33 protein-coding genes (1 of these 33 only partly in view) are annotated in these 57,671 nt (G+C 55.8%); 24 read left to right on the top strand and 9 right to left on the bottom strand.

The features are described 5' to 3' along the window. Positions 1–25: 25 nt before the first annotated feature. Positions 26–430: a RidA family protein gene (locus tag HDF09_RS10075; protein WP_183765445.1), complete on the top strand. Its 405-nt coding sequence runs from the start codon at positions 26–28 to the stop codon at positions 428–430. Positions 431–483: 53 nt separating this feature from the next. After that, a complete protein-coding gene (msrB, locus tag HDF09_RS10070) occupies positions 484–894 on the top strand; it encodes a peptide-methionine (R)-S-oxide reductase MsrB (protein WP_183765443.1) in 411 nt (136 codons plus the stop codon). 107 nt (positions 895–1,001) lie between these two features. On the opposite strand, the gene rpmB is transcribed toward msrB, so the two are convergent. After that, positions 1,002–1,190, bottom strand: coding sequence for a 50S ribosomal protein L28 (rpmB, locus tag HDF09_RS10065; protein WP_179581183.1), 189 nt, complete (start codon positions 1,188–1,190; stop codon positions 1,002–1,004). Positions 1,191–1,588: 398 nt separating this feature from the next. On the opposite strand from rpmB, the gene HDF09_RS10060 reads away from it, so the two are divergent. The 5 genes from HDF09_RS10060 to HDF09_RS10040 all read left to right on the top strand — a co-directional run bounded on the left by HDF09_RS10060 (position 1,589) and on the right by HDF09_RS10040 (position 13,615). Further along, positions 1,589–2,839 carry an efflux RND transporter periplasmic adaptor subunit gene (locus HDF09_RS10060; protein ID WP_183765440.1) on the top strand — a complete coding sequence of 417 codons (1,251 nt, stop codon included), beginning with the start codon at positions 1,589–1,591 and terminating at the stop codon, positions 2,837–2,839. Then, positions 2,836–6,162, top strand: coding sequence for an efflux RND transporter permease subunit (locus tag HDF09_RS10055; protein WP_183765437.1), 3,327 nt, complete (start codon positions 2,836–2,838; stop codon positions 6,160–6,162). Before HDF09_RS10060 ends, HDF09_RS10055 begins: the two co-directional genes overlap by 4 nt. Next, a complete protein-coding gene (locus HDF09_RS10050) occupies positions 6,159–9,290 on the top strand; it encodes an efflux RND transporter permease subunit (protein ID WP_183765434.1) in 3,132 nt (1,043 codons plus the stop codon). The genes HDF09_RS10055 and HDF09_RS10050 overlap by 4 nt, the downstream gene beginning before the upstream one ends. 18 nt (positions 9,291–9,308) lie before the next feature. Next, positions 9,309–10,823 (top strand): efflux transporter outer membrane subunit, encoded by a 1,515-nt coding sequence (locus HDF09_RS10045; protein ID WP_183765431.1) that lies wholly within the window; start codon positions 9,309–9,311, stop codon positions 10,821–10,823. Positions 10,824–10,933: 110 nt separating this feature from the next. Continuing rightward, complete coding sequence (locus tag HDF09_RS10040) at positions 10,934–13,615, top strand: glycoside hydrolase family 2 protein (protein ID WP_260181059.1); 2,682 nt, start codon at positions 10,934–10,936, stop codon at positions 13,613–13,615. Positions 13,616–13,634: 19 nt separating this feature from the next. Here the strand turns inward: HDF09_RS10040 and HDF09_RS10035 are convergent, their stop codons facing one another. From HDF09_RS10035 to HDF09_RS10020, 4 genes are all read right to left on the bottom strand, one after another. Then, on the bottom strand, positions 13,635–13,877 hold the full coding sequence (locus HDF09_RS10035) for a hypothetical protein (protein WP_183765429.1): 243 nt from the start codon (positions 13,875–13,877) through the stop codon (positions 13,635–13,637). A gap of 192 nt (positions 13,878–14,069) precedes the next feature. Continuing rightward, positions 14,070–15,875, bottom strand: a complete 1,806-nt coding sequence (locus HDF09_RS10030; protein ID WP_183765426.1) for an MFS transporter — start codon at positions 15,873–15,875, stop codon at positions 14,070–14,072. A gap of 108 nt (positions 15,876–15,983) precedes the next feature. Next, complete coding sequence (locus HDF09_RS10025; protein ID WP_183765423.1) at positions 15,984–17,051, bottom strand: amidohydrolase family protein; 1,068 nt, start codon at positions 17,049–17,051, stop codon at positions 15,984–15,986. A gap of 135 nt (positions 17,052–17,186) precedes the next feature. After that, positions 17,187–18,149, bottom strand: coding sequence for a carbohydrate kinase family protein (locus HDF09_RS10020; protein WP_221270090.1), 963 nt, complete (start codon positions 18,147–18,149; stop codon positions 17,187–17,189). A 114-nt stretch (positions 18,150–18,263) separates the two neighbouring features. Between HDF09_RS10020 and HDF09_RS10015 the strand changes: the two genes are divergently transcribed. From HDF09_RS10015 to HDF09_RS09950, 14 genes are all read left to right on the top strand, one after another. Then, entirely contained in the window at positions 18,264–19,445 is a 1,182-nt protein-coding gene (locus HDF09_RS10015; RefSeq protein ID WP_183765420.1) for an SIS domain-containing protein, read from the top strand. 3 nt (positions 19,446–19,448) lie between these two features. Further along, on the top strand, positions 19,449–20,726 hold the full coding sequence (locus HDF09_RS10010) for a D-tagatose-bisphosphate aldolase, class II, non-catalytic subunit (RefSeq protein ID WP_183765417.1): 1,278 nt from the start codon (positions 19,449–19,451) through the stop codon (positions 20,724–20,726). A gap of 120 nt (positions 20,727–20,846) precedes the next feature. Continuing rightward, a complete protein-coding gene (gene agaR / locus HDF09_RS10005; RefSeq protein WP_260181058.1) occupies positions 20,847–21,677 on the top strand; it encodes a transcriptional repressor AgaR in 831 nt (276 codons plus the stop codon). Between the two features lie 487 nt (positions 21,678–22,164). Next, positions 22,165–23,994, top strand: coding sequence for an alpha-galactosidase (locus HDF09_RS10000; protein ID WP_260181057.1), 1,830 nt, complete (start codon positions 22,165–22,167; stop codon positions 23,992–23,994). A gap of 77 nt (positions 23,995–24,071) precedes the next feature. Further along, a complete protein-coding gene (locus HDF09_RS09995; protein WP_221270089.1) occupies positions 24,072–25,946 on the top strand; it encodes a glycoside hydrolase family 35 protein in 1,875 nt (624 codons plus the stop codon). A 204-nt stretch (positions 25,947–26,150) separates the two neighbouring features. Further along, complete coding sequence (locus HDF09_RS09990) at positions 26,151–27,512, top strand: APC family permease (RefSeq protein WP_183765411.1); 1,362 nt, start codon at positions 26,151–26,153, stop codon at positions 27,510–27,512. Further along, positions 27,509–28,441 (top strand): carbohydrate kinase family protein, encoded by a 933-nt coding sequence (locus tag HDF09_RS09985; protein WP_183765408.1) that lies wholly within the window; start codon positions 27,509–27,511, stop codon positions 28,439–28,441. The genes HDF09_RS09990 and HDF09_RS09985 overlap by 4 nt, the downstream gene beginning before the upstream one ends. 14 nt (positions 28,442–28,455) lie before the next feature. Beyond that, positions 28,456–29,406, top strand: a complete 951-nt coding sequence (locus HDF09_RS09980; protein WP_183765405.1) for an alpha/beta hydrolase — start codon at positions 28,456–28,458, stop codon at positions 29,404–29,406. A 284-nt stretch (positions 29,407–29,690) separates the two neighbouring features. After that, positions 29,691–30,884 carry an ROK family transcriptional regulator gene (locus HDF09_RS09975; RefSeq protein WP_183765402.1) on the top strand — a complete coding sequence of 398 codons (1,194 nt, stop codon included), beginning with the start codon at positions 29,691–29,693 and terminating at the stop codon, positions 30,882–30,884. A gap of 557 nt (positions 30,885–31,441) precedes the next feature. Then, positions 31,442–33,958, top strand: a complete 2,517-nt coding sequence (locus HDF09_RS09970; protein WP_183765399.1) for a glycosyl hydrolase family 18 protein — start codon at positions 31,442–31,444, stop codon at positions 33,956–33,958. A gap of 318 nt (positions 33,959–34,276) precedes the next feature. Then, a complete protein-coding gene (locus HDF09_RS09965; RefSeq protein ID WP_260181056.1) occupies positions 34,277–37,666 on the top strand; it encodes a TonB-dependent receptor in 3,390 nt (1,129 codons plus the stop codon). Between the two features lie 78 nt (positions 37,667–37,744). Continuing rightward, positions 37,745–38,557 (top strand): GntR family transcriptional regulator, encoded by an 813-nt coding sequence (locus HDF09_RS09960; RefSeq protein WP_183765392.1) that lies wholly within the window; start codon positions 37,745–37,747, stop codon positions 38,555–38,557. Continuing rightward, positions 38,550–40,718, top strand: coding sequence for a family 20 glycosylhydrolase (locus tag HDF09_RS09955; RefSeq protein ID WP_260181055.1), 2,169 nt, complete (start codon positions 38,550–38,552; stop codon positions 40,716–40,718). The genes HDF09_RS09960 and HDF09_RS09955 overlap by 8 nt, the downstream gene beginning before the upstream one ends. A gap of 157 nt (positions 40,719–40,875) precedes the next feature. After that, positions 40,876–42,051, top strand: a complete 1,176-nt coding sequence (locus tag HDF09_RS09950) for a tetratricopeptide repeat protein (RefSeq protein ID WP_183765389.1) — start codon at positions 40,876–40,878, stop codon at positions 42,049–42,051. A gap of 751 nt (positions 42,052–42,802) precedes the next feature. On the opposite strand, the gene HDF09_RS09945 is transcribed toward HDF09_RS09950, so the two are convergent. Beyond that, a complete protein-coding gene (locus tag HDF09_RS09945) occupies positions 42,803–44,146 on the bottom strand; it encodes a cytochrome P450 (RefSeq protein ID WP_183765386.1) in 1,344 nt (447 codons plus the stop codon). A gap of 161 nt (positions 44,147–44,307) precedes the next feature. After that, positions 44,308–45,444: a fatty acid desaturase family protein gene (locus HDF09_RS09940; protein ID WP_183765368.1), complete on the bottom strand. Its 1,137-nt coding sequence runs from the start codon at positions 45,442–45,444 to the stop codon at positions 44,308–44,310. Positions 45,445–45,968: 524 nt separating this feature from the next. Between HDF09_RS09940 and HDF09_RS09935 the strand changes: the two genes are divergently transcribed. Beyond that, positions 45,969–49,283 carry a fatty acyl-AMP ligase gene (locus HDF09_RS09935; protein WP_183765365.1) on the top strand — a complete coding sequence of 1,105 codons (3,315 nt, stop codon included), beginning with the start codon at positions 45,969–45,971 and terminating at the stop codon, positions 49,281–49,283. Here the strand turns inward: HDF09_RS09935 and HDF09_RS09930 are convergent. Further along, the gene (locus tag HDF09_RS09930) at positions 49,270–49,893 is read right to left on the bottom strand and encodes a hypothetical protein (protein WP_183765361.1); all 624 of its coding nucleotides are present in this window, start codon (positions 49,891–49,893) and stop codon (positions 49,270–49,272) included. The genes HDF09_RS09935 and HDF09_RS09930 overlap by 14 nt on opposite strands. Positions 49,894–50,242: 349 nt before the next feature. On the opposite strand from HDF09_RS09930, the gene HDF09_RS09925 reads away from it, so the two are divergent. Continuing rightward, positions 50,243–52,492 carry an MMPL family transporter gene (locus tag HDF09_RS09925; protein WP_183765358.1) on the top strand — a complete coding sequence of 750 codons (2,250 nt, stop codon included), beginning with the start codon at positions 50,243–50,245 and terminating at the stop codon, positions 52,490–52,492. A 398-nt stretch (positions 52,493–52,890) separates the two neighbouring features. Here HDF09_RS09925 and HDF09_RS09920 read toward each other — a convergent pair whose 3' ends face one another. Continuing rightward, positions 52,891–55,104, bottom strand: a complete 2,214-nt coding sequence (locus tag HDF09_RS09920; protein ID WP_183765355.1) for a winged helix-turn-helix domain-containing protein — start codon at positions 55,102–55,104, stop codon at positions 52,891–52,893. A gap of 237 nt (positions 55,105–55,341) precedes the next feature. Here HDF09_RS09920 and HDF09_RS09915 point away from each other — a divergent pair, with 237 nt between their 5' ends. Beyond that, a protein-coding gene (locus HDF09_RS09915) for a TonB-dependent receptor (RefSeq protein WP_183765352.1) crosses the window boundary here: on the top strand, positions 55,342–57,671 show its 5' portion. It continues 1,168 nt past the right edge of the window; the window shows 2,330 of its 3,498 coding nt (coding positions 1–2,330); it begins with the start codon at positions 55,342–55,344; its stop codon lies beyond the right edge, outside the window.

Here is a 57,671-nt window from a genome sequence, read left to right as displayed (position 1 = left end):
CTGGGAACCAGATAGACTAGGCCGCATGAGCGATCAGGGGAAGACTGCAGTTTCTACGAAAGAGGCTCCGGCGGCGATTGGGCCGTACTCGCAGGCGGTGCGGGTGGGCGATACGTTGTTTGGGTCGGGGCAGGTTGGGCTGGATCCGGCTACGGGGCAGTTGGTTGCCGGGGGGATTACGGAGCAGACGGTTCGGGCGCTGGAGAATGTGAAGGCGGTGCTGGCGCAGGCTGGGCTGGATCTGAGCCATGTGGTGAAGACGACTGTGTTTCTGAAGTCGATGGGCGACTTTGCGGCGATGAACGAGGTGTATGCGAAGTACCTGGCGCCTGAGGGGGTGGTTGCGCCGGCGCGGTCTACGGTGGCGGTGGCCGGACTGCCGAAGGATGCGCTGGTGGAGATTGAAGTGATCGCCAAGGGAGCGGCTTGAAACATAACCTGGGCCTGGGCATCTAATCGATTGCACGACAGGAGGTTTGAGTAATGGCCGAAGCGACAAAGGTACAGAAGGTTCATAAGACGGAGGCGGAGTGGCGCGAGCTGCTGACTCCGGAGCAGTTTCATGTGATGCGCGAGGGCGGGACGGAGCGGGCGTTTACCGGGGCGCTGGTGAATAACCATGAGGACGGGGTGTATCACTGCGGGGCTTGCAATGCGCCTTTGTTTACCTCGGATAAAAAGTTCGAGTCGGGGAGCGGGTGGCCGAGCTTCTGGAACCCGGTTTCGCCGGATGCGATTGTTTCGATCGAGGATAATTCGCTTGGGATGAGGCGGGTGGAGGTGCAGTGTGCAACCTGTGGGGCTCACCTGGGGCATGTGTTCCCGGATGGGCCGAAGCCCTCGGGGTTGCGGTACTGCATCAATAGCGCTTCGCTGGGGTTTGAGAAGCAGTGATTTGAGAAGCAGTGATTTAAGAAGCAGTAGATTGAGTTGAAAAACAGGAAAAGCCCCAGCCGGCTAGGTCGCGGCTGGGGCGTTCTGTTTTTGGGGTTTTGAGGCGGTTAGCCCTTGACGACTTTGCCGGTCTTGATGCAGCTGGTGCAGACGCGCATGCGCTTGCTGCCGCCGTTGACCTGGGCCTTGACGGGCTGGAGGTTCACGTTCCAACGACGACGGGTGGTGTTGTGGGCGTGAGAGATGTTGTTGCCGAACTGCGGGCCTTTGCCGCAAAGATCACATTTTTGTGCCATGACGAAGTGCTCCAATCCTGAGTCGCAGAAGATTCCCGGGGACGTGCGCCTGAGTGAAAGAAGCCTCAAAACGGGGTCGGGAAGGGTGGTACTGGGAGCGGGGTCGCTCCTGACCGCTACCGGGTGAAGGGTAGTCTGCCGATTCGTAATCATACCATGCGGGGGGCGGTGGGCTCAATCGGAGACTGGGCGGGGAGGGGCAGGGTGGGGGCATCGTGCGGAGTTTCGCAGGCATCTTATTGAGGGGTCATTGCTTATTGGAGCTGTTGATCAGAAAAAGTTGATGGTTGTGAGGGCTGAGCTGAGTCTTTAAGTACGGGCTCATCCGTCGATAGGGTTACGGACCTGCTGTACATTTTCTGTCCAAAAAAAATCTCTGATGTGGCAAGGGAGACGTATTGCCAGCCGAATCGCACGAACAGCACCCCATCGTGGGGCCGGATCATCAACTGCCGGCTCCTCTTCCGCCCTCGCCCGGAAGTAAGCTCGTTCGGGTTGTTGTGTGGATCGTTTTGCTGCTGATCTTTGCTGTTGGCTTCTATCTGGTGTTGCGGCATCACGACGATTCGAGCACGAGCGCAGCTCCCAAGCGCGGAGCCGGTGGCGGGGCTGTGGCGCTGACGACTGCGACGGCGCAGAAGGGCAATATCGGTGTGTACCTGGAGGCGATTGGGACGGTGACGCCGGTTTATACGGCTTCGATTACGAGCCAGGTGACGGGGCCGGTGGTCGCGGTGCGCTTCAAGGAGGGGCAGACTGTGCGGAAGGGCGATCCGTTGATTGAGATCGATCCGCGGCCGTTTGAGGCGACGCTGATGCAGGCTCAGGGTGTGCTGGAGCGGGATCAGGCGACACTGGCGCAGGCGACGATGGATCTGAATCGGTATCGCGATGCGTGGTCGAGGAATGCGATTCCGAAGCAGACGCTGGACGATCAGGAGAAGATTGTGCTGCAGGACGCGGGCACGGTGAAGAACGACGAAGGGATCGTGAAGTTCGATCAGATTCAGGTGGGGTACTGCCATATCAGAGCGCCGATTGCGGGAAGGGTTGGTTTGCGACTGGTCGATCCGGGGAACGTGGTGCAGGCCTCGGGGACGACGACGCTTGCGGTGATTACGCAGATACAGCCGATCACGGTGATCTTTACGGTGCCGGAGGATAATCTGGGGCAGATTCAGCCGCGACTTCGTCAGCAGGCGAAGTTGCCTGTCGAGGCGTTTGACCGCGCGGCGTTGAAGCAGATTGCGACGGGGACGTTGTTGACGCTGGATAACCAGATTGACACGACGACGGGAACGGTGAAGGCGAGGGCGTCGTTCGAGAACAAGGATTCGTCGCTGTTTCCGAATGAGTTTGTGAATGCGCGGCTGCTGGTGAATACGCTGCAGGGAGCGACGCTGATTCCGACATCCGCGATTCAGCATAACGGCGCGGCTTCGTTTGTTTATGTTCTGCAGAACGATACGGCGCATATGCGATCGGTGAAGCCGGGGGTGATCGAGGGTGAGACGACGCAGGTGACCGGGATCAATCCCGGAGATGTGGTTGCCAACAGCAGCTTCGACAAGTTGCAGGACAAGACGAAGGTTAGCGTTTCGAATAAGCCGATTTCTGCCGCAGCAACTGCTGGGAGTAGCGCTCCTTGAGTCCATCTCGTCCGTTTATTCTGCGACCGGTCGCAACCTCGTTGTTGATGGCCGCGATTCTGCTAGTCGGTATTGTGAGTTACACGCAACTGCCGGTTTCGGCGCTGCCCGAGGTCGACTATCCGACGATTCAGGTGCTGACGTTCTATCCGGGCGCCAGTCCGCAGGTGATGGCGACGACGGTGACGGCGCCACTGGAGCGCCAGTTCGGCGAATTGCAGGGGTTGAGCCAGATGACCTCGAGCAGCTCGGGCGGGACGTCGGTGGTGGTGCTGCAGTTCAACCTCAGCCTGAACATCGATATCGCGGAAGAAGAGGTGCAGTCGGCGATCAATGCGTCGCAGAGCTTTCTGCCGGCGAATCTGCCTGCGCCGCCGATCTACAGCAAGACGAATCCTGCAGATGCGCCGGTGCTGACGCTGGCGATTACTTCGAAGACGGTGCCGCTCTCCCAGGTAGAGGATCTGGTCGATACGCGGTTGGCGCCGAAGATCTCGCAGGTGAAAGACGTGGGACTGGTGAGCATCAGCGGAGGACAGAAGCCGGCGGTGCGGATACAGGCGAATCCTACAGCGCTCTCGTCGTATGGCATCAATCTTGAAGATCTGCGTACGGCGGTGAGCCAGAGCAGCGTGAATGCCGCGAAGGGAAACTTCGACGGGCCGCGGCAGGACTACCAGATCGACGCGAACGATCAGCTTGTAACCAGCAAGGATTACAGAAGCGTTGTGGTTGCGTATCGCAACGGCGCGCCGGTGATGTTGACCGACGTCGCGCACATTCGTGATGGCGTCGAGAACACGACGCAGGCTGCGTGGATGAATCAGACGCCTGCTGTAATCGTGAACGTGCAACGCCAGCCGGGTGGAAACACGATCAAAGTAGTCGAGAGCATTAAGAAGTTACTGCCTCAGCTTGAGGCCAATCTGCCGAAGGGCATCGAGGTGACGACTCTTACTGACCTGACGACACCGATTCAGGCATCTGTGAGCGATGTTGAGTTTGAACTGATGCTGACCATCGGGCTGGTTGTGCTGGTCATCTTCCTGTTCCTGCGGAACCTGTATGCAACGATCATTCCGAGTGTGGCCGTGCCGCTGTCGCTGATTGGAACCTTTGCGGCGATGTACTCGCTCGGCTATAGCCTGGATAACCTGTCGCTGATGGCGCTGACGATCTCAACTGGATTTGTCGTCGATGACGCGATCGTAATGGTGGAGAACATTTCGCGTTATCTGGAAGAGGGCGAGACGCCGATGGAGGCGGCGCTGAAGGGCGCAGAGCAGATCGGGTTTACGATTCTTTCGTTGACGGTCTCTTTGATTGCGGTGTTGATTCCGCTGTTGTTCATGGGAGATGTTGTCGGCCGCCTGTTCCGTGAGTTCGCGGTGACGCTGGCGGTGACGATCGTTGTGTCAGCAGTGGTTTCGCTGACGCTGACGCCGATGATGGCTTCGCGGATTTTGAAACACAATCCGGAAGCGCAGCAGGGACGTTTCTATCGAGCCTCGGAGCACGTCTTTGAGCGGATGATTGCGTTCTACGGGCGGACGTTGAAGGTTGTGCTTCGCTACCAGACGATTACGCTGCTGGTTGCTCTTGCGACGTTGATGCTGACGATTTATCTGTACATCATTATTCCCAAGGGATTTTTTCCTGTGCAGGATACGGGCGTGATCCAGGGAATTACGCAGGCTCCGCAGACGATTGGGTCGAAGGCGATGGCGGCCAAGCAGCAGGAGGTGGCGAAGGTGATCCTGCAGGATCCCGCTGTCGAGAGCCTATCGTCGTTTATTGGAGCGGATGGAACGAATATCACTACGAATAGTGGAAGGATGTCGATCAACCTGAAACCGCTCGAAGATCGCGACCTGAATGCCTCCGATGTGATTCGGCGGCTTCAGTCGAAGCTGAAAGATGTGCAGGATATTCAGATCTACATGCAGCCGGTGCAGAACATTACGGTGGATGACCGGGTGAGCCGCACGCAGTATCAGTACACGCTGGAGGATCCGGATCAGAATGAGTTGAACGATTGGACGGCTCGATTTGTAACTCGTTTGAAGCAATTGCCGGAGCTGGAGGATGTTGCGACGGACCAGCAGTTGGGCGGGTTGGCGGTGTCGCTGGTGATCGATCGCGCGACGGCCTCGCGGCTTGGTGTGGCGCCGACGACGATTGATAACACGCTTTATGATGCGTTTGGCCAACGGCAGATCAACACGATGTACACGCAGTTGAATCAGTATCACGTGATTCTTGAGGCAGAGCCGCAGTTTCAGCTCGATCCGAATAAGCTGAACCATCTCTATATTCGGTCGGGGTCGGCGTCGGGGACCAGTGGCGCGGCGGCGACGTCTTCTTCGGGCAATGGCTCTAGCTCGGCGGGATCGAATGCGCTGACGGGCTCTGCTTTGTTTACCGCTTCGGCGAATACGCTGGCTCCTCCGATCAATGCGCTCACTTCGAGCACCGTGAATTCGACCTCGAGCAAGGGTGCGACTTCGGCCGGGACGACGAGTTCCGCGTTCAACAATGCAGTGCCGTTCAGCGCGTTCTCGCACTTTGAGACGACGACGGAGGCGCTCTCGATTACGCACCAGGGACAGTTCCCGGCGATTACGGTCTCCTTCAATCTTGCGCCGAATGCTGCGCTGGGTGGGGCGATCACCGAGATTACGAAGGTGCAGAAGGACATGCACATGCCGGCGAGCCTGCAGGCGGACTTTCAGGGGACTGCGGCGTCGTTTCGGAACTCGCTCTCGGGAATGCCACTGCTGATTCTGGCTGCGCTGGTGACGGTGTACATCGTTCTGGGTGTTCTTTACGAGAGCTTTATTCATCCGGTTACGATTCTTTCGACACTGCCTTCGGCGGGTGTGGGTGCGTTTCTTTCTCTGATTCTCTTTCACCAGGATCTCAGTGTTGTAGCGATTATTGGGCTGGTTCTGCTGATAGGCATCGTTAAGAAAAACGGAATCATGATGGTCGACTTTGCTCTTGATGCAGAGCGCCATCGCGGGCTTAGCTCGACCGATGCAATCTATGAGGCGTGTCTGCTGCGCTTCCGTCCGATCATGATGACGACGATGGCGGCGTTGCTGGGTGGCCTGCCGTTGGCGTTTGGTCAGGGTATCGGCTCGGAGTTGCGGAGGCCGCTTGGAATCGCCATGGTGGGCGGCCTGCTGGTGAGCCAGGTGCTCACGCTGTATACGACTCCGGTGATCTACATCTTCTTTGACAACCTTTCGCATCGGTTTTCGAAGAGGTCGAAGAAAGAGGAGCAGGGTGGAGGCGAGTTAGAGCCGGCGGGGCAGCCATGAACATCTCTGCGCCGTTCATCCATCGGCCTGTAGCGACGACACTGCTTACGGTTGCGATCGCAATTGCCGGGGCGATTGCGTTCAATGTGCTTCCGGTGTCTCCGCTGCCTCAGGTGGATTTCCCGACGATCTCGGTGAGTGCGGGTTTGCCGGGTGGGAGCGCCGAGATTATGGCGTCGTCTGTGGCGACACCGCTGGAGCGGCAGTTTGGGCACATTGCAGGTGTGACGGAGATGACGTCTGCGAGCAGCCTCGGCTCGACGTCGGTGACGATTCAGTTTGATTTGAGCCGGAATATCGATGGCGCGGCGCGTGATGTTGAGGCGGCGATCAACGCGGCGAGAACTTATCTTCCGGCAAATCTTCCGGCGAATCCGACCTATCGCAAGGTGAATCCGGCTGATGCTCCAATCATGATTCTCGGTTTGACGTCCGATAAATATGGGCCGGACAAGCTGTATGACGAAGCCTCGACGGTGGTGCAGCAAAAGCTTTCGCAGATTCAGGGAGTGGGGCAGGTCAATCCGGGTGGAGGTGCGTTGCCTTCGGTTCGCGTTGAGGTGAATCCGACGAAGCTGGCGAGCTTCGGGATGACGATGGCGAATGTGCAGTCGGTGGTGAGTCTGCAGAATTCGAATTTGGCGAAAGGGCAGATCACGAACGGAGATGTGTCTGCGGACATCGTTGCGAATGATCAGATCTCACATGCGGAGGACTATAAGCCGATCATCATTGGTTACAATAGTGGGTCGGCGGTGCGGCTATCTGACGTGGCGGATGTGGTCGATTCAACGCAGAACCTGCGTGCGGCAGGATACCTGAACGGCAAACGGGCTGTGATGTTGATTATCTTTCGGCAGCCTGGGGCCAACATCATCGATACGGTGGATCGTATTCGGGCGGAGCTGCCATCGGTGGAGGCTTCGATTCCGAAGGGGATCGATACCACGATTGTGCTGGATCGCACGACGACGATTCGTGCGTCGGTGAGCGATGTGGAGCGAACGCTGTTGCTCTCTATCGCGCTGGTGATTGTGGTGGTGTTTCTCTTCTTGCGAAACGGGAGGGCGACGTTGATTCCCGCGGTGGCGGTTCCGGTTTCGTTGATCGGGACCTTCGCGGTGATGTACATGTTCGGCTACAGCATCGACAACCTTTCGCTGATGGCGCTGACGATCTCGACCGGGTTTGTGGTGGATGATGCGATTGTGGTGATGGAGAACATCACGCGACATCTCGAGAACGGGATGGCTCCGTTTGCCGCGGCGCTGAAGGGAGCGCAGGAGATTGGTTTTACGGTTGTGTCGATCAGCATCTCGCTGGTTGCGGTTTTTATTCCGCTGCTGTTGATGGGCGGGATTGTGGGCAGATTGTTTCGCGAGTTCGCGGTGACGCTTTCTACTGCGATCTTCGTGTCGATGTTGATCTCGCTGACGACGACGCCGATGATGTGCGCTTATCTGCTGCGGAGCGAGCATGAGAAGAAGCACGGCCGGTTGTATATGGCGTCGGAGAGGTTCTTTGACTGGGTGCTTTCCATCTATCGGCGGAGCCTGCATTGGGTTTTGGAAAATCCTGTACTGACGCTGACTGTTTTGCTCCTGACGATCGCTTTGAATGTGGCGCTGGTGATCAAGATTCCGAAGGGATTTTTTCCGCAACAGGATACGGGGTCGCTGGCAGGGGCGGTTCGGGGGCCGCAGGATGCTTCGTTCGCTTCGATGAATACGGCACTTCAGGAAGTTGCGAATATCGTGAAGAACGATCCGGCGGTTCAGAATGTGATCGGCTTTACTGGTGGAGGCGGGGCCACGAATACAGGGAATATGTTTGTGACGCTGAAGCCGCTGAACGTTCGCAAGATCGGAGCGCCGGATATTATCAATCGGCTGCGTCCGAAGTTGAACCGCGTGACAGGGGCCTCGGCGTTTCTGCAGGCGTCACAGGATCTTCGTATCGGCGGACGTTCGAGCAACGCGCTCTATCAGTACACGATTCAGGCTGATAACGTTACGGATCTTTCTACATGGGGTCCTAAGCTGCTAGCGGCGATGATGCATCTGCCCGGGTTTCTGGATGTGAGCTCGGATCAGCAGAATGGGGGACTGGATCAGCTGCTTACTTACGATCGGGTGACGGCGGCGAAGCTGGGCCAGACGGCGCAGTCGCTCGATCAGGGGTTGTACAGCGCGTTTGGGCAGCAGCAAGTTTCGATCATCTATACCCAACTGAATCAGTACTACGTTGTGCTGGAGGTCGCGCCGGAGTACTGGCAGACGCCGGAGGGATTGAAGAATATCTATTTTCATCCTGCCGGCACGAGCAGCACAACGGCCAGCGGCAATGTCCCGTTGTTTACTATGGCGACGTCTACGACCAATACGACTCCGCTCTCTCTGAATCACACCGGGTTGTTTCCTTCGGTGACTGTGTCGTTCAATCTGGCTCCCGGGATGTCGTTGAGCGACGCGACGCTTGAGATTGCCCAGATGCAGCAGAGGCTGGGGACGCCGACCTCGGTGCATGGGTTTTTCGCAGGGACGCTGCTGGCGTATCAGCAGTCGCTGGGGACTGAGCCCCTGCTGATTTTGACTGCGCTGCTTGCGGTTTATATTGTGCTGGGAGTTTTGTACGAGAGCCTGGTGCATCCGTTGACGATTCTTTCGACGCTGCCCTCGGCGAGTGTTGGCGCGATGCTTGCGCTGATGCTCTTCAAGACGGACTTGAACGTCATCTCGATCATCGGGATTGTGCTGCTGATCGGCATTGTGAAGAAGAACGCGATTATGATGATCGACTTTGCGTTGCAGGCCGAGCGCGAGGGTGGCATGAATACGGAAGATGCGATCTTTGAGGCGTGCATGCTGCGTTTTCGTCCTATTCTGATGACGACGATGGCGGCGCTCTTCGGGGCGTTGCCGCTGGCGTTCGGTACCGGCACGGGGTCGGAGCTGCGGCGGCCGCTGGGCATTACGATTGTCGGCGGTTTGATCGTGAGTCAGATGCTGACGCTCTACACCACTCCCGTTGTCTATCTCACGCTGGATCGCTTGCGTCTGCGTGCACTGGGTCGTAAGCACGATACTTTTAACCCCGGGGGCGGCCCTGCTGCCGTTGCTGCGGAGTAGATTTGGATGTCTAACCCTATGACGAACCTTCGATTCACCATCGCGATTTGCCCGGCGTTGACGGCGCTTTTGTTGACCGGATGTATGGTGGGGCCTAAGTACCACACGCCGCCCGCCGTTGCGCAGGGGCCGCCAACGATTTACAAGGAGTCGCCGACGCAGTTTCAGGATACGGACGGCTGGAAGGTGGCACAACCGCAGGATGCGATGCTGCATGGGAAGTGGTGGGAGATCTACGGGGATCCGGAGTTGAATGCGCTGGAAGAGCGGTTGAATATCGACAACCAGAACATCAAACAGTTCTTCGCGAACTTCATGGAGGCGCGTGCTCTTGTGGCGCAGGCACGTTCGCAGCTTTATCCGACTGCTTCTGTGGGGCCGTCGTATACCCGTTCCAAGTCCTCAGCGAATCTGGGACGTTCGTCGCAAGCCAACACGGGCTCAACGAACTCTGTCGGCTCTCTGCCTGCTTCGATTTCGTGGGAGCCGGATCTTTGGGGCAGAGTTCGCAGCACGATTCACGAACAGCAGTTCAACGCGCAGTTGAGTGCCGCCGATCTTGAGAATGAGAAGCTGACCGAGCAGGCGAGTCTTGCTACGTTCTTCTTTGAGATTCGCGGTCAGGATGCGCTGCAGGCGATTCTGGAGGACACGGTGGAGGCAGATAAGAGGGCGCTGGAGTTGACACAGGCGCAGTACGAGACCGGCGTTGGCGATCGGATTTCGGTGGTGGAGGCGCAGAACACACTGCAGAATGTGCAGTCGCAGGCGATCAATCTTGGCGTGGCGCGCGCACAATATGAGAATGCGATTGCGCTGCTGGTGGGGGCCAATGCTTCGACTTTTTCTATTCCGGTGAAGGCTTCGAGCGTGACTCCTCCACCGATACCGATTGGGTTGCCGTCGGCGTTGCTGGAAAGGCGACCTGATATTGCTGCTTCGGAGCGAAACATGGCGGCTGCTAATGCCCAGATTGGTATTGCGACCGCGGCGTACTATCCGAATCTGACGTTGAGCGCTTCGGGTGGATTCGAGAGCTCGACCTTCAAACATCTTTTTGATTGGCCGAGCCGGTTCTGGTCGATCGGGCCTACGGTGAGCGAGACGGTCTTCGACGCTGGGTTGCGGCGGGCCACGGTAAATCAGTTTGTGGAGGTATATAACGCTGATGTCGCGAGCTACCGGCAGACCGTTCTTACGGGGTTTCAGCAGGTGGAGGATGCGCTTGCTTCCGTGCGTATTCTTTCGCAGCAGCAGTTACAGCAACAGGAGGCGGTGAAGTCGGCGGAGGAGTTTGTGACGCTCGAGACGGCGCGGTACCAGACGGGCATCGATCCTTACGTGAACCTGGTGACGGCGCAGACGACGTTGCTGACGGACAGGCAGTCGGTCGCGACTCTGCGAGTGCAGGCGATGACCGCTTCGGTACAGTTGATCGAGGCGCTGGGTGGAGGATGGGATCGATCGCAACTGCCTACGCCGGCGCAGGTCTCCGAGAAGTTGACGAAGGCAGAGACGACAGTTCAACGATGAGGCTGAAGGTGTGACCTTTGCGTGATGATCGTGTAGGGTTTCTATGTCTGGCGCGGTGCGGTTTTCGCGTCCGAAAAATTTTGAGATCAGCGATCAAAGGTGTGGGTTGAATGCGAATGAGAGTCTGGGGATCGGCGTTGGTGCTGTTGTTTGCAGCAGGTTCGGTGGGGTTAGGTTCGGTGGCTTTGGCAGCTAGTTCGTCACTTCCTGAGGCTGTGACTCTGTCGGCTGGCTGGCAGCTGCAGGATGCGGCGAAGGTGACGCAGACCGGGGATGCGATCGCTTCGGCGAAGTTTAAACCGCAGGGCTGGTACTCCGCGACGGTGCCTGGGACGGTGCTGACGAGCCTGGTGAATGCAGGCGTCTACCGGGAGCCTTTGTATGGGGAGAATAGCCGCCCCGACAAGATTCCTGACAGCCTTGCGCGCACGCCGTACTGGTATCGCACGGTCTTTGAGGTGCCGAAGACGTACGCCGGGAGGCATGTGTGGCTGAACCTTGAGGGGATTAATTTTTCAGCACAGGTGTGGGTGAACGGGACGCAGGTTGGCACGATGAAGGGCGCGTTCAAGCGGGGGATCTTTGATATCTCGCCCGCGGTGAAGCCTGGGAAGCAGGCGGTTCTGGCGGTGCTGGTGTCGCCGCAGCCTCATCCGGGCGTGCCACATGAACATACGATTCGAGATGGCGTGGGCACGAACGGCGGCATCACCGCGATCGATGGGCCGACGTTTCTTTCGACGATTGGCTGGGACTGGATTCCGGCGATGAGGGACCGGGATACGGGCATCTGGCAGAAGGTGTTCCTCTCGGCGAGTGGGCCGGTGGTGATTAAAGATCCGCTGGTGACGACGGATCTTCCCTTGCCTAAGACGGATACGGCTGATGTCTCGGTGCAGGCGCGAGTGGAGAATGTGACGGATGCCCCACAGAAGGGCGTGTTGAAGGGAAGCTTTGGGGATGTGACGTTCGAGCAGAGCGTGGAAGTGGCGGCGCATAGTTCGCAGATGGTTACGGTCGATCCGAAGAACACGCCGGCGATGCATGTGGAGCATCCGAAGCTGTGGTGGCCGAATGGATATGGGCCGCAGAATCTGTATAAGCTGCATTTGAGTTTTGAGGTGGATGGGAAGGCGTCGGACGATAAGGATGTAAGCTTCGGCGTTCGCAAGTTTACGTATGCGGTGCCTGATTCGGAGAACCTGACGATCTCGGTGAATGGGGTTCGCGTGTTTATTCGTGGGGGGAACTGGGGTCTGGATGAAGCGATGAAGCGCAATCCGCGGGAGCGGCTCGAGGCGCAGATTCGGATGCACCAGATCGCGAATATGAACATGATTCGCAACTGGGTGGGGCAGAGCACGAGCGAAGATTTTTATGAGCTGTGCGACAAGTACGGGATTCTGGTGTGGGATGAGTTTTTTCAGCCGAATCCTTCGGATGGACCTGATCCGGATGATTTTGATACGTACATGGCAAATGTGCGCGACAAGATTCTGCGGTTTCGCAATCATGCCGCAATTGTTTTGTGGTGTGCGCGGAATGAAGGATATCCGCCGAAGACGATTGACGATGCGCTGCGCGTTTTGATGACTGAGCTGGAGCCGACGAGGTTGTATCAGGCGAACTCGGCTGATGGGCGCGGGGTCAACTCGCATGGGCCGTATCACTGGAGGACGCCGCGGGAGTTCTATGTTTATGACGAGGCGTTCAAGACAGAGATTGGAAGCATGTCGGTGCCGACGCTGGAGTCAATTCACGGAATGATGCCGGAGAAAGACTGGGAGACGATCAACGACGACTGGGCGCAGCATGACTTTGCCAAGGGCGCGGCGGATGGCGACAAATATCCGGCGATTATTGCGGATCGGTATGGCAAGGTGGCGAACCTCGCGGACTTTGTGAGGAAGTCGCAGCTGGCGAACTATGAGGCGTTTCGCGCGATGTACGAGGGGCGCAATGCGAAGCTGTTTCATCCGACGACGGGAGTGATTACGTGGATGAGCAATCCTGCGCAGCCCAGCTTTGTGTGGCAGCTTTACCACCACGATCTTGAGCCTAACTCAGCTTTGTTTGCGGTGAAGAAGGCGGCCGAGCCGATTCATATTCAGCTGAATGAGGCGAATGGCGAGGTCCAGGTGATCAATAATCTGGATACTCCGCTGGAGAGTGCGCATGCTCACCTGGCGATCTACAACCTGGATGGGGCAGTGCAGTATCAACACGACTTTGAAGTGTCGGCTGCACCGAGCCTGGCAACGACGCTTGGAAGCGTGGAGTGGCCTTCAACCCTTTCGGCGGTTCACTTTGTGAAGCTTGAGCTGCGCGATGCGACGGGGAAACTGATCTCGGAGAACTTCTACTGGCGTGGGCTGCCGGAGCATCAGAATGATCTCAAAGCGTTGGGCAGTTTGCCCGTGGTGACGCTTGGGGCTTCGGTGGTTCGCCGCGAGACGGAGGGCAAGGTCTTCGTCACGGTCACGCTGCAAAATACAGGGAAAGGAATTGCGCTGATGACTCACCTGCAGCTGCGGCGCAAGCGCTCGGGAGAACGAGTGCTGCCCGTTTATTACAGCGACAACTATGTGTCTCTGCTGCCGAACGAGACAAGGACGATCACGATTGAAGCTGCGGCTGCGGATCTAAAGGGAGAGGACGCCCTGGTCGCGTTGGATGGATGGAATGTTGGAGTGACCGCCGCTACTTCAGCGGGGGTTAGCGTTGAAGCTAACGTGGGAGCTCTGGTCGATCACTGGCCGCTCACCGGGTTACCAATGGAAGGGGCCCGGTGAGCCGCGCCTGAAGACGCGCCTATTCTTTGGTCTTGAGCAGGCTGTCGTTCTTTACGATGAAGTCTTCGATCTCAGGTGCCATTGCGAGGATCTTGCGCCATTGCTCCTTATACAGAGTCACAGGAAATCTACCGACTCCGTAGAGGGACAATCCGCCCTTCTCGCTGACCTTGAGACTCAGCCCACGCACAGCCTTGTTCTTCAGTTGATCGTTCTCTGCTCGCAGGCGCTCGAGCTCTGCTCTCAAATCCTCTTCAGACATGTATCCTCCTTGACCATGTGTTTATGACTACGAGAATACGACAAAGGCCCGAGCCGGGGTTTGAAGAGACGAACCGGCTGAATGCTGAAAAATGCTCCCTATCCACAGAAGGTCGGGCTTGATTGCAGCCGGAGCCGCTACGTAATGCGCATGCGATCGGTGGGAACGGGTCTTCAGAGGGACTGCTGCGGCTTATATTTTTCTTACTCCCTCGAAGTGCTGCTCGATCTCTTCCAGAGTTTTGCCTTTGGTTTCGGGCAGGAGGAAGGTTGCGGTGAGGAAGTATATGACGGTGAAGGCAGCAAAGATAAAGAACATGGTGGAGTAGCCGTACTTGCTGACGACGGGCAGGAAGAGGACAGCAAGCGTGGTCGAGACCATCTGATTGATGACGAGAGCGATGCTCATGCCTACCGAACGAATGCGGGTGGGCATTAGCTCCGACAGGGCCAGCCAGACGCATACCCCGGGGCCTACAGCATAAAACGCCATGAAGGCATAGAGGCCAAGGGCCACCAGCCATCCATGCCTGGTGGCAGGGACACGGTTGATCAGGGCTCGCTGGATCTTGAGAGGCGCTGTCTGAGCAGCAGCCAGATCCGCGAAGGGATTTTTGAAGAAGGCTTCGATCCGGTTGGCAGGCACGCAGCTTTCGCGGGTGATGTGAATGGGGGCTGCTGCGGCGTCGTCGGAGCGTACAAAGGTGGTTGCGGCACTGAACCCGCCATAGGAGTAGATGACAGCGAGAGAGGTATTGCTGTCGTTGAACTGATCCTCGTTGTAACCGCTCGCCTGCAAAAGTCTGCTGGCCTCGGCCCGGTTGAAGGCAAGAGATAGGTCCTGTTGCGGGCTGACAAGAGCTTGCACGGCGGTGCGGCACTCAAGGTTTGATCTTTCGGTTCGCAGAAAGAGGGTGCCGACTGTGATCAGAGAGGCGATGACACCGGTTGTACCAAGAATGAGAAGGAACCGACGGCCCTTGCGATCGACCAGAGACATGCCCACCGCGGTAATGAGAAAGTTTACCGCGGTGAAGAGGACATACCCCCAGTGCGCACTGAGATCGGAGAGACCGCTCTGCAGGAGGATGCCGGTGTTATAGCTAATGATCGAATTGACTCCTGTCGCTGTATTGCAGAAGAGAATGACGCAGGCCAGCAGGAAAGGGATCATATAACGGCGACGAAAGATGGTGTCGTGGACGGCCGCTTTCGAGGAGGTCTTTTCTGTAGACGTGATGGTGACTTGCTGCATCGTGTCGAGTTCGGCCTGTGCGACATGGGTAGGATGGGAGCGACGGAGCGCAACGAGAGCGCGATCTCTGTGGCCGCGGCGAAAGAGCCAGCGAGGGGATTCCTGTACGAACAACGTGCCAAGAACAAAGAGAACTCCGGGCGGAAGAGAGACCCAGAAGATGCGCCGCCATGCCTGGTCTTTGAAGTGGAACAAAGTCGCCGGGTCCGAGGCCTGCGCCACGGCCTGAACGCGGTAGCTGTAATAGATGCCGATCACTGCCGCGCCAACGATGCCCAAGGTGAGGAACCATTGGAAGATACCGGTGCCCTTGCCGCGAGTCGACGATGGGAGGCACTCGGCGAGGTAGAGCGGAACCACCACGCCGATGAGTCCTCCGCTGACGCCCTGGAGCAGCCGTCCGAAAAACAGCGATTCGTAGCCGGAGGAGATGGCGATGACGGGGATACTGATGACGAAGATGCCGCCGCTCAGGAGCATTAAAGGTTTGCGGCCCATCCAGTCGGCGAGCAGACCGGCAAACAAGGTGGAGATGACGCTGCCGAGCAGTACCGCTGCAACGATGACAGAGAGCTGCCCGGCGGTAAGGCCTGAGGTTGCCTCAAGATAAGGGAGGGCGCCTCCGATGATGCCCACATCTACGCCGTAGAGCAGGCCACCTAGACCTGCAACCACCAGAAGCAATGCGCTGTATCGGCGCTGGCTGACGGATAACTGGGTGGGGCCGGAGATCATAGATTCCATTCTCGCGGGCCAAAAGAAGATTGGAAGAAGCCCATGCGCCGCAAAGTGGTTTTGTTCGGAGGTTCTACTGGGACATCATAACTATTCCAATATAGGTTGGGCGTGAGATCAGATCCGCGCACGGTTGGATGGGAGCAGGCGCAGCGCATTTTCCCGATAGACTTTGCGCAGGACGTCATCGGGGAGATTCATGCCGCAAATATTCCAGCGACCCTGCCTGGAGGCATGTGTCGGGTACTCAAAGTACTCATCTTCTGTTTCGAGGAATCGGTAGTAGAGGCGGTACATCTCGATATCCGGCACGAGGTCGGCGCCGAAGAGGATGCGGTCCGCAAAGCGCAAGAAGAACCTGCGTGCCGAGAAAGGCTGACGCCCCAGCTCCGACGCGCGTGCACTGATATCGACTAGAACGTTTGGATTGGCATTGAGCATGGCGGTTACGCGTTGCAGATCTTCTCCGTTTTCGGCCACATGCGCGGCTACGAAGGTGGTTTTGGGGTGCCTCCTGAAGACGCGGTCGCGCTGCTCCAGTAACTGATGCTTGCTGAAGGTTGCTCCGTAAAAGCTCCAATCGGGATGGGCTGAGAGCTCCTCAAAGCGTTCGTTGTTCGCATCGATGGGCAGGAAGAAGGCCTCGGGATCGCCGATGTGAACCATGACCGGAATGCCCAGTTCGCCGCACCTTTCGAAGATCGGGGCGAGTCGTTCGTCGTCGACCTGCAGCAGCTCGCCCGATACGTCACGGATGGTAAGTCCCAGGTCCTTCCAGAACTTGAAGCCAATGGCTCCGCGCTCCACCAGACGCTCCAGACGCTCCAGGCTGAGAGCGATGAAATCGTTACGCTCTACACCGGTCCAATCCATCCAGCCAATCGTCGAGAAGCGTGCCGGGGAAGCCTGATGGTAGCGATCGATCATTCTCAGAGCCTCGTCACCAACCTTCATCGTGATATTGACGATGTGCTCGATGCCACAGGCATCCATGATCCGCAGTACGTGCTCCGGGTCTTGTGCGTCCAGATGGTTGTGGTAGTCGATTACGGGATAACGGGGATGCGTGATCTCGTGGATCGGTGTGGTGAGCATCGATCTGGGATGGAAGTCGCTGAGCGGAAGTGTGACATCTGCCTTTGCCGTAACCATCGCGATAAACTTGTCTTCGTTCTGTTGCGACATGCCCTTCTCCTCGCCCACTCCGCCCCGGAACAACATAAAGAATATAAATCGAAATACTAAATAGCTTCTACTTGTTTCGTGTCTTTTGAATCACCGGGCTCATCTTCCAGTCCCCTCTTTGCGAGATTTCGTCTTCTACACGATCGGGTGCTCTGCTAAAAATTTTTCGCGGAGCGTAGCGTCCCTGTACGCTTCGGTACCTCCTGTTTTCAACGTTGAGAGGGCTCCTGCAACGTTTCCCATTGCTGCAGCGCGGAGCGGATCTTTGCCAGTGAGATAAGAGCTCAGGAAGCCTGCATTGAAGCTGTCGCCAGCACCGATAGTATCTACAGGCTGTACCTGGAGCGACGGAACCCGCTGCCGGCTTCTACCCTGCTGCACGACAGCGCCGCGAGAGCCGCACTTTACGACGATGAGCGGCACGCGTTCCGACAGAGCATCGAGAGCCTGTTCGAGAGTGGCGGTGCGCGTGATGCGCTTGATCTCATCCTCGTTAGGTAGCAGAAGGTCGATGCTATCCAGGAGCTGATCCAGAACACCGGACCATTGGTCGCTGGGGTCGTCGTTGGTGTCGAGCGAGAGTGTCAGGCCTGCGTTCTTCAAATCAGCAAATAGTTGCGGCAGATCGGGTTGGAGCCCAGTCTGCAGAAAGAGAGAGGAGAGGTGAAAGTGCCGAGCGGATGTGAGATAAGCCATATCGAGATCGGCAACTTTCATCTCAGCCATGGTACCGGGATTGGTCAAGATATGACGATGCGCGCCGTGTGGCAACAGAATCGTTACTCCAGTACTCGTATTTTCTCGAGAAGGCACTAGCAAGAGGTCCGCGCCGCTTTCTACAAGGCGTGCGAGTGCGATTTGTCCAAGCTCGTCGGTACCGACCTGGGAGATAAAGCCGACTCGACTACCCAGCATGGCTAAATTGTGCGCCAGGATGGACGAGGAGCCGCCCAAGGTGATCTTGAAATCGGATGCGAGCAACTCACGCTCCGTGGGCATTACTTCAGGCAGGCCATAGAGGATGAGGTCGAGATTCGTCTCACCCGCAATTGTGATGTCAAAGCGCTTTTTTGCTTCCCCTGAAGAGATATTTGCCAACGGAGCCTCTTTCCTGGTTTCTTATGGCACTGAGAGGTGCGCTTATTATGATTACCATCTTTTTGTTTCCATTTACTGGAATACGGTGTAGATTATAGCTTGTAAAGGAAACCAATGGCCACCCTATCCAGTTTTGTCAAAATGCCGGCAGAGAAGCAACAGGCACTAGGCCTGGTATTTACGCCACGAGAGATTGCGCAGCAACCAGACACTTGGGAGACGACGCTGGGCATCTTTCAAGAGAATCAAGAACAGATCTGTAGTTTTCTTGACCAGATCGGCTTGCGCGGACCAGTCGAGAAGAGGCCGGTCGTTATTCTTGTTGGCGCAGGAACCTCCGACTATATAGGGCAGGCTCTCACTCTTCTGTTGCGGCAGAGTTGGGGGTGCGAAGTGCTGGCCTGTCCCAGTACTGATTTGCTGCCTAACCTCGAGGATTACATTGTCCCAGGGCGAAACTATCTCTGGATCTCGTTTTCAAGATCGGGTGATTCCCCCGAAGGCGTGGCTGTGCTGGAACGGGCAATCCAGTTTTACCCGGAGATTGCTCACCTCATCATTACCTGCAACGCGGATGCGCGAATGATCGCCGTGTGCAAGCACGCCACACACTCCTGCGTTGTCGTGCTGGATGCCGCAGTGAACGATCGCAGCCTGGCGATGACCAGCTCGTTTACAAATATGGTTGTGATGGGGCAATGCCTCGCGCATGCCTGGTCGATCGAGGAATATCGCCCCATCCTGCATCGGTTGGTTCGCGCGGGACGGCAGTTTTTGGTCAGCGGCGCGGAGGAAGCAGAACGTCTTGCGTCGCGAGGCTTCTCGCGTATCTGCCTGGTGGGTAGTGGCTCGTTGTTCAGCGTTGCGAAGGAGTCGGCGCTGAAGGTGCTTGAGATGACGGCGGGCCAGGTGAAGACGATGTCGGAGACGGTGCTTGGTCTTCGTCATGGACCGATGGCCGCTCTCGATGACCAGACGATCTTCGTGTGCTTTGTCTCCCAGGATCATCGCAGGGCTCTGTATGCGCGAGATCTTCTCCGTGAGGTAGGCGAGAAGGGAATTACCGCGGAGCGTATCGCGGTTGGTCCAGCATCGGAAGAGGCTGAGATCAAATCCTGCTGCGAGTCGTACCTCTCTATCCATGATGAGATTCCCGATGCCTACAGACCGGCGCTCGACGTCATCTTCGGACAGTTGCTTGGACTTTACTGCTCCGTCTTTCACCAATTGAAGCCGGACGCGCCCAGTCCGGATGGCGTGATCAATCGTGTCGTGCAGGAGTTTGGGATTTATTAGACGATGTCCTCTCTTCTTCAGGATCATCTCGCGAAACGCAAGGCGGGGATCGCCTCTGCTGTGTACTCGGTCTGCTCCGCACATCCATGGGTGATTCGTGCGGCAGCAGAGCAGGCAGCGCATGGACGCTCGCTTCTGCTGATTGAAGCTACGAGTAACCAGGTTAATCAGTTTGGCGGATACACAGGGAAGCGGCCAGCGGCCTTTCGCGAGTTTGTTCTGCGGCACGTTGCCGATGCGGGTTTTTTGCCAGAGTCGTTGATCCTGGGGGGAGACCATCTCGGACCGAACCCATGGCGAGCTCAGCCGGCAGCGAAGGCAATGGGGTTTGCCGAGGCAATGGTTGGGGAATATGTGCTGGCTGGCTTTACCAAGATTCACCTTGATGCCAGCATGGCGTGTGGCGATGACCCGGCGGTGCTGCCGGATGAGGTGGTTGCGCAACGGACAGCGCAGCTTTGCCAGGCGGCAGAGAGAGCGCGCGGCGCAGGTCCGGCTCCGGTCTATGTGATTGGCACGGAAGTGCCTACACCCGGCGGCGCTACACACGCTCTTGACGAGCTGCAGGTGACCTCAACTGCCGCCGCAACCCATACCCTGGCTGTGCACAAGCGCGTCTTCGAAGAGCAGGGTTTGTCGGATGCGTGGCGTCGCGTGATCGCTCTGGTCGTGCAGCCTGGAGTGGAGTTCGGTCATGATTCTGTGATCTCCTACGATCGGAAGAAGGCGAAGCCGTTGGTCGACTGGCTTCGCGCCCAAACCGAGAACATCGTCTTCGAGGCACATTCCACTGACTATCAACTCTCCGGCGGATATGTTGAGCTGGTTGAAGACGGCTTTGCCATCTTGAAGGTAGGCCCTGTGCTGACCTTTGCCATGCGTGAAGCTCTGTATGCGCTTGAAGATATGGAATCGCAACTGCTTCACGCGGCGCAGCGCTCGGACCTTGCACGGGTAGTGGAGGAGACGATGCTGCGAGAGCCCGCAGATTGGCAGGTGTATTACCAGGGCACGCTGGAGCAGCAGCGGCTTTTGCGGATTTACAGCTATAGTGACCGGATCCGGTACTACTGGCATCGTCCGGAGATTACTGCTGCGGTCGATCGGCTGATCTCTAATCTGTCCTCTGTCTCGATTCCGGAGAGTATGTGCAGCCGCTATCTGCCGGCGCAGTATGAACGCCTTCGTCGAGGCGAGATTGCCGGTGATGCTGTGTCTCTGATTGTGGATCGCGTTCGCGACGTGCTGCGAGTCTATGGGGCGGCGTGTGGACGGCAGTAGCCACGTTTTTTACCAGCCCGCGCAAGGGTGATCGGCTGATGCATGTCTGGCTGCGAATTGCGCGCTATATTGGTGCATGATAGTGTCAAAGACCACCATAGAGGTAGGATTCGAAATCATATGAAGCACAGGAATGCTCCAAAGCTTCCCATCAAGGCCGCGTCGCCAGAGGTTGAGCCCGGCTCGCAGATGCTCATTGAAGAACGCCGTCAATATATCCTCGCGCTGGCTCGTCAGAATGGGCGCGTAATTGTTGAGGATCTCTCGAAGGACCTTGGTATTTCGCGCATTACCATCCGCAAGGATCTCGACTATCTGCAGGCAAAAGGTGTTCTGCAAAGAACCCATGGGGGTGCTCTCCTTCCCCAATCGGGAGCTTTGTTTGATCCCTCTTTGAAAGAGAAGGAAACACAGCACTCACAGGAAAAACAGCGTATCGCGGATGCTGCGGTGGCGCTCGTTAAGGAGGGGCAATGTGTTCTGCTCGACTCGGGCACAACAACCACTGCGATTGCCAAGGGGTTAAAGAAGTTTTCCTATCTGACCATTATTACGAATGCGGTCAATATTGCTGCTGAGCTCAGCGGGACAGATTTTGAAGTTATTCTGACCGGAGGCTCGCTGCGCAGGAATTCGTTCTCGCTGGTGGGCCCGCTTGCCGAAGAGGTGCTGGCCGAGATGCACGCCGACATTCTCTTTCTGGGGGTTGATGGGTTCGATCTGGAGATTGGGCTTACGACGCCGAATGTCATGGAGTCACGAGTCAATCGAGCAATGGTAAAAGCTTCTACAACGACTGTAGCCGTCTGCGACTCGACCAAGTTTAATAGACGAAGCCTGTCTAAGATCGTTGACGTTGCTGCGATCCATCATGTGATTACAGATACCGATCTTCCGAAGGCAATGGCGGAAGGAATACGGGATCTGGGTCTCAAGCTGACTTTGGTCTAGGATCACGCTCTCAATGAGGCGGGATTCAAGCCGCGAACGTCGCACGTTGATCTTGTCAACGGATTGTTCTGATCGCACGCAAGGTTGCGCCCGTGAGAGACGGATTTCTTCCGTGCTCGATTGCACTCACTCAAACGAACTCGCTCATAATCCTGCTTCCTGAGACCTCACAAATAAATAGGCTCAAAAACAAGACCGATTATCTTTTATTTCGTTATACTTCTTTTTCGATGTAATGAAGTTCCAGACACGTTCTGGGAAACAATCTCTTGGAAAAGGCGGCAAGACAATCTCTATGCGATCCCGGCAAGTACGTATGTTTCTGAGTTGGATCTCCAGTGCCACTTTGTTGTGTGTTGGTAGTGCGGTGTCCGGGTCTGCGCAGGATTTGTTCGATGCGGGCGCGGTAACGTCTCATAACGATGGAGGCAAGTACTTCCTGAGAGACAGCGCCGTCGAAGCCAGATGGACTGTCGCGGACACTCGCTTGAGTGATATCTCTGTGACGGATCTGCGGGATAAGCGCACGGTTTCGGTGCCGTCGTCCTTTAGTCTTCGCTTCGCCGACGGTTCGATCGTGCGTTCGCAAGACCTTCACTTCGCGGCACCGCCAATGGTTCACGATCTGAAGGGACAGCCGAACGTTTCTCGCTACTCGGACGAGATTGACGGGAAGGTGTTTGAAGGTGTGCTTGAGAATAAAACGGGCGATCTGCGCGTTGACGTTTCGTTTGTGCTTCGAGACGGGTCGAACTACTTTCGTCAGATCATTGTGGTTTCGGCGCCGCAGAATGCTCTTGCGATTCGTGATGTTCGCATGATCGACCTGGACCTTCCGGAAGCGCAGGTCTCTGGAACGGTGGCAGGCAGTCCTATTGTTGATGGCAACTTCTACTTCGGCTTTGAGCACCCACTCGCGCTGGTTCAAAAGGTGAGAGGCCACGCGCTCGCCGATCTGGAGCGCGCGTTGCCTCTGCCGAAAGGCCAGTCGATCCAGTACTCTTCCGTGATCGGTGTAGCTCCTACAGGCCAGATGCGGAGAGCGTTTCTTGCGTATCTCGAACGCGAGCGGGCACATCCCTATCGCACCTTTCTGCACTACAACTCCTGGTACGACATTGGGTACTTTAATCCTTACGATCAGGCGCAGGCGATTGATCGCGTGAATACCTTTGGCCGTGAGTTGCAGGAAAAGCGCGGCGCGAAGCTTGATTCCTTCTTGTTCGATGATGGCTGGGATAATCATGCTTCCTTGTGGAAGTTCAACAAGGGATTTCCTGACGGCTTTACCGGGGTGACGGAAGCGGCGGCAAAGTTGGGGGCCGCTCCCGGCGTGTGGCTTTCCCCCTGGGGAGGATATGACAAGCCCAAGCAGGAGCGCATTGAGTTTGGCAAAGCGGCCGGGTATGAGATTGTTTCAGGCGGGTATGCTCTCTCCGGGCCAAAGTACTACGACGCCTTCCGCGATGCGTGTGTTGAGATGATCCGCAAGTACGGTGTCAATCAGTTCAAGTTCGATGGAACTGGCAATGCCAATACCGTCTTCCGGGGAAGCCGGTTCGACAGTGACTTTGACGCCATGATTCATCTGATCGGCGAGCTGCGTCAGGAGAAGCCGGATATCTACATCAATCTCACCACGGGAACCGACGCCTCACCCTTCTGGCTGTTGTATGCGGATTCAATATGGCGCGGCGGTGAAGATGATGACTATGCCGGGGTTGGAAGCAATCGCGAGCGCTGGATTACCTATCGCGATGCGGACACCTACGCCCATATTGTGTCGCGGGGGCCGCTCTATCCACTGAATTCGCTAATGCTGCATGGGATTATCTTCGCGAAGGAAGAGAGATTTCTGAACACAGATCCGGGCAACGACTTTACCAACGAGGTGCATGACTACTTTGGAACGGGAACTCAACTGCAGGAGCTCTACATTACACCGTCCTTGTTGACCACGAGCAATTGGGACGTACTGGCGGAGGCAGCAAAGTGGTCGCGCCACAACTCGGATGTGTTGAAAGATACACACTGGGTTGGCGGCGATCCAAACTGGCTGAATGTTTATGGCTGGGCTTCGTGGTCGCCGAAGAAGAGTATTCTGGTTCTGCGGAATCCATCCGATAAACCACAGAGCATCACGATCGACCTTCGCAAGGCGCTGGAGTTGCCGGCGGGTGCGTCTGAATCTTACTCGGCCAAGAGTCCTTGGAAGTCTGACGAGGGGAAGGCTGCACTCAGCTTGAGCGCTCGCACTCCGCACCAGTTCGACCTCGGGCCCTTTGAAGTGCTGACACTTGATCTCCAGCCGAAGTAGCCTTCTCCGCCTCATCGCGGTCTGCGAGCGTGATGAGGCAGAACAGCCATAGCAAAGCAGGATTTTAAGGAGATTGAATGTTCGCGTATCTCAAGATGGTTTCCTTATTCGTAGGCTGTTGTCTGACCACGGCCTTCTACGCTGGCGCACAAGTACCGGCCACCCCCCATGAGGAGGGACATACGTTTGAGGTGCAGGGCGACCACTTTGTTCTGGACGGGAAGCCGTTTCGTGTTATCTCGGGCGAGATACACTATCCTCGGATTCCGCAAGCCTACTGGCGAGCTCGCCTCAGAATGGCAAAGGCGATGGGGCTGAACACAATTACGACCTATGTCTTCTGGAACGAGCATGAGCCGAAGCCTGGGGTCTACGATTTTTCGGGGAACAACGACGTTGCCGAGTTTGTACGAGAGGCGCAGCAGGAGGGATTGTATGTGATCCTGCGGCCAGGACCTTATGTCTGCGCGGAGTGGGAGTGGGGTGGTTATCCGTCCTGGTTGTTGAAGGATCACAGCATCGTGGTGCGGAGCAGCGATCCGAAGTTCATAGGACCGGCGACGCAATGGATTACGAGACTGGGACAGGAGCTGGCCCCGCTGCAGATTGGTAATGGCGGCCCGATCATCTTGACGCAAGTTGAGAATGAGTATGGCTCCTACGGCAAGGACCACGCGTACATGGAGCAGATGCGTAAAGCATTGGTGGACGCCGGGTTTACGAAGTCACAGCTTTATACAGCGGATGGGCCGGAAGAGGTGCCGGATGGGTCGCTGCCGGAGCTTCCGGTTGGAATTAACTTTGGCGGCGATGGTGTTGGCTCGGCGCAGAATTCTTTTGCGACTCTGAAGAAGTTTCGGCCGGATGGGTTGCTTTTCAATAGCGAGTATTGGGCGGGGTGGTTCGATCACTGGGGCGGCAAGCACGCGGACACCAGTACCAAGGATCAAGCAACGAACCTGGACTGGATCCTGCGGCAGGGGTATTCGGTGAGCATCTACATGTTTCACGGTGGGACTAGCTTTGGCTGGATGAATGGAGCGAATATCGACGGGGGAGTCTATGAGCCGGATGTGACGAGCTATGACTACGACTCAGTTCTGGACGAGAGTGGGCGGCCAACTGCGAAGTATTTTGCGTTTCGCGATGTAATTGCGGGGGCCGCCGGCGTTACTCCGCCTCCCGTGCCGGAGGTAGCTGCGACGATCGGCGTTCCTTCGGTGACGTTGGCGCAATCGGCTTCATTGTGGAAGAACCTGCCGGCACCGATTCATTCGGAAGAGGTGTTGAGCATGGAGGACGTGGACCAAGCGTATGGGTACATTCTTTATCGCACTCATCTGAAGGCTGCTACCGGGGCCGATTTGGTGCTCGATCAACTGCATAGCTACGCGCAGGTTTATCTGGATGAAAAACTGGTGGGTACGCTCGATCGCAGACTGAAGCAGGACCGGCTCTCTCTTCCAGCTACGAAGAAAAACGCTCAGCTCGATATTCTGGTGGAGAATACAGGGCGTGTAAACTTCGGTCGCATGATTGGTGGAGAGCGAGCCGGTATTACGAAGCAGGTGACGCTGGCTGGAAGACCGCTTTTTGGATGGGAGATATTCTCGCTTCGTATGACGGCGGTAGATAATCTTCACTATTCCACGAAGCCTTGTGACGGCGCGTGCTTCTATCGTGGTTCCTTCGAGTTGGCTGGGGTGGCAGACACATTTTTGGACACCAGCGAGTTTACGAAGGGCGAGCTATGGCTGAATGGACAGGCGCTTGGCAGGATATGGAATATCGGACCGCAGAAGACGTTGTATGCTCCCAGCCCATGGCTGAGGAAGGGCCGGAATGAGATTGTAGTGTTTGACCTGCAGGGAAAGATGGGAGCTGTTGTTCGCGGTTTGGAAAAGCCTGTGCTAGGAGGGGGTTCTCCAGAATTGCTGAGAGTGCCCGAGTAGTCTTTCGAGACGCCGGGCTACACGAGGATGACTTCGACTCCTAAAGGACTGAATGAATTACGTCATAGGCTAATCCCTGTTCGCTCTTTGTCGTAATCGCTCCTCAAACTGCAAATGACTTTGGAAACTTATTAACGACTATTGACAAAGAATCTCTACTGCCCGATACTCGTCTGTATCATCCATGGTGACCCGGAGCCTCTGATGCAGGTCGATCTAGCGGTTGTAGAGGAGGATTTAGATCGCCGGATGGGGATCTTCGGAGCCTGCACCTCCAACATGCTCAACATGATAGGCGTGGGACCCTTTCTGAGTATTCCTCTTATCCTGGTCGCAGTGCATGGTTCAAAGGTTTTGCTGGCCTGGATTCTAGGTGCGGCAATTTCATTGTGCGATGGTCTTGTATGGGCAGAGTTAGGATCTGCCATGCCTTACTCTGGCGGCCCTTACTTTTATTTGCGACATGCATTTGGAGCCCAGACTTATGGCAGGGCAGCAAGCTTTCTTGTTCTTTGGTCCTCTGTACTTACTGCGCCGCTTCTTATCGCCTCGGGCGCAGTAGGCTTCTCACAGTATTTTCATTACCTCAGACCGTCCGTTCACGATGCGGGTCTTTGCGCGCTGGCGATGGCGGTCTGTCTTATCAACGTCGTGTTGCTCTATCGCAGGATCACTACCATCAGCGCGATCTCGATTGGTCTCTGGATACTAGTCGTCGGAACAATCGTCTGGATCATCATTGGTGGAGCGGAGCACATTCCATCTGCTCTCAGAGCGCAGATCGGCGGTGGGTATCCAGTTCTAGATAGCGCTTTTTGGAAGGGCGTGGGTGCAGCGACTCTGATAGCGGTCTACGACTATGCCGGTTACTATAACGTCTGCCTGATCGGTGCCGAACTGAAGCGTCCCGAACGCACGATCCCATACTCGATTATCGTCTCCATCCTAATGGTGGCTATTCTTTACATTGCCATGAACCTTGCCATTCTAGGTGTATTACCGGTTCAGCAGAGCATGCATTCAAGCGCGATCGTAGCGGACTTCATGCAGACGGTTTACGGTGCCAAGTCTGCAAGAGTGGCCGATGTGCTCATTCTGGTTGCGTCATTCGCTTCAGTGTTTGCGATTCTGCTTGGCTACTCGCGCATTCCATTTGCTGCCGCAAAACAAGGGGAGTTTTTCAGCATCTTTGCGAAGCTGCATCCAACGAAAGACTTTCCACATATCTCGCTGGTTATCCTGGGCGTTCTCTCCGCTTGTGCTTGCATGCTCAGCCTCAGTACGCTCATCAGCCTTGTGATTGTCATTCAGGCGATGATCCAGTTTCTCGCTCAGTGCGTCGCCGTGGTTTTATTGCGCCGTCGTCATACTGAAGAAGACAACTCCACGTTTCTTATGCCGCTCTATCCCTTGCCGGTAGTGATTGCTTTTGTGGGGTGGCTTCTTGTTCTTATCTCCACTGGAGCGAGAGATATACTCATCGCTTTTGCGATGACGCTGATAGGAGTAGCGGCTTTTCTCTATAAATCACGGCAGGAACAAAGATGGCCTTTTGAAATCATATGACTAAGAGCTGGAATATTGCCGTTGCAGGTGAAGTGTTTGTAGACCATATTTTTACTGATTTTGATCACGTCCCATTGCCGGGAGAAGAGGTCTTCGCGGAGCAGTATCACCGCGAGGCTGGAGGCGGGACTGTCAACACAGCATGTGCTTTGGCTCGTCTTGGACATCACTCGTCCATTTTCGGCGTGTTTGGTAAAGATGAAGAGGCGTGGCTTCGATCGAGACTCAGTTCGTTTGGCGTGCATGCCGAGCATTCCTGCTCCTCCGAGTTGCCCAATGCGCTTACGATAAGTATGTCGACCACAGTGGATCGCAGCTTTCTAAGTTATGCGGGAGCAAATAGAATTCTGGAAGAGTTTGTAGTTTCGCCGGAGACAATTGCGGCCCTTTCCATGGCTCAGCATATTCACTTTGCAATGCCGCTCGAAGTGGGAGTTGCAAGAGTATTGTTGCCTTCTCTGCGAAACGCCGGTTGCACTCTTTCTATTGATCCGGGATGGCGTAAGGATTGGTTCCTTAACACCGACAATCTTGATGTATTGCGCATGGTAGATCTGTTCTTACCAAACGAAAGTGAAGCGCAGTTGCTGACCGGGCATAAGACACCGGAGCAGATGTTACGTGCATTTGCAGCGCTAGGGTTGGAACACACGGTTATCAAACTGGGATCCCGGGGAGCAGTCGCTCTTCAACACGATCGCCTGTACACGATGGAGCCACCCAATGTTCAAGTTGTAGATACTACCGGCGCGGGCGATGCTTTCGATGCCGGCTTCATCGATGCCTGGCTATGCGGGGCCGATCTCGAAGAGCAACTACGGAGGGCGTGTATTTGCGGCTCCTTGTCTACCCGTGCTCGCGGCGCACTTACCGCTTTGCCCTTCCGCGAAGAGATTCTGGATGATGTACTGGAAAAATCTATCTTCTGAATCGTGGAGAACGAATGTCGAACCTGTCGATGGATCCTGCGTTCGCGCCACTAGCTAAGCAACCGAGAGTAGTCCTTCGTGATCCAAACGTCGCGCGTGAAGCGCTCTCTGCAGCTCGGCTGGGAACGCGGGCATTATCAGAATCTGACCTTGAGATTAAAGACTACGATGTTCTCTCCTCTGATGAGGAGAGGGTGCAGATACCCGTGCGGATCTATCGCAGAAAAAATGCGGTGGGCTCGCTGCCTGTATTGCTTTACTTTCACGGTGGTGGATTTTTTTGCGGCGACCTTTTTTCTGAAGAGTCACAATGTGTCCATTACGCTCTGAACGCACAGTGCGCTGTTGTATGTGTTGCATACAGACTCGCACCTGAGGAACCGTTCCCTGCTGCTCTTACCGACTGTTATCGGACGCTTGAGTTTCTTTGGAGCGAAAGCCGCGATTTGAATCTCGATCGAGACTTAATTGCTGTAGGAGGTTCGAGTGCGGGAGCGAACCTTGCTGCCGCGGTCGCTCTTCTTGCTCGCGATCGTATGGGACCAAAGATCTGCTTTCAGATGCTATTGATTCCGGCCCTGGATGACCGTTTGGAGACAATGTCAGCACGTCAATTTACGGACGTTCCTGACTTTGGGAGATCCGAGGCAGAGGTTATGTGGCGCTGGTACCTGGGTGAACACGCACATGATATTTCGCCCTATGCAGCACCGGCACGAGCTAAAGATTTATCTCATCTGCCCACTTCCTATGTTCTCTGCGCCGGCCTTGATCCGTTGCGTGATGAAGGTCTTGACTATGCACGTCATCTGACAGAAGCCGGAGTAGCCGTTGAACTCCATCTGGTGCCATCGATTCCTCATGGCTTCGCTAGTATTCCATCCGCGGCGATCTCAAAGCGGTTGTTGAAAGAGCAGGTCGAGGTGTTGCGTGGTGCATTTTCGAGCAAATCGGAGCAGTTGTGAGCCCATGGCCCCTTCAGCATGCGCACCGACACGGGCGGTGGCTGATCGTGGCTAATCTCAATCCATAATGGTCAAAGAAGGATTCTGACGTCGCATGCAGTTTTCTGCGAATTAGTAAACGCCAAAGCGATTTGATTTGAAGATCTCGGATAGTTTTTTGATCGTGGACCTGGTGAGAATATGATTTTGAACTGGAATCTGACCGACAGCACCAAGTATCACCGGAGGGGTTGTGGTAGATAAGCCTGATTGGTGCAATTCCAATCGCTATTTAAGGCGGCGTAATGAGTAAGAATCGGTTGTTGATTGGTAATCCAGCATTAATGCGTCAGACGAATGCGCGCATAATTTTGATGCTGTTGAAGAAACTGGGTCACTCGTCGCGCGCAGATATTGCACGTGAAACCGGCATGAGCGCACCAACGGTTGCGAACGTCATCTCTGATCTCAACGATCTGGGGCTTATTGAGTGGATCGGGGAAGGTACCTCGAGTGGAGGGCGACGACCTGACAATCTTCGTTTCAAAGCTGACTATGGGTATCTCGCAGGCGTGGATGTCACGGTTGATTCGTTTCGAGTGCTGCTGACTGATCTTAACGGAACTCTTCTCGAGGAGCAATATGAACCTCTTGCGAAGGAAGCCCGGAGCCCGAGTGCCGTTATTGAGGTGTTGCGCGTCTCTCTGAGGGAACTAATGCAGAGACGTGGTCTGCCATGGAAAAAGTTATTAGGGATGACAGTCGGTGTGGCGGGAATCACCAATACCAGAGATGGAATTGTCATCTCTGTCAGTAGTTCAGACACCTGGAGAGACGTTCCTCTTCTGGAGATGCTAAAAAAGCAGTTTTCTTGTGCTCTGTTTGTTGAGAATGATACCAACCTTGCTGCGATTGGAGAACACTTTCGCGGGATCGCCCAAGCCGAGGAAAGCTTTATCTTCGTGACTGTGGGTGCGGGAGTGGGTGCGGGAATATTTATCAATGGCCGGATCGTGCATGGATCAAGTTGGTCGGCTGGAGAAATCGGTTATCTTCGTATCCCCAATATCTCCAGCATGCAGCCTGCGTTGTACGAATTCGGCCGCCTCGAGCAGGTACTGGGCGCTCCAGGCATTTTAAGAAGCTGGAACGCAGTTAGTAATAAGGCTGGGGTATCGGCAAAGATACGTAAAGCAAGTAGTGTGCTTGACCTTGCGCGAGAAGGGAACTCAGTTGCACAGAGGATCGTTCATCAACGCGCCCGCCTTCTTAAGGACGTGGTTCTGAATCTCTCTTTAACTCTGAATCCCAGCCTCTTTGTATTCGGAGGCGATCTTGGCGCCCATCCGGCGCTATTTGAGCCGACGGTGGAGATGCTCCGCAAGAGTGAAGTCGCGGTCGCCCGGGTGCTCCCGAGCAGCCTTGGAAATTCGGCGGTCGTATGGGGCGCCATCGCCGTCGCAATGAAAGATGCGGAACAGAATCTATATCGCTACTAAATCGGACGCGGGTTTACTCCAGTCCTGCTGGGGCGATCCACGGCCCACAGAGACGTGATCGTAAGACCTGACAACACTTTCCATCGCCTTGCGGTAATAAGCTGGCCTGCGGGCGGACCTCTCCGTAGAGAAGAAGAAATGGTGGTTTAGGTTGAAATCTTGTTGACCGACCGACATTGTAATGATAGGTTCGTAAGTATCTTTTTTGAGCCTAAGATTTAATGTCTACATTTCGGGTTGATGTCGTTGTAAGCAGAGCTTTTTGCGGCTAACTCGTTTTCTGGCTGCCCATTTCGGTCTGTTCTGTCGACGCATCGATGGAGGTTTCGAATGTCAACGAACGTCGAAGCGCTTACTACCCGCAATCATTGGTTGGCTGTTTCATGGGCACTTGGGTCGCGCTATGGATCCTCTCTCCTATCCTGTTTGCTCAAGGCTTTGTCATGGGGCCGCTCACAGGTTTTACCCGAGAGTAATCTGATGCGACTCCACTCGAGTTCCCAAACTTCCAACCGCGGGTGGGCGGGGACTATGCCCCCCGAATTCAAGGAGATCTGATGAAGCGTATTGTCCTCTCCGCATTTCTGCTCTGCAGCCTCATCGCTCTGATGCTGCCTGGGGCGGCGTCAGCCCAGAGTATTCCCAATTGGGCAGTCGGCGTGTCTTACTCTGTTGGTTCGCTGGTGATGTACCAAGGTGTCGAATACAAAGCGCTCCAAGCTAACGTATCCGAAGTAGGTTGGGATCCCATCGACGCACCAGCCCTCTGGCAACAGGTCGGCAGCGGTAGCTCCTGTACAACGATACCCAGTACTCCTACCGGTTTGACGGCTTCTGGGACTACCAGCTCCGGTACAAACCTTAGTTGGTCTGCAGTTACCTTCCCCACGGGCTGCAGCGTTAGTTACAAAGTTTTGCAGGGGGCGACCTCTATTGCAACGCCGACAGCAACATCCGATGCCGTAACTGGCCTCTCTCCTTCGACTGCCTACAGCTTCACCGTCGAAGCGACTGACGCCGCCGGCACATCAGCAGCCAGCTCTGCCGTGAGCGTCACGACTCTGGCAAGTTCCGGTACCGGAGGCACATGCGGTACAGCGTGGAGCGCGACTGCTGTCTACACTTCGGGAATGACGGCCAGCCTGGCAGGGGAAAACTACGTCGCCAACTACTGGACCCAAAACCAGAGTCCGGCGACCAACAGCGGTGGCGCCGGCAGCGGCCAGCCCTGGACTGCGACAGGAGCCTGTTCGACCTGCTCAACTGTGCCTAGTGTCCCAACTGGTTTGGCAGCTTCCGGTACGACCAGCTCCAGTACGAACCTGAGTTGGACAGCGGACACTACTCCCACGGGTTGCACCGTTAGCTATAAGGTACTGCAGGGAGGGAGTTCCATCGCAACCCCGACCGCACCATCCGATGCTGTTAGTGGCCTTTCTCCTTCGACTACTTACAGCTTCACGGTGGAGGCGACTGACGCCGCTGGCACATCAGCAGCGAGTTCTGCTCTAAGTGTGAAGACCTCTCCAAGCTCCTGCACGACTAAACCCAGCGCCCCGACAGGACTAACAGCCTCGGGTGCGACCTCCTCAACTGCAAACCTTAGTTGGACAGCAGTATCAGCGCCGTCTGGTTGCACTATCAGCTACTCGATATCCGGAGGTCCTTCTACTCTTACTTCAACGACCGCATCCGACGTTGAGAGTGGGCTAGCTCCATCCACCACCTATACCTTCACAGTTGTTGCTACCGACTATGCCGGTACATCGCCCGGAACTTCGGTAAACGTTACGACAACCGCACCGAGCACGTTGATCGTTGGGGGATGGTTTGAAGAGTGGAGCATCTATTATGCCGGCTACAACATCGCGAACATGCAGACAAATGGTGTTGCCAGTAAACTCACGCATCTCTTCTATGCTTTCAGCGGTTTGACCGCGCCAACGTCTGCGACCGCAGCATGCGTCATCGCCGACTCCTATGCCGACTATCAGAAGTTGGGCGTGCCCCAGGTAACTGGACCCTACAGCGGAGCTGGGGGTGTTTATGGAAACTTTGGCGCAATCCAGCAACTCAAGGCGGCTTATCCTAACCTGAAGACGATCATCTCTATAGGTGGTGCAAACGCTGCTGCAGTGTCTGCCTTCACAACTGCCGCCAGCACTGCAGCCGGACGCACAGCGCTTGCCAGCTCCTGCATCAACATCTTCATTCAAGGCAATATCGCTTCAGGGATCACTGCTCCGGGCCTGTTCGATGGCATCAACATCGATTGGGAGTTCCCGACTCCGACTGACACAACTAACTTCACTGCACTATTGACAGAGTTCCGCAGGCAACTGACCGCTCTAACGGCAACCACCGGTAAGACGTATCAGTTGACCTTTGACGCGCCTGCTGGCCCGTCAGACGCGAACAACCCAGGCGGCTTCGATACGATCGATATTCCAGGTACGTTCGCTCAATCGGATTTCGTCACCATCGATGGCTACAACTACGCCGGAGATTGGGAGTTAGCAACCAACGACGCATCTCCTATTTACGACGATGCTGCCGATCCCTTGAACGGAACCGGCAATACGATTGATGCGACGGTAAACTACTACCTCGCAAAAGGCGTACCGGCCTACAAATACACCATGGGCTTCCCGGCGTACGGTGCCGGGTGGACCGGGGGACTAAACAATACAAACTGTGGCGAGTATCAGAACGCGACTGCGGTTTCTCCAGTTCCTAACGCCAATGGCGCTGGGGTCTGTTCAACGGGGAATAACCAAAGTTCGCCAGCGGCAGGATGTGACACATTGCTGACGAACGGACTAGCAACCTATGGGACGATCAAGAACCTATTGAGCAACGGGTATACCGCCTGCTACGACTCCACAAGAATCGCCACTTCGGCGTTCAACCCAACCACACAGACCGTCTTCAGCTACGACGATGCCACCTCGATCGCTGCAAAGGCAACCTACATCAAGGCGCATGGTCTTGGTGGCGGCTACGTGTGGGCGGTGAAAGACGACGATGCCAATGGAACTATCGTGAAAGCCCTGGCTGCAGGTCTCAATCCGTGACCTATAGCTATGCAATCAAAGGCGTCCTAACCGATCTCCTGGGACGGGGCGCCTTATAAGTTCACCAGTCAGATCGCGGCGAGCCGCGATCTGACTCCAACCTAAACCTGCTGAAGACCGATTTTAGTTGTGGCTGTGATACAGAAAATTTAATTCTTACAGCAGAAACCCGCACCACTTATGGAGAGGCTCATGCTAAAGTCACGTTCCGCTGGTTGCCGAATACAACTCAACATTTCAAGGTCGTGTGAAGATGTTGCGTTCGTTGATTCCTCTGCAAAGAGGACGAGTTTCATCAAACGGTACTCCTGTCTGTTGATGATGATTCTGCTTGTGTTCGCTCTACCGACGCGCGGACAGGAGCTGGCAGGAACCTTCACCGGTACGGTCACGGACACCACGGGAGCCGTGATTCCGCATGCCCTCGTGACCATCACACTCAATGGAGTGGACGGCAACTCTCGCGTGGTGCAATCGAATGATTCTGGCAACTATACCGCCACCAACCTTCCTGCCGGAACCTATACGATCACCGTCTCGGTTCCGAGCTTCGAGAAGTTCTCGGATCGTAACGTCATCCTGAATGTTGCGCAGAAACGAACCGTAAATGTACAACTGAAGGCCGGATCCCAGAGCCAGACCGTGACGGTTGAGGATAACCCTGTGACTGTCGAAACGGAGAGTAGTTCCCAGGCCGGGACCATCTCCGGAACGCAGTTGCGCGAGCTAGAGCTGGTCAATCGCAACTTTCAACAGTTGGTTACGCTGCAACCGGGGGTTGTGAACCTGCTCGGCGATCAGCCCGGCTTTGGCGGGATCAATAGTACCTCTGCTGTTTCGATCAACGGAGCACGCAGTACAGCCAACAACTGGTCGGTGGACGGGGCCGACGTCAACGACAGCGGCTCGAATGCCACATTGCTTAATATCCCCAGCGTCGATGCGATTCAGGAGTTTACGCTGGAGCGAAGCTCCTACGATGCGAGCTTTGGGCGCAGCGGCGGCGGCCAGGTCCTGGTAGCCACCCGATCCGGTACCAGCTCGTTCCATGGCTCAGCTTATGAGTTTGTGCGCACGGCAAACACAGACGCAAACACCTACTTCAACAATCAACTAGGTATTGCACGCGCCCCAGATCACTACAACAACTTCGGTTTTACCCTGGGTGGACCAATCTATATTCCCCGCGTCTACAACACTGGCAAAACGAAGACCTTCTTCTTCTGGTCGGAGGAATGGCGCAAGATCACAAGTCCCAATGGAGAAAACGTTGCGGCGCCTACCGCGGCACAGCTGGGCGGCTCGTTTTACGCAGCGAGTGAGCCGAGCGCACCCGCCGGTTGCATAACAGGATGGACACCTAACCCGAATACGGTAGTAGGGGGTGGCACGGGCACCATCAATCCCACCTGCTTTAGCGCAAACTCCAAGGTATATCTTTCGCAAATTTTCAGTAAGAACCAGGCCAACGCCACGGCCGTCAACACCAACACCGGCTTTATCGGTGGCAGCCAGATCTCGTCTTTCTCTACGTTGAACAACTTTCGCCAAGACCTGGTTCGCGTGGACCACTACTTTAACGACAAGCTGCATTTCTTCGCTCGCGGCATGCAGGATGACGCACCCAGCAATCAGCCTCTGGGGCTTTGGGGGGGAACTAACTACCCAGGAGTTGTAAATGTGGGCATCAATGCTCCTGGTAAGAATGTCGTGGCCAACCTTACCTGGACGATCTCTCCGAAGATGGTGAATGAGGTAGAGTTTGCCTATTCGCAGGGAACAATCAAAGGCGCGCTCTCCGGTCCAGCAAACTCATCCTCCATCCTCTCGTCGCTGACCAACAACCTGGCCAACCCAGACCCCTACGGACGCATTCCGACTGTGAATATATTGGACGGATCAGTCACCGGCGTTTCGCAAGGCAGCGCTCCATATTTTGAAAGAAACCTGGATCGCAATATCTTTGACAACTTTTCGGTGACTCTGGGGAACCACACCCTACGCGCAGGCGTAACGGCTCAGCAGCTGTTGAAGACGGAGGACGCCTCTGAGGGTAATCCAAGCTTCACCTTCAATAGCTGGGGAGACTTCCTGCTGGGTAATGTGAATCAATACACGCAGGCCAATCGGGACATCATCCCGGACTTGCGCTTCTGGAACACGGAAGCCTATGTTCAGGACGATTGGAAGGTGAGCCACAGGCTGACGCTGAATCTGGGCCTTCGCTGGACACGATTCCCTTCGCCTTCCGACGCAAAGAATACTTTGACCAACTTCGATCCGTTGGTGTACAAGTCGACTCTGGCCCCGGCCCTCGACAACACCGGAAACTTTGTGCCTGGGCAGGCCTTCCCGCCTGCGATTTACACCAATGGGTTGATCTTTCCCCAGGGTGCTGCCTGTACAGCCGCCAAGGCCATCTCGGCGCAGGTCACCTGCTCTCCTTATGGTAGCAACGTGAACCCCAACTACAACTGGAACTTTGGACCACGTGTGGGCTTTGCCTACTCTCCTTTTGGAGACGGCAAGACCGTTCTGCGCGGCGGATTCGGTCTCTTCTTCGATCGCACGCTCAATGGTATCTGGGAGCAGAATGCATTCGGAGACCCGCCGCTGGTGCAGACGACTACAGTGGTCAACGCGTCGTTTGACAACCCGACGGGAGTTGGTTCTGCTGCGCCTCCGGCACTAGGACCGAACGCGCTGACAACAACAGGAACCCCCGCCTTCAAGGTTCCCTCGTATTCGGATTACAACCTGTCGGTGCAACAGCAGCTGGCCCCGACAGCAACCCTTGAGATCGCGTATGTTGGCTCGCAGTCTAGGCACCTACTCGGCGAACTGGATCTGAATCAGCCGACGCTCTCCACCCGCGTGGACAATCCCCTCTCACCTCTCAACAACATACGCCCCTATTTGGGCTATTCGGACTTCCACACAAGGTTGCCCATCTTCACCTCCAACTACAACTCACTACAGGTATCGCTGAATCTTCGGACGACGCGCGATTTGACACTGGGCGTCGCCTATACCTGGTCGAAGAATCTGTCATCCCAGACCAACGACCGCGGCACTGCAAACACCTATACCTATGATCCGAAGCTGGACTATGGACCTTCTGGGCTGAACGAACCGCAGATCTTCATCGCGAACTTCGTTTACAAGGCGCCGTTCTTCCGCCAGCAGCATGGACTCACTGGGCATGTGCTTGGCGGCTGGGAGCTCTCAGGCATCACCTCCTTCAACTCCGGAGTATCGACGACCGTCACTCAGGCAGTTGACCCATTCGCGGGAACCTACCCAGGCGGCCTGGGCATCTATAGTCCGAACGCTGACATTGTGCCTCGTGCCGATCAGGTGGCTCCAGTTCACATGATCAAGACTCAGGCTCAATGGTTCTCGACCAGCTCCTTCGCCACTGCCCAGGGTCACTTTGGCAGTGCAGCGCCTGGAAGTTTCTTGAGTCCGGGCGTGGAAAGGATTGATTTGGGTTTGTTGAAGAACTTCAGATTCACTGAAACTATCAATCTTCAGTTGCGTGCTGAGGCCTTCAACCTCTTCAATCACACCAATTTCGGCAATAGCGGCGGAGGTGTTGGTTCGACACTCAATGGCATAGATGTTGCTATTGGAGACAGCCAATTTGGACAGGCCACAAGCACTCGTATACCGCGCACCATGCAGTTCAGCGGAAAAATATACTTCTAACAAGAACACATGGTTGCGAAGGGTGGACCACGCGATGCTTGCGTCTGGTCCACCTTTGCGAGCAGACACTGTGAGCGTATGACTACAACTCCGTCTCAAACAGCCTCAACGGTGCGGTCGCTCGACAAGAACGGATTTGTTCCCTTGTACTACCAGATTCAGCGCGCACTGATGGAAAAAATTCATTCAGGAGAACTGCGGAGAGGAGATCTTTTGGCTTCTGAGGGGGAGCTTGCGCGTTTCTATCAAGTAAGTCGGGTGACAGCGCGGCAGGCTCTGCAAGGACTGAAGGCTAGCGGCTATGCGTTTAGCCAAAGGGGGCGCGGTACCTTTGTCACGAAGTCTAAAATTGAAGAACAACAGTCGCAGTTACGCGGCTTCACGGAGGAGACTATGCAGCGCGGCATGGTGCCATCCTCGCGTGTGTTGGAGCAGAGAGTCGTCGATGCCAATAGCGAATTGGCCGAGAACCTGGAAGTTCAAGTTGGAGCACCCGTGATGATACTTCGTCGCCTTCGTCTAGCCGATGGAACTCCCATGGCAGTCGAGAAAACCTACGTCTCGCTCGTGCAATTTCCGGGTATCGAACGGACTAACTTCGCTGAGCAGTCGCTCTACCATACCCTGCGTGAACAATTTGGTGTTCGTGTGGCCTGGGCGGCTGAGGCAATCGAAGTTCTGGCGGCGACACGGGAAGAGTCGGAGCTATTGGACATTCCGGCAAAAACGAGCGTGTTGTCGATCTCGAGAAACACAATCACAGCAGAGCAGACGCCGATCGAAGTAACAGTCTCACGATATCGCGGCGACCGATATCGCGCGCTGATTCGTATTCCTGCGGCAACAATCCATAGAGGCGAGAGAGTCTACGAAGAGGGATATTTTGCATAAGGAAGATATCGCAAGCAGCAAACGGAACACCATACAAAAGCAACCTTATTCGTTACGATTTCCTTTTTGCAGATTAGCCCCGAGACGGTTCAACCATGAAGAGGGTGCCATGTTTAGTTTTAGTATGATGCGCACCTGTTGCGCAATTTTTGCGCTATGTTTCGTGCTGCTTGGCAGCAAGTCGTCAGTGCTGGCGCAAACGGTGCTGCCCGTCATCCCTCTTCCTGCGACTGCAGTACAAGGGTCGGGGAGTCTGTTAGTCGATCATGGGCTGCAGGTTGTATTCGAGGGCCATACTGAGCCGCGCCTGGAACGAGCGCGAATACGTTTCTTCGATACTCTATATCGTGAAATCGGGATTCCCGGAGTGCCCGCCTCGCCTGTCAAGAGAGAGCAGTTAGTCATCAAGACCGCCGGGCCGAGCGCAGCCGTGCAGCAGCTTGGTGAAGATGAGTCTTACCATTTGGAGATTACGGCAACAGGGGCACTCCTCACTGCGCCCAATCCTCTCGGCGTCCTACATGGGCTGCAAACTATTCTGCAACTTGTCCACAGCACCCCTGAAGGATTTGCAGTGGAAGCAATGACGATCGATGACCGGCCACGCTTTCCCTGGCGCGGACTGATGATCGATGCAGGCCGGCACTTTATGCCGCTCGATGTGATTCGACAGAATCTCGATGGCATGGAAGCGGTGAAGATGAATGTCTTTCACTGGCATCTCTCAGAAGACCAGGGCTTTCGGATTGAGAGCAAGACCTTTCCTTTGCTAGAGGAAAAAGGCTCAGACGGTCTGTATTACACACAGGATCAGGTTCGAGGCATTCTCGAGTACGCTCGCGACCGCGGCATTCGCGTCGTCCCGGAGTTCGACATGCCGGGTCACGCAACATCGTGGTTTGTCGGGTATCCCGATCTGGCGAGTGGTAGCGGACCGTACCAGATCGAACGCCACTGGGGAGTCTTTGATCCGGCAATGGATCCTACCCGTGAGAGCACCTATCAGTTTCTCGACCAGTTCATCGGGGAGATGACGGCGCTTTTTCCAGATGCCTACTTCCACATCGGCGGGGATGAGTGCAACGGTAAGGAGTGGGACGCTAACCCACGCATCAAACAGTTCATGCAAGCGCACCATATCCAGGATGACGCTGCCTTGCAGGCCTACTTCACGGGCAGGGTGCAGAAGCTCGTCACCAAGCGCCACAAGATTACGGTGGGTTGGGACGAAGTCTTACAGCCAGACACACCCCACGATGTCGTTATCCAGTCCTGGCGCGGCCAGGATTCGCTGGCAGAGGCTGCACGGCGGGGCTATCGCGGGATTTTGTCAGCAGGCTATTACGTTGACCTGAATCAATCGGCAGCCGATCACTATGCAGTGGATCCTCTGGTGAACGGCACGGTCGCGCTATCCTCAGCGCAGATAGCCAATGTCCTCGGTGGTGAGGCGACCATGTGGACGGAGTATGCCACACCCGAGATCGTAAACAGCCGAATCTGGCCGCGGACTGCCGCCATCGCGGAGCGGCTTTGGTCGGCTCAGAGTGTGAAAGATGTCAACTCCATGTACCAACGTCTCGACGTTCTTTCACAAAAGCTCGCGTATTACGGTTTGCCATACCAAAGCGTCCGCGAGCAGATGCTGAGGCGTCTGAGTGGCTATTCCGATCCAGCTGCTCTGCAGGTACTTGCGAGCGTGGTGCAGCCGCCGAGGGATTACGCTCGAGAGGGGTTGAAGTCTTATGATGTCTTCTCCCCTCTGAATCGACTTGTCGATACGGTTCCCCCCGAAAGCGACAAGGCACGGGAGTTCAATGAGGTTGCTGCGCGAATCGCAACAGGAAAAGCCGTCTCGGGAGATTGGCAGAAGACGCGGCAATGGCTGGTGTTGTGGCGAGACAATGATGCAGCTCTCCAGCCTTCGTTGGTGAAATCCTCATTGACCGCCGAGTTAGTACCGCTGTCCCGCAATCTCTCGCAGGCTGCCACGATCGGTCTACTCGCCCTTGATGCCTTGCAAAACAGCACGCCGGTAAATGCCGAAACGCAGAAGAAGCAACTGTCCGAACTCAAGGAGTTTGAGAAGCCAGAGGCCGTCCTGTTGAACAGGATCGTCCCGGGAGTGGAAGTGCTGGTACAGGCAACCAGGACTCAATAGATATGTGTTTTGAGGAGCACGACCTGATCTCTCGTTCCCCAATTATCGATTTACCCCAACGGCTGGAAGACTGAGGACGTCAGTCCACTGAAACGATGCCGTTGCGTGTCACGCTTCCGCGAGAGAAAATCGGAGCGGATGTAAGGGGAGATATCTATTGAGTTACAGGTTAGCTATCTGGCTGGCACTGGGGATGGTCACCTGGAGTCCTTTGGTACAGCCACAGGGCGATCCGACACAGGCGGCGCTTCCACGCGATCAACAACAGAGCGCGACTGAGTCCGAAGCGACCCTGATTGCCTTATCGAAGGCCCATCCAACGAAGGCCGAGCCTTTTGCCCAGTTGGGCCTTCTTGAAGCCCGCCGGGGCCACTATCCGCAGGCGATTGTCTTCTATCGTAAGGCCATGGCGTTGAAACCCACGATGCCTGGCCTGCGTTTGAACCTGGGCCTGGCACTCTTCAAGGATGGCCAATACAAACAGGCTATTCAAACCTTCACTCCGCTGCTCAGGTCACAGTCGCCGTCTTCACCTGAGAGGCAGCGCCTGACTGTGCTGGTCGGAATGTCGCACTATGGCCTGGGCGAATACCAGGCTGCAGTACCGTATCTGAAGCAGGCTGCGGACCGTGACGGGCAAAATCTTTCGCTGCTCTTGACGTTGGCGCATAGCTGCCTGTTGTCGAAGCAGTATCAGTGCGTTCTGGATGCCTACCACCGGATGGTTGCACAAAATGCCGAGTCCGCCGAGGCCGATATGCTGGTTGGTGAAGCGCTAGACGAAATGAAAGATACGATCGGCGCGACGCGGGAGTTTCGCGCCGCAGTTCAGGCCAACCCGAAGGAGCCTAATGCGCACTTCGGACTAGGCTACCTCTTGTGGACGCAACGGCAGTACCAGGAGGCTTCCCAGGAGTTTCAGGCCGAGCTCGAGAATACGCCGGATTACCCCCAGGCTATGCTCTACCTGGCCGATGCGGATATTCAATTGAACCGCAATGAAGATGCCCGGTCCTTGCTGGAAAAGGTGGTGAAGATCGACCCTGCAACTTCTATGGGGCACCTCGATCTGGGCATTGTCTACGCCGAGGCCAACCGTGAGGAGGACGCGCTACGAGAGTTCAAAGCGGCCGCTCAACTCAAGCCGGATGATGTGAATGTCCACATGCGGCTTGGGCGCCTGTACCGTTCGATGGGGGAGGCAAGTGAAGCTAAGAACGAATTTGACAAAGCTCGTAACCTGAACAGAACCACCCACGATGCGCTTATTACTGTGATGTCCAGCGCTTCCGACAAAGATAAGAAGTCTCCGACGAATTCACCTGCCAAATAGCAACCAGAGTCGAAGTTCTGCGTTTCGTTGAGAAGTTCGGGGTTACATGGAGATTCATTGGCGCTGAACGACGCTAACCCCATCCGTTTACAAGAGTAAGGTCGGGGATGTTCTGTTTGGAAGAACGTGCATAAAGGCGGTGGCATCGTGGGCAGCATGCACCGTTGATGGGTTTTGTGCCCATTTTCAAAAATTGGACGGATGTAGCTGATTGAGAATTTAGTAGGCATGAGCGGATTCGAACCGCTGACCTCTACCGTCTCAAAAATTTGGGCAACCGCTAACTTATTGACTCTGAAAGGTCCTCGTCGCTCACAAAGGCCCTGAAAGTATCCGTAGAACCGCTTATTGTTCCCGGATTGTTCCCAGAAATCGGTTTTTTGCTCCCACGCTCCAGATTCGAACCTACTGGTTTTGGATCATCGGTTCAGTCTTCTTTCATCCCGATCAGGAGATTCTCGTAGGGGGGATGACGGTCGGTTACTCGCTTCATCATTTTTCCTGATAATGCTCGTACATTGAGAGTTGTTCGGCGATTCGAATCCAGAGACTGCTTTGGGTGAGTGCTGCACACACCCCTTTCCGTTTTTACCACCGTTTTGCTCGGCTTTCTGGGAGCGGTAGCGGCCATCCTCGTGTTCCTGCTCCTGGTTGTCTGGATCGGACGTAGCAGCTGGGACGGTTTGGGATGTTTTCGACCGTACGGTGGTCGTGTATTGGTCGCGTGACCCTCCGAAACCTTTCACGACTATTAAAACTCAGGCCAGTTCCCCACCGGATGGTATTTTGGCGAGGACAGGTCGCGTGCGATTGCCTTGCTGAAGGTCATCCGGATTCCTTGCTTCGGTCGTAGGATGACCATCGGTCGAGCTTCGATCGTCTGGCCTGGGGTCAGCTGAAAATCATATTTTCTGAGCAGCTCGCTCAGAATCATGAGGATCTGCAGCATTGCGTAGTGATTCCCGATACAGACCCGCGGTCCGCCTCCGAAGGGAAGATAGGTGAAGGGCGTGCGCAGCTTGTCGCTACCTTTGATAAAACGTTCCGGGTCGAAGGTCTCAGGACTCTGCCAGTGGGCCGGGGCATGGTGCGCGCCGTACACATAGACAATGACCGTCGATCCCCGGGGTATGTCGATGTCCCCTACCTGATCGTCCGCGACAGCCATGCGGTCGATCATCCAAAACGGCGGATAGAGGCGGAGCCCCTCCTGAATGACCTGCGTGGTGAATTCGAGCTTGGGAAGGTCGCCGTGACTCAGAGGCGCTTCGCCCAGCACGGAATCAAACTCCTGCCTCACCCTTTCCAGGCAATCAGGACGCGAACTCAAGAGATAGAGCAACCACGATAGGCCGTTCGACGATGTTTCATGGCCAGCGACCAGAAGCTGCATACTCTCGCTCAGCACCAGCTCATCGCTCATGCCATCGCCGTCGCTGTAGCGCGCATCCATCAAGGTTTGCAGCAGATCATGGCCGGGCTCCTGGTTGCGGCGTTGTTTGATGTACGCCATCAGAATGCTGTCAGCGCGGACTCGCATCTCTTCGTGTTTGCGCAATTCGCCGGAAGCAGCAAACCATGGATTCAGGTAAGGCTGAAGGGTTTGACGAACGATAAATTCCTGGACCGTGCAGATGGTATGGCTGACGAGGTCGATGTCTTCGTCCTTCAGCTTGGCGCCAAACAGCGACCGGGCGACCATCGCAAAGGTCATCTTCATCAGGTGGGGGTAGATATCGACGGGGCCGGCACTGATTTGCCGGTCGAAATCCCGGAGCGACTCGGTGAGAGACTCCTGCATGATTGAGGACAGAGCATCAAGTTGCTTTCGATCGAAGCCCTTCTGTATAAGCCGTCGCTGCGTGCGCCAGGCTTCGCCGTGGGTCGTCAAAAGCCCCTTTCCCAGGAAGTGGCCCATCCGTTTTACCTGAATCTCGGATTTCTGGTAATTCTCCGCGTTGGTCTTCAATACATGCTGAATGACCGCTGGATTGGTCGTAATGATGACCTCTTTGAGACCACCCAGGTAGAACCGAAATGTATCGCCGAGGCGTTCCGTGTACTTCGACAAAACTCTTACGGGGTTTCGAGCCATCGCAGGCGAATCCACAAAGGAGCGAAGGCGGGAGACAGAGGGTACAGGTGACGGCAACGTCACACCTCGCGGCTAGGCTGCTGGCCCAGAACGGTGAGAGATTTCAGGTAGTTTGCCGGAGTCGGTAGGGTAGTCATAGGTAAAAGACGAAAGGCTCAAAATCAGTTTTCGTTGCCCAGTTGCTTCAAAAGTATCAGATGATGCCAGATTGCGCGCGTCATGGTGGAGTGTTGACGATAGGGAATGCCAAACTCTTCGGCGGTCTCCTTCACAATCCGGGTAAGTGGAGCATAGTGGGTGTGGCACACAAAGGGGCACAGATGATGGACGATGTGATGGTTGAGCCCGCCCACGAGCCAGCTCACGACCGGGTTCGTCGTCGCGTAATCGGCCGTGGTCGCGAAGATGTGATATACGCCGTTGTCAAACTCGCCACGGTCCGAGGGAAAGTACGTGCTGTCGACAGTGTGCGTAGTCTGGAATACCAGCGATACAGTCGAACCGACGATTAAATGGACTAGCACGAACGCCGCAGCAACTAACAGAGGCGATTTCCCCAGAACCACCACCGGCAAAATGAGCATGTACGTGAGGTAGAACGCCTTCCCCGCAAAGAGGATGGCGTATTCCCGCACCGGATGCCTGGTCCGGCTCAGATAGTCGTGGGACGGAAAGAAGAAGCACTCAAAGTCCCTTACGAAAACATAATCCAGCGAGAACAGCGCGTACAGGAACAGCCCGTAGATGTGTTGGAACCGCTGCAGGGGCTTGCGGGGTTCATGGGGCGTAAACCGAAGGATGCCGCGTCCCGTAAGCGCGTCGTCTTCGCCGTGGACATTGACGCAGGAGTGGTGGCCTCGATGGTGGAGGATACGCCACATGTACGAGTTTATTCCGCAAACATCGAAGACATAGTTCAGTGTCTTATTGACCGACGGTACAGAAGAGATCGCGTTGTGGTTGCTGTCGTGGGCGATGTTCAGCAAGAGGAATGTCTGGGCGAGGCCGCCCAAAAGATAGAGGGCAACAAACTTCCATGAATCCGGCTCGAACGCGTAGAGAGCAATCCAGCTGCCTGCCAGCACTGCCAGACCCGCTGTGATCTTGACCCACATCGTGCGGTCGGCTTTGGGAGAAATGTTCCCGTCGGCAAAGAACTTGTCGAGGCGCCGGCGTAAGACTTTCGGAAAGGAAGAGACACCTGCAGGGCCGTCGACCGACTGCTGCGGCAAGGCCTCAGATGGTACAAGATCGCCGATATCCGGGGTTAGAGTGATAACCGCTTCTGTCTCAGACACCCGGGCCTCCGCAATCATATTTATTAAGTCCGACGCATCCAGGTCAGGTAGCAGCGGTGGCCGAAGCAAGCAGCGGATCTGTTGCCCCGCCCTGGCAGCGTACAAAGTCGATGCTAGCGCGAAGACTTAATCGGAATCAAGGAAATTCGGACCAGACGGAGCTTGCGTGGTGCGTCGGCTCTTGAAAAGCGATGACGCGTCGCATTTCTTCGTGGCTCTGCTAACATAACCGATAGTCGTATAAGGCGAAGATGCTTTGAACAGGGCAGCCGCCTTGGCGGGGCACCGCAAGACTTCCTCGTTCTCGTGCATTCGGCCATCAGGACACTTACCCCTGACCGGACGAGCGACGCACTCGGCACAGTATGGTTATGCATTTGTTTTCAAAGTCGACCCGCACTCTAGTTCCGCACTCCGAGACTCAGTCGGTTTTGCCTCACCAGGGCCCGGGCAGCGGTAAGACGTTTGGTTTTTTTTACGTACTGAGTTTTTCTACTCAAACCTCGGGGTATTGCTGATCTATTATGGCGTCAATCTTAGACCAACTGGATAGGCTGGGGGACGAGCACCCGCACAAACTCCTTTATTCATACCTTGACCTGAACGGCAATCCAATCGAAAGCTACACCTACGCGTCGTTTCTCCGGCGGACGAAGGCGATCGCCGGACACTTGCGGAAAGGGCGTCGTTTCGCGGCGGAGGACCGGATCCTGCTCGCCTACCCGCCGGGGCTCGAAATGATCTGCGCGTTTTTTGGTTGCGTGCGCGCCGGATTGATCCCCGTGCCCGTCTATCCCCCTAGTTCTCGTGGCTTCCAGAGCGCCCTGTACAAAATGGTGCACATCGCGAAGGATTGCCAGGCGGCCGGGATTTTAACCAGCAAGGACTACCACGCATCTCTGAAGACGAATCTCACCCGAAGTGGAGTCTCGGCGTCCGGCGTCGACGTCGACTACATCTCCGGTCTTCCGTGGATCGTCACGGAAGACTTCGTGGATACAATTTCGGACGAACCTTTTTTCGGCACTTCGGAGATTCTGTTTCTCCAGTACACGTCGGGGTCGACGATGGAGCCCAAGGGCGTGATGGTGACGCACGAAAACATCCTAGAGACCTGTCCGCTCGTGATCGACCATCCCTCGCCAGTAGTCGTATCCTGGCTTCCGCAGTATCACGATATGGGGCTGATCGGGTGTTACCTTTATCCCGCGCTGAAAGGCGGCACGACGTACGGTTTTGCTGCCACGGACTTCATTCAGCGGCCGGTCCTGTGGTTCGACGCGATACAAACCTATCGGGCCACCGCAACGGCAGCCCCCAACTTCGCTTACGACTATTGCCTGCGCGCCAAGAGGCTTTCCAAGGAGAGTCTGGAAGGTTGCGATCTCAGTTCGCTCCGCGTGTTGATGTGCGCCGCGGAACCCGTAAAACCGGATACTTTCACACGGTTTCTGGAGGCGTTTCAGCCCTTCGGGCTCAAGTCAGAGAGCTTTTATGCCGCCTATGGGCTCGCAGAAAATACTCTGGCGGTTTCGCTCGGCGGCCGCAATATCGTTTCCGTCAACAAACGTGCCCTCGCGCTCGGGAAGGCTCGCATGACTACCGAGGTCTCCGAAATCGGCGGGGCCACACAGATTGTCAGTTGTGGAACTCCCCTCCCGGGTTTTGACGTTAAGATCGTGGATCCGGAACAGCACGTCGCACTGACTGCAGGCCATATCGGCGAAATTTGGATCGCCGGAAGCGGTAAGTGCCTGGGTTACTGGAATAATCCGGAAAGGACCCTGAAGCAGTTTCGTGCGCGGTTGGTAGACGATAGTCCCTATGACGATGGCTACCTTCGGACCGGTGACATGGGATTCTTCCACGATGGCGAGCTCTTCGTGTGCGGCCGCATCAAGGACATGATCATCCTCCGCGGGCAAAACTATTACCCCCAAGATCTCGAGAACGTTGTGGAGAGGGCGTCCAGCCTGATCAGGAACCATTGCGTCGCCGCTTTCCAGATTGACGAAGACAGCGAGCCTGCGCTGGCAATCGTGGCCGAAGTGAAAAATCCTAAGGCGCTTCCGGACGCGCGGAAGATTGCCGCTGCGGTCCGGAGTTATCTCAACGTGGAAGTGGCGCTGATCTCCTTTATTGCGCCTCGTGCGATACCGAGAACCAGCTCTGGCAAGATCATGCGCCATAAGACCAAGCAGATGTGGCTGGATGGCCAGTTTAGTGTTCTTTCCGATTTTTCACGGGAGAAGGACGCCGGGGTGTGCGCGTCCGATTCTGACATCCAGTCGTCTTTCGACATATTGAAAGCCAGGTACAACTTGACAGGCACGGAATCATACAACCTCATCGAGGCTGGGCTTGATTCCCTGGATCTTGTCGTGTTCATGCATGAACTCAAAGAGCTTCTAAAGGATAAAGGCGCCGAGATGCTTGCGAGGCAGGTAGATATCGGTGTCATTCAGCGTGTCAGCGTGGCCGAGCTATTTCAGCTGGCCGAACAGTTGGAGAGTGCTCCGAAAGAAGCACTGGAGATGCTGCGTCATTCCCTGGCGGCGTTCCGTGAAGAGCAGCGCACAGCGGAAAAGCAGATGATGAGCGACGACAGAAAGCTCGCCTTCGTGCCTCCGGCGCCTACGTCGCTACCCGAGATGCCGGTCCTGAATCATATTCTGCTGACGGGCGGTACCGGTTTCATCGGACCGTTCCTCATGAAGAGCCTTCTGGACCAGACGCGTGCGAAGATTTATGTTCTCGTCAGGTCTTCCGACGACGTTCAGGGCAGGCAAAGACTGAGGGCGGCGATGGGATCGATGGGGCCTTGCGGGGCCGTGCTGATGCAGATGTTCGAGTCTCGCGTGATTCCCATTTGCGGCGATCTCGGGCTACCAAATCTAGGCTTGACGCAGGACGTCTGGGATTTCCTCGCCAATGAAATGGATGCGGTGTTTCACAATGGCGCCACAGTGAACTACCTGTTCAACTACGATCGCATGCGTGACGCAAACGTAATGGGGACGAACGAAGTCTTGAGACTGGCATTCGAGGGTCGGACCAAGGAGTTCAACTACGTCTCGACTACCTTCGTGTTTGGCTGGGCCGTGAAGAGCGTCCTGCATGAGACCGACATGAACCAGGACATGGAGCTTCTTGATTTCGGTTACAGCCAGACCAAATGGGTAGCCGAACAGGTGGTTGCAGACGCGCGCGACAAGGGACTTCCCGTGCGGATCTTCCGTCCCGCCCTAGTGAGTCCGTCGGTTACTGGCGGAGGCAACAACTTCGATATCGCCGTTCGCTTAGTTGCGTTCATGGTGAATCACGGTATTGGAGTCGATGCCCTGAACCAAGTGAGTTTCGTTCCCGCGGATATTGTGGCGAACAACATCGTTGCGATTTCAACGACACCCGGCACTGAGAATAAGACGTTCCATGTGGTGCGGGACGATTACGCGAACATGTTGGACATTACCGGACTCATCACTCAGGCGACGGGACGTCAATTCGAAATATTCAGCATCTCCGATTTCGTTCCCGAGCTGATCCGGAGATGCCGGAAGGAAGATCTTCTCTTTCCGCTTCTGGACTTCCTGGTTGGCTCCGTGGACAACATCTCCGCGATGGAGTTCAAACGCTATGACAACTCCTGCTATCAAACGGCCCGGGATGCCTCAAAGTGGGGCAAAGCGGATCCATCTCTCGAAGATACGGTCAACGGCATTCTGAAATTCATGCATCGCAAGGGGATTATCTCGGTTGCGGCCGGTGAGCCCAGTGCTGTGTCACCGCCAGATAATGAGATGGCCTGCACGGATTCATCAGCCGCTACTGCTTTCTAAACACCAGCTTCTCGGTTATGCGCTGGCCGGTTTCCAACGTCCCTGTAGTGGTTAACGTCATCTGGTGCCCGTCACCGGAAACGATCCACCTATCCTTTTGAGCGACTTGATCGCCTCGCCGGTAGATCGAATCCACCGTGTGAGGATCGACCAGCTCAAGCGTCACGGTATCGTTGCGCGAGTTCTTCAGATCGTACTGCTTCCCGTCAAAACGGGCCGTGTAGCTGAACTCACCGGAAAAACGGACCCCGTCCTTTCCGTCCGGCTCGATCTTGAGCACTGTCCCTTGCCGCATACGAGTCTTGCTGAGGTCTTGCTTCCACTCGCCAGCGAATAGGTCACGGGCGCCCTTCGCACCTCCGCTTCGTGTCCAGACTGTGACCTGATCGAGATGGCCTTTGCTCGCAGTCGTGATCGTTAACTCGTTCCCATCACTCGAAAGTTTTTCGCGGACCGTCGCCACGACTGCTCCGTCCTTCTTCTCCTTCACCTCTGCCTGCTTCTTATCGATCCTGCGCAGTTCGACTTGATTGAACGCTGGATTGCTTGGTACGGACGAGTCGTGTCCGTCGAATTTCGCTGTGAAATCGAGGTGGGTCTCGCCCGACATGACGACATGCACGCCATCATTTAGAGATGTGATGGAGAGTTTGCTGGGAGGATCCAGAGCAGACTGTGCCGAGACAAGCGTCCAGGAGCCAACGCGGGGGTCAGAGGCTCCAACTTCAAGGGTGGCAACCAGGGCAAGAAACGCGAATTTAAGGATTGATCCTCCTAATCCGATAGAACCAATTTAGCAGATTCGGATAGCCGGGTAAGCGAGCACTATGAGCGTGTTTCCACGACCACTCTGCAAAGCACAGCCATACGAACCGGTTCCACACCGGGCGACTATTTTGGCCACTGAACTCCTTCGATGCGAGCAGAGAATGTGAGTATCCATTTAACTGGCAACTATCTTGTATGACATCATGGGTCTCATGTCTGTCCGCCGGTTCTGGGTGGCCGGGGTAGTCCTTGCCGCCGCCATTGCGCTTCTTCCATTCTCGTTTCACGCCGAGCGCCATCTGGAGACGGCAACCCGTGTCGAAGGTAGTGAAGCGGAAAGTGTCCGGCAGGAGTTGGCCAGTCGTTTTCGTTCGCCATTCGTTGACCGCGTCGTCCTGGTGATCCGGGGACTCCCACCCGCGGATTCGGAGGAAGGCCAGCAAGCGTTAGCAACCATTGTGGCGAGATTGAGGGAGGAACCCGGTGTGTCCGGAGTTGTTTCCCATCTCGAGTTGCGCGATCCGATTTTTCTGGGCCGGGAAGGTGGGACGTTTGTTCTGGTGGGACTCGCGTCAACCGACGGTCCAGTGGAGTCGCTTGTTCCTAAGCTTCACGAAGTGACAAACTCTCTCGCTGATCAATTGCGGGGCGATTACCCGGCAGTGAAGCTCGAACTAACCGGCGAACTTCCGCTGAATTTCGACATTCGCAAAGCTAGCGCCGATGACGTGCAACGCGGCGAAAGCCTGGTGATTCCCGCGACCCTCGCACTTTTGCTGGTGGCTTTCGGCAGTCTAGTCGCCGCCGTGATTCCATTGGCGGTTGGCCAGATTGCCATCGCAACCACTCTGGCGATTACCGGGTTATTAGCGCAGCGATTCCACTTGTCCATTCTGGTTCAGAATCTGGCCACCATGCTTGGCTTGGGCTTGGGAATCGACTATGCGCTCCTCATGGTCAGCCGCTTCCGAGAAGCGATTTCCATTGGACACGACGGATCTGTAGCCTCGGTCATGGCGGCACGTCAGGCCGGTCATACGCTTCTGATTTCAGCTTCGACAGTAGCCATCGGATTTCTAGCGCTCTTGACGGTTCCCATTAGCGAGATCCGTTCCATCGGCGTCGCGGGATTCCTGGTGGCGGGAATCAGTGTGTTGCTTACAAATACCCTCGTTCCGGCGGCGCTGGCATTGCTCGGCCCGAGGATTGATGCCGGCCGGATGCCGTTTACTCCGAGGCTGGATGCGCAGCGGGCTGCGCGTACGGGAAACCGTTGGAGGAAATGGGGAAATGTGATTGTCGCCAATCCTTGGCTTGCCCTGTTTCTGGCGGGCGCACCCTTGATGTTGCTCGCCTGGCAAGCCAAGCGGCTGGATACCAGTGTCCCCAAAGGGAATTGGCTCCCGGAGTCGGCGGAATCAGTCCATGCGCTGCACACCCTAGAACGGATGGATCGGGCCGGCGTTGTTTATTCGATGCGCGTCGTTGTCGAACTGCCTGCGGATTCCATTGCGCAAACCGACGCGGGATGGAACGCGCTCGATCGCCTCAGTAAGCGCCTCGCGCGCGACCCTCGTTGCGCACGCGTCATTTCTATCACGACGATTGCGGAGGGCAATCGCGCCTCCCTCCCTGACCTCTCGCGGGAGACGCGGCGCACATTTCTGAGTAGTGACGGACGGGCCGCGCTGCTCGAGGTGCTACCCGCGACTGCGGTTTCCCTGCGCGATCAAGTTGACTGGGTACGGGAGCTCCGGAAGACCGGCGCGGCAGCTCTCACCGGAGTGTCCGGAGCGACACTCCAAATTGGGGGCATCCCGGCACTGAATGCCGATTATCAGACGATTGTCGCGGCCCGCTTTGTGCCGGTAATGGCGATGGTGGTGGGGGCGACACTCCTGGCGCTTCTCGCCGGGTTCCGATCGCTTTTCGCCGCAGTGAAGGCCATCGCACTGAACCTGCTCTCAGTCGCGGCCTCCTTCGGAGCATTAGTTCTAGTTTTCCAGGACGGACACGGAAGTAGCTTTCTGGGAGCTCCGGGAGGAACCGGTAGCATATTCCCTCTCGTTCCTATCGTCGCCTTTGCCATCGTCTTCGGTCTAAGCATGGATTACGAGGTGTTTTTGGTCGCACGGGTTCTCGAAGCGCGGAGGAGCGGGATGAGTGAAGCCGCCGCAATCCCGGAGGCGTTGGCTAGGACTGCCGGCCTGATTACGAGCGCCGCCGCGATCATGATCGTAGTATTCGCGGCATTCACCTTCGGAAATTTCCTCGTGGTCAAGATGATCGGATTTACGCTCGCTGCAGCCGTGTTTATTGACGCGACACTGGTCCGTATTGTGATCGGTCCTGCGCTCCTTCGTATTGCAGGCGATTGGAACTGGTGGCCGTGGGGCCTCGCCACGGCACGCAGAGCGCCCGTGGCGGCGAGCCGCGAATGATCTGTGCGTTATGCGCGATTCAACGAATTCCGCCGTCGCTGTCTTGATCTCTAAGAAAAGCAAAAATTGATATCGGAGCGTCAAGTAGCGACACGGTGGTTGTGGAATGGAGGTGCAGTCGAGGGGCCATTTCTCGCGAGTCCTCCCAGAAGCTCTTCGACGCGATCGTGATCGACGTTAACGAGCGATGAACGTCTGAACGGTGTCGAGCAAACCTTGACTTGCCGTCGCGTTCAAGCGAAGTGGTTTCGAATCAGCGTATGTAGCGGACGAAATGAACTTTAGATCCTAGTGGATTTCGGATGGATTGGAATCATTTGGGTCGTATTAGGTTGCTCGATGTTCCCGTATTGTTCCCGCACCTCTGGGGTCACAAAGACGGCGGACTATCCATGACCCTAGGGGCCATCAAGATCGAGCGTATAAAGGTTACCCGTACGAGTTCGTGATCGCACGATCGGTACGCTCTCCAGCGTCAAGCCACAGAAGAAATAGTCTTCCGTATCTCCCCTGCTGAAGTTTGATAGGTTTGCAATTTGTTCCAGTCGACCACCTGGAATTGACACACGGTAAATTGGTTGCATTTCGGCCGATGACGCGTGAAAGAAAATAGCTTTACCATCTGACGACCAAACTGGGTCCGCGACCGTGGTCTCCGCGATCGTTCGCCAAGTACTCAGCGCCGTATCAAACAACGCAAGCTTCCGCTGATCCAGCGAGACTGCGGCTATATAACGTCCATCCGGCGACCATCGCGGACTGAACCATCCCTCGGATCCGGGTACCGTCGACACTGCGCGAGTACGCAGGTCGAATATTTGGATTGCGCGCGGTCCATCCTCTTTGCCCATAATATCGGTCACGCGCCCAAAGGCGATCTGCTGCCCATCCGCGGACCAGGATGGATCCGCGGCATTACGGCTCTCCCGCAAAAGTCTTTCGGGAGACCCACCGTCCGCAGGCACCAAGTAGATCTGCCATGCTTTGCCCGACTCTTTCGCCATGATTGCTAGTCTCTTTCCATCGGGCGACCAATGGGCAAGAAATACCTGCAAAGAGTCGGGTGTTATCTGGATCAACTCCGACCCATCCCCTTTCGCTCTCCAGAGCTTCCCGGCCGCGTCGGTCCATATCACCCACTGTCGATCGCGTGAGTATTCAATCCTGGTTGCCTCGGCGAGAAACCCTGGTACTGGTACAAATTCGTGCCGGCCGGCATCGTAACGCTGAAGAAGGGATTGGGTCTCGAGTCCCAGGAAGAAGATCCGGTGCCCGATCCGCGAGGTCACAGGCCCGACAAAACTCAATGGCCCGTTCGTCACTCGTTTCGGTTCGCCAGTGTTCCTCCCGTCAAGTCGCCAAAGATCGCTGCTGCCACCACGATCCGACTGAAAGACAAAGTACTTCCCATCACCGGTCCATATTCCGCAGCACTCCGACGAAGGCCTGGTCCAATTGCTAAGGATTGGACGAACCGACTTACCATCGCTCGACGCTTCCCAAAGCCCCAACGTGTGTTTTATTGGGTCGAGGAGAGTGAATCTCAGTACCTTCCCGTCAGGCGACCAGCGCAACCAGAACGCACGCTCGGGCAGTTTCGCGAACAGGGAAGAGGTACCATCCTGCGGTCTGCTCACCAACAACTGGTTTCCTGTGGCGTAGAGAATACTCTTGCCATCGGGCATCCATGTAGCATCATGAGCCACGACGTTCGCCACGCGCAGCGGACTGCCTCCACCTACGGGCACAGTCCATAACGATTGCTCCGACTCCGGCGAGAGATGACTTCGCAGCAGTAGGATGGACCCATCAGGAGACAGGTCTCCGAGCGTAGCGGAGGCGATTTCGCTTGGCAGTGGAAGGTTCTCCACTGCCCCAGTGCGTACATCCACCTGCGCCAAAACCGACCTGCCACCTGAAATTACCGGAATATATATGCGTAGCCCATCTGTCGCCGAGGCTGGAAGGCTTTCCATCGCCTGCACACCCGGCGCAATCCGTCCAATTCGCGTCAGCCGTTCAATACGCGGTAGAGGTCCAGTGCTTCGAGAGCCATAATAAAATCCGGCCAGACCTGCCAAGACGGCCAAGGGAACCAACATCGCGATCCATAGCCAGAATCCGAAGCCCCTCCGACGCCGGCGCATTACATCAAGTTCGTCTTCTTGAGAAGAAGTCCCCGGCGGTCCTTGCAACACTACCTGTGCAGATCCCGATTCCGCAGTGAGCTCAAGGTTCATCGACTCGGTGGCTTTGGTCGCTAATGATCCGCCCAGTACCGTGACAGACGCGATGAAGCGATAACCCCGCTTTGCCAGCGTTTCCACAAATCGCGGATTGTCTGCTGTGTCCCCTAGCGCATCCCGAATCTTATTAATCGCAGTACCAAGAGAGTGATCGAAATCGACAACTATGTTCGTGCCCCACACCCGAACCTGCAACTCCTCCCGGGTGACCACTTCACCAGCTTTCTCTAGCAGTACCGCCAGTACCTTGAAAGGCTGACTTTGAAGCTTGATCTTTCGACCCGCCCTCCACAATTCGCCGGTCTGAAGATCAGCCTCATAAACTCCAAATCCGAATCTTGAGACGATTTCAGGATGAGACAGCATAACCAAATACCTTGTAGTGAAACTTTATCACGTTGAAAACCCCTAGCCGGAGCACTTATCTGTTGATGGCCCTCAAGAATGCATATAAAAATCAATAACTTACCGGATGATCAAAGATTTATCGAAAAAAGAGGACTAGGCGATGGCGAGGAACATAAATAAATTGCCATCGTTTTACCGCGACCTTGAATAGCCATTCGACTACACCATTCAGGTCGCACCTTTGGAGGCTTCACCATGCACACTGATCTCAACCGACATCGGCACACACTCGCCGGCAAACTACTGCTCCTACTCCTCTGTTTGCTTTTCATCCCAGTCCTAAGCCTGCAAGCTCAGACAGACACCGGTCGAGTCACCGGTATTGTCACCGACCCCACCGGTGCCGTTATTCCGGGTACCACGCTCAAACTCATTAATACTGATACAGGCGTTACGCTCGCGGTCACCGCGGGGAACGACGGAAATTTCACCTTCTCCGCCGTCCCTCGTGGCAACTACCGCGTCGAAGCCAGCCACAGTGGATTTCAGAGCGTCAATCAGTCGTTCGCTCTCCAGGTCTCCCAGGTCCAGACCATCGAGTTCAAACTGACCGTCGGCTCCGACAGCCAAACCGTTGAGGTAACCGATGCCGCTCCAGTCGTCGACCTCTCCACCTCGTCCACCGGAGCTGTCATTGAGGGCAAGCAGGTCACCGATCTCCCTCTCAACGGCCGCAACTTTACTACTCTCGCCAATCTGATCCCCGGCGTAACCCGTGGAGCCTTCAATTCCGACGCCAGCGGGCGCAACGGCAACGTCGAAACCTTCCGCTATTCAGACTCCGGCGGTGGTGCGCTCTCGGTCAATGGACTCCGTCAGCAGTCCAACAACTTCATCCTCGATGGAGTCGACAACAACGAATCTCTCGTAAATTCCATCGTCTTCTTCACCCCGCCCGAAGCCATCCAGGAGTTCCGCGTCACCACCTCCGTCGCCCCCGCCGAATTTGGCCGCGCCGGCGGTGCCATCCTCCAGAACTCCGTCAAATCCGGAACCAACAGCATCCACGGCTCGGCCTTCGGCTACTTCCGCGACCAGATCTTCGATGCCAACTCCCTCTACTTCAATCCCGGCACCCCAGCACCAGCCTTTCAGCGCAAACAGTTCGGCGTCGCCGCAGGTGGCCCCCTCTGGAAAGATAAGATCTTCCTCTTCGGCGATTACCAGGCTCTTCGTCAGAAACAGCCAAAGGACACCGGCTTCTATACCGTCCCCACTGCACTTATGCGTCAGGGCAACTTCTCCGAGCTGCTCGGTCAAAACGTCACCAGCAATCCCGGAACCTTCTCTTCGGCAACGGGCTGCCCCGCACTGGCCGCAAACGCAACGGTTGTGGTCGGAGCCATCTACGATCCGACAACGTGCCAGCCCTTCGCCGGAAATATCATCCCGCAAAATCGCATCAACTCTGCCGGTCTCAAGTACCTCAACGCGTTCGACGCGCCGACGCGTGGCGGCATCCTGAATAACTACTTCGCAGTGCGTAAAGCGATTCAGAACTTCAACGACTTCGACGTCCGCCTCGACTATCACGTCTCTCAGAAGGATTCCGTCTTCGTCCGTTACAGCTACGGTCAGGACAACCTCAACGTCAACAGCCTCTTTACCAACCTTCCCGCGGGCTTTGCCTCGGGCGGCAACGTGAACCACCCACGCGGCGGAGCGGCCGGGTATACCCACATCTTTACCTCTAATCTCGTCAACGAATTTCGCTTCGGTTACATCCGTCCGGAGTTCGCCTACGTCAACCCGGATCAGGGCACACCCATCTCCGCCAATCTCGGCATCGTCAATGCAAACCGTAACCCACTTCTAGGAGGCGGCGCTCTTATCGGCGGCAGCAATACACAGATCGAGTACACGGGCGACGGCGGTCCCTACTCCGTCCCTGAGAAAACCTTCCAGTATCTCGACAGCGTTACCTACACCCGCGGCAAACACACCATGAAAGCCGGCGCCAACGTCCTACGCCGCGAGGTTGACTTCTTCCAGGGGAATGACTCCAAGGGCTACTTCGTCCTGGGCGGAGTAAACTATCCCGGGACCGGACGCTTCACCGGATATGAAACCTCCGAGATCCTCGCTGGCTTCTCCGACTATGAGATCGGTGCAGCCAGCACCTTCTTCAAAACCTTCAACTACGAGACCGGCTACTTCGTTCAGGACGACTGGAAGGCGACCCGCAGGCTTACTCTCAACCTCGGCGTTCGCTACGATCTCTATACCTACCCCTACGAGCAAAACAACAACCAGGCGAACTATGACTTCTCCACTGCATCTCTCCAGGTTGCAGGCGTCAACGGGAACTCGCGCTCGCTCATTAATACAGATAAGAACAACTTCGCGCCACGCATAGGCTTTGCCTACGATCTCTATGGCAACGGCAAGACCTCAATCCGTGGCGGTTACGGTATCTTCTACTTCCTGGACCGCGGCGGCGTCGGCAACCAGCTCTCCAACCAGCCTGGCTTCAATGGAGTTAATCAGTACACCGCGACCAACGGCTATCGCATCACCTTCACAGG

The organism is Edaphobacter lichenicola, assembly GCF_014201315.1.
Lineage (GTDB): Bacteria > Acidobacteriota > Terriglobia > Terriglobales > Acidobacteriaceae > Edaphobacter > Edaphobacter lichenicola_B.
The sequence above is the reverse complement of the archived record's forward strand: the minus strand, read 5'-3'. Positions and strand labels throughout refer to the sequence as shown.

Bases quoted from the DNA above. Each gene is read 5' to 3' on its own strand.
- HDF09_RS10075 (WP_183765445.1), top strand. From the start codon at position 26: ATGAGCGATCAGGGGAAGACTGCAGTTTCTACGAAAGAGGCTCCGGCG.
- msrB (WP_183765443.1), top strand. From the start codon at position 484: ATGGCCGAAGCGACAAAGGTACAGAAGGTTCATAAGACGGAGGCGGAG.
- rpmB (WP_179581183.1), bottom strand. From the start codon at position 1,190: ATGGCACAAAAATGTGATCTTTGCGGCAAAGGCCCGCAGTTCGGCAAC.
- HDF09_RS10050 (WP_183765434.1), top strand. From the start codon at position 6,159: ATGAACATCTCTGCGCCGTTCATCCATCGGCCTGTAGCGACGACACTG.
- HDF09_RS10045 (WP_183765431.1), top strand. From the start codon at position 9,309: ATGACGAACCTTCGATTCACCATCGCGATTTGCCCGGCGTTGACGGCG.
- HDF09_RS10040 (WP_260181059.1), top strand. From the start codon at position 10,934: ATGCGAATGAGAGTCTGGGGATCGGCGTTGGTGCTGTTGTTTGCAGCA.
- HDF09_RS10035 (WP_183765429.1), bottom strand. From the start codon at position 13,877: ATGTCTGAAGAGGATTTGAGAGCAGAGCTCGAGCGCCTGCGAGCAGAG.
- HDF09_RS10030 (WP_183765426.1), bottom strand. From the start codon at position 15,875: ATGGAATCTATGATCTCCGGCCCCACCCAGTTATCCGTCAGCCAGCGC.
- HDF09_RS10025 (WP_183765423.1), bottom strand. From the start codon at position 17,051: ATGTCGCAACAGAACGAAGACAAGTTTATCGCGATGGTTACGGCAAAG.
- HDF09_RS10015 (WP_183765420.1), top strand. From the start codon at position 18,264: ATGGCCACCCTATCCAGTTTTGTCAAAATGCCGGCAGAGAAGCAACAG.
- HDF09_RS10010 (WP_183765417.1), top strand. From the start codon at position 19,449: ATGTCCTCTCTTCTTCAGGATCATCTCGCGAAACGCAAGGCGGGGATC.
- agaR (WP_260181058.1), top strand. From the start codon at position 20,847: ATGAAGCACAGGAATGCTCCAAAGCTTCCCATCAAGGCCGCGTCGCCA.
- HDF09_RS09995 (WP_221270089.1), top strand. From the start codon at position 24,072: ATGTTCGCGTATCTCAAGATGGTTTCCTTATTCGTAGGCTGTTGTCTG.
- HDF09_RS09990 (WP_183765411.1), top strand. From the start codon at position 26,151: ATGCAGGTCGATCTAGCGGTTGTAGAGGAGGATTTAGATCGCCGGATG.
- HDF09_RS09985 (WP_183765408.1), top strand. From the start codon at position 27,509: ATGACTAAGAGCTGGAATATTGCCGTTGCAGGTGAAGTGTTTGTAGAC.
- HDF09_RS09980 (WP_183765405.1), top strand. From the start codon at position 28,456: ATGTCGAACCTGTCGATGGATCCTGCGTTCGCGCCACTAGCTAAGCAA.
- HDF09_RS09975 (WP_183765402.1), top strand. From the start codon at position 29,691: ATGAGTAAGAATCGGTTGTTGATTGGTAATCCAGCATTAATGCGTCAG.
- HDF09_RS09970 (WP_183765399.1), top strand. From the start codon at position 31,442: ATGAAGCGTATTGTCCTCTCCGCATTTCTGCTCTGCAGCCTCATCGCT.
- HDF09_RS09965 (WP_260181056.1), top strand. From the start codon at position 34,277: ATGATGATTCTGCTTGTGTTCGCTCTACCGACGCGCGGACAGGAGCTG.
- HDF09_RS09960 (WP_183765392.1), top strand. From the start codon at position 37,745: ATGACTACAACTCCGTCTCAAACAGCCTCAACGGTGCGGTCGCTCGAC.
- HDF09_RS09945 (WP_183765386.1), bottom strand. From the start codon at position 44,146: ATGGCTCGAAACCCCGTAAGAGTTTTGTCGAAGTACACGGAACGCCTC.
- HDF09_RS09935 (WP_183765365.1), top strand. From the start codon at position 45,969: ATGGCGTCAATCTTAGACCAACTGGATAGGCTGGGGGACGAGCACCCG.
- HDF09_RS09930 (WP_183765361.1), bottom strand. From the start codon at position 49,893: ATGTCGGGCGAGACCCACCTCGATTTCACAGCGAAATTCGACGGACAC.
- HDF09_RS09920 (WP_183765355.1), bottom strand. From the start codon at position 55,104: ATGCTGTCTCATCCTGAAATCGTCTCAAGATTCGGATTTGGAGTTTAT.